The organism is Acinetobacter sp. AOR43_HL (genome assembly GCF_027854635.1).
GTDB lineage: Bacteria > Pseudomonadota > Gammaproteobacteria > Pseudomonadales > Moraxellaceae > Acinetobacter > Acinetobacter pittii.
The window spans coordinates 1-57,671 of record NZ_JAKTHX010000022.1 but is presented as its reverse complement, the minus strand read 5'-3'; the positions used below and the strand labels follow the sequence as shown (position 1 = coordinate 57,671).

55 protein-coding genes and 2 pseudogenes (1 of these 57 running past the window's edge) are annotated in these 57,671 nt (G+C 38.4%); 41 read left to right on the top strand and 16 right to left on the bottom strand.

What is annotated here, in order from left to right; genetic code table 11:
• The 3 genes from MKL33_RS09555 to MKL33_RS09545 form a co-directional block, all read left to right on the top strand.
• Positions 1 to 1,041, top strand: partial view of an aspartate aminotransferase family protein gene (locus tag MKL33_RS09555; RefSeq protein WP_270906870.1) — the 3' portion only. The gene continues 342 nt to the left of window position 1, outside the view; the window shows 1,041 of its 1,383 coding nt (coding positions 343-1,383); the start codon falls outside the window, past its left edge; it ends in the stop codon at positions 1,039 to 1,041.
• Between the two features lie 109 nt (positions 1,042 to 1,150).
• Positions 1,151 to 2,719: a CoA-acylating methylmalonate-semialdehyde dehydrogenase gene (locus MKL33_RS09550; RefSeq protein ID WP_270906869.1), complete on the top strand. Its 1,569-nt coding sequence runs from the start codon at positions 1,151 to 1,153 to the stop codon at positions 2,717 to 2,719.
• A gap of 104 nt (positions 2,720 to 2,823) precedes the next feature.
• The gene (locus MKL33_RS09545) at positions 2,824 to 4,215 is read left to right on the top strand and encodes an amino acid permease (protein WP_270906868.1); all 1,392 of its coding nucleotides are present in this window, start codon (positions 2,824 to 2,826) and stop codon (positions 4,213 to 4,215) included.
• Between the two features lie 98 nt (positions 4,216 to 4,313).
• Here the strand turns inward: MKL33_RS09545 and MKL33_RS09540 are convergent, their stop codons facing one another.
• The gene (locus MKL33_RS09540) at positions 4,314 to 5,207 is read right to left on the bottom strand and encodes a LysR family transcriptional regulator (protein ID WP_013197793.1); all 894 of its coding nucleotides are present in this window, start codon (positions 5,205 to 5,207) and stop codon (positions 4,314 to 4,316) included.
• Between the two features lie 156 nt (positions 5,208 to 5,363).
• Between MKL33_RS09540 and MKL33_RS09535 the strand changes: the two genes are divergently transcribed.
• The 6 genes from MKL33_RS09535 (at position 5,364) to MKL33_RS09510 (ending at position 11,808) form a co-directional block, all read left to right on the top strand.
• The gene (locus MKL33_RS09535; protein WP_270906867.1) at positions 5,364 to 6,401 is read left to right on the top strand and encodes a cupin domain-containing protein; all 1,038 of its coding nucleotides are present in this window, start codon (positions 5,364 to 5,366) and stop codon (positions 6,399 to 6,401) included.
• A 27-nt stretch (positions 6,402 to 6,428) separates the two neighbouring features.
• Positions 6,429 to 7,649 (top strand): 3-hydroxybenzoate 6-monooxygenase, encoded by a 1,221-nt coding sequence (locus tag MKL33_RS09530; RefSeq protein WP_270906866.1) that lies wholly within the window; start codon positions 6,429 to 6,431, stop codon positions 7,647 to 7,649.
• Positions 7,646 to 8,284, top strand: a complete 639-nt coding sequence (gene maiA / locus MKL33_RS09525; RefSeq protein ID WP_270906865.1) for a maleylacetoacetate isomerase — start codon at positions 7,646 to 7,648, stop codon at positions 8,282 to 8,284. The genes MKL33_RS09530 and maiA overlap by 4 nt, the downstream gene beginning before the upstream one ends.
• Positions 8,285 to 8,316: 32 nt before the next feature.
• Complete coding sequence (locus tag MKL33_RS09520; protein ID WP_270906864.1) at positions 8,317 to 9,018, top strand: fumarylacetoacetate hydrolase family protein; 702 nt, start codon at positions 8,317 to 8,319, stop codon at positions 9,016 to 9,018.
• A gap of 111 nt (positions 9,019 to 9,129) precedes the next feature.
• Positions 9,130 to 10,473 (top strand): MFS transporter, encoded by a 1,344-nt coding sequence (locus tag MKL33_RS09515; RefSeq protein WP_032006233.1) that lies wholly within the window; start codon positions 9,130 to 9,132, stop codon positions 10,471 to 10,473.
• A 78-nt stretch (positions 10,474 to 10,551) separates the two neighbouring features.
• On the top strand, positions 10,552 to 11,808 hold the full coding sequence (locus MKL33_RS09510) for an OprD family outer membrane porin (protein WP_270906863.1): 1,257 nt from the start codon (positions 10,552 to 10,554) through the stop codon (positions 11,806 to 11,808).
• A gap of 78 nt (positions 11,809 to 11,886) precedes the next feature.
• Here the strand turns inward: MKL33_RS09510 and MKL33_RS09505 are convergent, their stop codons facing one another.
• Together MKL33_RS09505 and MKL33_RS09500 are read right to left on the bottom strand one after the other, a co-directional pair.
• Positions 11,887 to 12,972, bottom strand: a complete 1,086-nt coding sequence (locus MKL33_RS09505; protein WP_086398755.1) for an HlyD family secretion protein — start codon at positions 12,970 to 12,972, stop codon at positions 11,887 to 11,889.
• A complete protein-coding gene (locus MKL33_RS09500) occupies positions 12,969 to 14,546 on the bottom strand; it encodes an MFS transporter (RefSeq protein ID WP_086398754.1) in 1,578 nt (525 codons plus the stop codon). The genes MKL33_RS09505 and MKL33_RS09500 overlap by 4 nt, the downstream gene beginning before the upstream one ends.
• A gap of 166 nt (positions 14,547 to 14,712) precedes the next feature.
• On the opposite strand from MKL33_RS09500, the gene MKL33_RS09495 reads away from it, so the two are divergent.
• The 3 genes from MKL33_RS09495 (at position 14,713) to MKL33_RS09485 (ending at position 16,715) form a co-directional block, all read left to right on the top strand.
• Complete coding sequence (locus MKL33_RS09495) at positions 14,713 to 15,339, top strand: TetR/AcrR family transcriptional regulator (RefSeq protein ID WP_086398753.1); 627 nt, start codon at positions 14,713 to 14,715, stop codon at positions 15,337 to 15,339.
• Between the two features lie 289 nt (positions 15,340 to 15,628).
• The gene (locus MKL33_RS09490; RefSeq protein ID WP_086398752.1) at positions 15,629 to 16,165 is read left to right on the top strand and encodes a DUF4468 domain-containing protein; all 537 of its coding nucleotides are present in this window, start codon (positions 15,629 to 15,631) and stop codon (positions 16,163 to 16,165) included.
• A gap of 340 nt (positions 16,166 to 16,505) precedes the next feature.
• Positions 16,506 to 16,715 carry a cold-shock protein gene (locus MKL33_RS09485; RefSeq protein WP_005040451.1) on the top strand — a complete coding sequence of 70 codons (210 nt, stop codon included), beginning with the start codon at positions 16,506 to 16,508 and terminating at the stop codon, positions 16,713 to 16,715.
• 42 nt (positions 16,716 to 16,757) lie between these two features.
• Here MKL33_RS09485 and MKL33_RS09480 read toward each other — a convergent pair whose 3' ends face one another.
• Complete coding sequence (locus tag MKL33_RS09480) at positions 16,758 to 17,240, bottom strand: winged helix-turn-helix transcriptional regulator (protein WP_086398751.1); 483 nt, start codon at positions 17,238 to 17,240, stop codon at positions 16,758 to 16,760.
• Between the two features lie 62 nt (positions 17,241 to 17,302).
• Here MKL33_RS09480 and MKL33_RS09475 point away from each other — a divergent pair, with 62 nt between their 5' ends.
• Positions 17,303 to 17,530, top strand: coding sequence for a tautomerase family protein (locus MKL33_RS09475; RefSeq protein ID WP_004642882.1), 228 nt, complete (start codon positions 17,303 to 17,305; stop codon positions 17,528 to 17,530).
• A gap of 111 nt (positions 17,531 to 17,641) precedes the next feature.
• Here MKL33_RS09475 and MKL33_RS09470 read toward each other — a convergent pair whose 3' ends face one another.
• Complete coding sequence (locus MKL33_RS09470) at positions 17,642 to 18,529, bottom strand: AraC family transcriptional regulator (RefSeq protein ID WP_270906862.1); 888 nt, start codon at positions 18,527 to 18,529, stop codon at positions 17,642 to 17,644.
• A 288-nt stretch (positions 18,530 to 18,817) separates the two neighbouring features.
• Here MKL33_RS09470 and MKL33_RS09465 point away from each other — a divergent pair, with 288 nt between their 5' ends.
• Entirely contained in the window at positions 18,818 to 19,870 is a 1,053-nt protein-coding gene (locus MKL33_RS09465; protein WP_086398749.1) for an NAD(P)-dependent alcohol dehydrogenase, read from the top strand.
• 128 nt (positions 19,871 to 19,998) lie between these two features.
• Here the strand turns inward: MKL33_RS09465 and gorA are convergent, their stop codons facing one another.
• The 7 genes from gorA to MKL33_RS09430 form a co-directional block, all read right to left on the bottom strand.
• A complete protein-coding gene (gene gorA / locus MKL33_RS09460) occupies positions 19,999 to 21,351 on the bottom strand; it encodes a glutathione-disulfide reductase (protein WP_086611558.1) in 1,353 nt (450 codons plus the stop codon).
• Positions 21,344 to 22,558, bottom strand: coding sequence for an MFS transporter (locus MKL33_RS09455; RefSeq protein WP_086398773.1), 1,215 nt, complete (start codon positions 22,556 to 22,558; stop codon positions 21,344 to 21,346). Before MKL33_RS09455 ends, gorA begins: the two co-directional genes overlap by 8 nt.
• Before the next feature lie 238 nt (positions 22,559 to 22,796).
• On the bottom strand, positions 22,797 to 23,360 hold the full coding sequence (locus MKL33_RS09450; RefSeq protein WP_086398747.1) for a TetR/AcrR family transcriptional regulator: 564 nt from the start codon (positions 23,358 to 23,360) through the stop codon (positions 22,797 to 22,799).
• Between the two features lie 96 nt (positions 23,361 to 23,456).
• A complete protein-coding gene (locus tag MKL33_RS09445; RefSeq protein ID WP_068556605.1) occupies positions 23,457 to 24,011 on the bottom strand; it encodes an OsmC family protein in 555 nt (184 codons plus the stop codon).
• 86 nt (positions 24,012 to 24,097) lie between these two features.
• Positions 24,098 to 24,433, bottom strand: coding sequence for a carboxymuconolactone decarboxylase family protein (locus tag MKL33_RS09440; protein WP_086398746.1), 336 nt, complete (start codon positions 24,431 to 24,433; stop codon positions 24,098 to 24,100).
• Between the two features lie 26 nt (positions 24,434 to 24,459).
• On the bottom strand, positions 24,460 to 25,254 hold the full coding sequence (locus tag MKL33_RS09435) for an SDR family NAD(P)-dependent oxidoreductase (RefSeq protein WP_068556606.1): 795 nt from the start codon (positions 25,252 to 25,254) through the stop codon (positions 24,460 to 24,462).
• Positions 25,255 to 25,366: 112 nt separating this feature from the next.
• Positions 25,367 to 25,774, bottom strand: a complete 408-nt coding sequence (locus MKL33_RS09430; protein ID WP_086398745.1) for a thioredoxin family protein — start codon at positions 25,772 to 25,774, stop codon at positions 25,367 to 25,369.
• Positions 25,775 to 26,056: 282 nt separating this feature from the next.
• On the opposite strand from MKL33_RS09430, the gene MKL33_RS09425 reads away from it, so the two are divergent.
• From MKL33_RS09425 to MKL33_RS09415, 3 genes are all read left to right on the top strand, one after another.
• A complete protein-coding gene (locus MKL33_RS09425; protein ID WP_086398744.1) occupies positions 26,057 to 27,166 on the top strand; it encodes an alkene reductase in 1,110 nt (369 codons plus the stop codon).
• Positions 27,167 to 27,250: 84 nt separating this feature from the next.
• Complete coding sequence (locus tag MKL33_RS09420; RefSeq protein WP_270906861.1) at positions 27,251 to 27,952, top strand: DsbA family oxidoreductase; 702 nt, start codon at positions 27,251 to 27,253, stop codon at positions 27,950 to 27,952.
• Between the two features lie 812 nt (positions 27,953 to 28,764).
• On the top strand, positions 28,765 to 29,319 hold the full coding sequence (locus MKL33_RS09415; protein WP_086398742.1) for a TetR/AcrR family transcriptional regulator: 555 nt from the start codon (positions 28,765 to 28,767) through the stop codon (positions 29,317 to 29,319).
• Positions 29,320 to 29,398: 79 nt separating this feature from the next.
• Here the strand turns inward: MKL33_RS09415 and MKL33_RS09410 are convergent, their stop codons facing one another.
• A complete protein-coding gene (locus MKL33_RS09410; RefSeq protein WP_086398741.1) occupies positions 29,399 to 30,742 on the bottom strand; it encodes a PepSY-associated TM helix domain-containing protein in 1,344 nt (447 codons plus the stop codon).
• A gap of 323 nt (positions 30,743 to 31,065) precedes the next feature.
• Here MKL33_RS09410 and MKL33_RS09405 point away from each other — a divergent pair, with 323 nt between their 5' ends.
• From MKL33_RS09405 to MKL33_RS09320, 18 genes and pseudogenes are all read left to right on the top strand, one after another.
• Positions 31,066 to 32,085 carry an ABC transporter substrate-binding protein gene (locus MKL33_RS09405; protein ID WP_086398740.1) on the top strand — a complete coding sequence of 340 codons (1,020 nt, stop codon included), beginning with the start codon at positions 31,066 to 31,068 and terminating at the stop codon, positions 32,083 to 32,085.
• Positions 32,086 to 32,087: 2 nt separating this feature from the next.
• Positions 32,088 to 33,098 (top strand): FecCD family ABC transporter permease, encoded by a 1,011-nt coding sequence (locus MKL33_RS09400; RefSeq protein ID WP_086398739.1) that lies wholly within the window; start codon positions 32,088 to 32,090, stop codon positions 33,096 to 33,098.
• Positions 33,095 to 33,859: an ABC transporter ATP-binding protein gene (locus MKL33_RS09395; RefSeq protein WP_086398738.1), complete on the top strand. Its 765-nt coding sequence runs from the start codon at positions 33,095 to 33,097 to the stop codon at positions 33,857 to 33,859. Before MKL33_RS09400 ends, MKL33_RS09395 begins: the two co-directional genes overlap by 4 nt.
• Complete coding sequence (locus tag MKL33_RS09390; RefSeq protein ID WP_130172602.1) at positions 33,856 to 34,347, top strand: GNAT family N-acetyltransferase; 492 nt, start codon at positions 33,856 to 33,858, stop codon at positions 34,345 to 34,347. Before MKL33_RS09395 ends, MKL33_RS09390 begins: the two co-directional genes overlap by 4 nt.
• A gap of 7 nt (positions 34,348 to 34,354) precedes the next feature.
• Positions 34,355 to 34,450: pseudogene (locus MKL33_RS09385) on the top strand (sulfite exporter TauE/SafE family protein); the annotation flags it as partial.
• 182 nt (positions 34,451 to 34,632) lie between these two features.
• Positions 34,633 to 35,517, top strand: a complete 885-nt coding sequence (locus MKL33_RS09380; protein WP_270906860.1) for a phosphoribosyltransferase family protein — start codon at positions 34,633 to 34,635, stop codon at positions 35,515 to 35,517.
• A gap of 11 nt (positions 35,518 to 35,528) precedes the next feature.
• Complete coding sequence (locus MKL33_RS09375) at positions 35,529 to 37,022, top strand: nicotinate phosphoribosyltransferase (RefSeq protein ID WP_270906859.1); 1,494 nt, start codon at positions 35,529 to 35,531, stop codon at positions 37,020 to 37,022.
• 60 nt (positions 37,023 to 37,082) lie between these two features.
• Positions 37,083 to 37,850 carry an ADPR responsive transcriptional repressor NtrR gene (ntrR, locus tag MKL33_RS09370; RefSeq protein WP_270906858.1) on the top strand — a complete coding sequence of 256 codons (768 nt, stop codon included), beginning with the start codon at positions 37,083 to 37,085 and terminating at the stop codon, positions 37,848 to 37,850.
• A 72-nt stretch (positions 37,851 to 37,922) separates the two neighbouring features.
• On the top strand, positions 37,923 to 39,317 hold the full coding sequence (locus MKL33_RS09365; protein WP_270906857.1) for a methylenetetrahydrofolate reductase C-terminal domain-containing protein: 1,395 nt from the start codon (positions 37,923 to 37,925) through the stop codon (positions 39,315 to 39,317).
• 168 nt (positions 39,318 to 39,485) lie between these two features.
• The gene (locus MKL33_RS09360) at positions 39,486 to 39,608 is read left to right on the top strand and encodes a hypothetical protein (RefSeq protein ID WP_000737387.1); all 123 of its coding nucleotides are present in this window, start codon (positions 39,486 to 39,488) and stop codon (positions 39,606 to 39,608) included.
• Between the two features lie 729 nt (positions 39,609 to 40,337).
• Positions 40,338 to 41,399 (top strand): annotated as a pseudogene (locus MKL33_RS09355) (HlyD family secretion protein).
• 24 nt (positions 41,400 to 41,423) lie between these two features.
• Entirely contained in the window at positions 41,424 to 42,971 is a 1,548-nt protein-coding gene (locus MKL33_RS09350; RefSeq protein WP_270906856.1) for a DHA2 family efflux MFS transporter permease subunit, read from the top strand.
• 187 nt (positions 42,972 to 43,158) lie between these two features.
• Positions 43,159 to 43,947 carry a hypothetical protein gene (locus MKL33_RS09345; protein ID WP_170248859.1) on the top strand — a complete coding sequence of 263 codons (789 nt, stop codon included), beginning with the start codon at positions 43,159 to 43,161 and terminating at the stop codon, positions 43,945 to 43,947.
• On the top strand, positions 43,944 to 45,530 hold the full coding sequence (locus tag MKL33_RS09340) for a GH3 family domain-containing protein (RefSeq protein WP_270906855.1): 1,587 nt from the start codon (positions 43,944 to 43,946) through the stop codon (positions 45,528 to 45,530). Before MKL33_RS09345 ends, MKL33_RS09340 begins: the two co-directional genes overlap by 4 nt.
• Positions 45,527 to 46,855, top strand: coding sequence for a TolC family protein (locus MKL33_RS09335; RefSeq protein ID WP_270906854.1), 1,329 nt, complete (start codon positions 45,527 to 45,529; stop codon positions 46,853 to 46,855). The genes MKL33_RS09340 and MKL33_RS09335 overlap by 4 nt, the downstream gene beginning before the upstream one ends.
• A complete protein-coding gene (locus MKL33_RS09330) occupies positions 46,848 to 48,011 on the top strand; it encodes a hypothetical protein (protein WP_270906853.1) in 1,164 nt (387 codons plus the stop codon). Before MKL33_RS09335 ends, MKL33_RS09330 begins: the two co-directional genes overlap by 8 nt.
• A 200-nt stretch (positions 48,012 to 48,211) precedes the next feature.
• A complete protein-coding gene (surE, locus tag MKL33_RS09325) occupies positions 48,212 to 49,183 on the top strand; it encodes a 5'/3'-nucleotidase SurE (protein ID WP_078225296.1) in 972 nt (323 codons plus the stop codon).
• A gap of 11 nt (positions 49,184 to 49,194) precedes the next feature.
• Complete coding sequence (locus MKL33_RS09320) at positions 49,195 to 49,839, top strand: hypothetical protein (RefSeq protein WP_032042474.1); 645 nt, start codon at positions 49,195 to 49,197, stop codon at positions 49,837 to 49,839.
• Positions 49,840 to 49,872: 33 nt separating this feature from the next.
• On the opposite strand, the gene MKL33_RS09315 is transcribed toward MKL33_RS09320, so the two are convergent.
• Positions 49,873 to 50,313: an HD domain-containing protein gene (locus MKL33_RS09315; protein WP_032042475.1), complete on the bottom strand. Its 441-nt coding sequence runs from the start codon at positions 50,311 to 50,313 to the stop codon at positions 49,873 to 49,875.
• Between the two features lie 807 nt (positions 50,314 to 51,120).
• Here MKL33_RS09315 and MKL33_RS09305 point away from each other — a divergent pair.
• From MKL33_RS09305 to MKL33_RS09295, 3 genes are all read left to right on the top strand, one after another.
• A complete protein-coding gene (locus MKL33_RS09305) occupies positions 51,121 to 51,669 on the top strand; it encodes a TetR/AcrR family transcriptional regulator (protein WP_078225297.1) in 549 nt (182 codons plus the stop codon).
• Positions 51,670 to 52,369: 700 nt separating this feature from the next.
• Entirely contained in the window at positions 52,370 to 52,708 is a 339-nt protein-coding gene (locus MKL33_RS09300) for a helix-turn-helix domain-containing protein (protein ID WP_005075983.1), read from the top strand.
• A 245-nt stretch (positions 52,709 to 52,953) separates the two neighbouring features.
• Complete coding sequence (locus tag MKL33_RS09295) at positions 52,954 to 53,349, top strand: hypothetical protein (RefSeq protein WP_032042477.1); 396 nt, start codon at positions 52,954 to 52,956, stop codon at positions 53,347 to 53,349.
• Between the two features lie 276 nt (positions 53,350 to 53,625).
• Here MKL33_RS09295 and MKL33_RS09290 read toward each other — a convergent pair whose 3' ends face one another.
• Positions 53,626 to 54,087, bottom strand: coding sequence for a hypothetical protein (locus MKL33_RS09290; protein WP_032059820.1), 462 nt, complete (start codon positions 54,085 to 54,087; stop codon positions 53,626 to 53,628).
• 118 nt (positions 54,088 to 54,205) lie between these two features.
• Between MKL33_RS09290 and MKL33_RS09285 the strand changes: the two genes are divergently transcribed.
• From MKL33_RS09285 to MKL33_RS09275, 3 genes are all read left to right on the top strand, one after another.
• Positions 54,206 to 55,408 carry a hypothetical protein gene (locus tag MKL33_RS09285; RefSeq protein ID WP_057061364.1) on the top strand — a complete coding sequence of 401 codons (1,203 nt, stop codon included), beginning with the start codon at positions 54,206 to 54,208 and terminating at the stop codon, positions 55,406 to 55,408.
• A 253-nt stretch (positions 55,409 to 55,661) separates the two neighbouring features.
• A complete protein-coding gene (locus tag MKL33_RS09280) occupies positions 55,662 to 56,120 on the top strand; it encodes a phage antirepressor KilAC domain-containing protein (RefSeq protein WP_049068930.1) in 459 nt (152 codons plus the stop codon).
• 80 nt (positions 56,121 to 56,200) lie between these two features.
• On the top strand, positions 56,201 to 56,353 hold the full coding sequence (locus tag MKL33_RS09275; RefSeq protein ID WP_155519119.1) for a hypothetical protein: 153 nt from the start codon (positions 56,201 to 56,203) through the stop codon (positions 56,351 to 56,353).
• A 34-nt stretch (positions 56,354 to 56,387) separates the two neighbouring features.
• On the opposite strand, the gene MKL33_RS09270 is transcribed toward MKL33_RS09275, so the two are convergent.
• Positions 56,388 to 57,596: an IS256-like element ISAba26 family transposase gene (locus MKL33_RS09270; protein WP_000343018.1), complete on the bottom strand. Its 1,209-nt coding sequence runs from the start codon at positions 57,594 to 57,596 to the stop codon at positions 56,388 to 56,390.
• Positions 57,597 to 57,671 lie beyond the last annotated feature (75 nt).

Below are 57,671 nucleotides of genomic sequence, written 5' to 3'. Positions count from 1 at the left end.
ATTGTTCAGCATATGCCTGAAAAACTACAACACGTTTTTTTTACAAACTCGGGTTCAGAGTCGGCAGATACTGCCATCAAAATGGCACGTGCGTATTGGCGTATTAAAGGTAAACCGAGCAAAACCAAATTGATTGGTCGTGCACGTGGCTATCATGGTGTAAACGTTGCGGGAACAAGCTTAGGCGGTATTGGTGGCAACCGTAAAATGTTTGGTCAGCTTATGGATGTAGACCATTTACCGCATACCTTACAGCCGAATTTAACTTTTACCAAAGGCTGTGCAGAAACAGGTGGGGTAGAACTTGCCAATGAAATGCTTAAATTAATTGAGCTACATGATGCTTCCAATATTGCAGCTGTCATTGTGGAGCCTATTTCCGGTTCAGCAGGTTGTATTATACCGCCAACGGGCTATTTACAACGTTTAAGAGAGATCTGTGATCAGCATGACATCTTGTTAATTTTTGATGAGGTAATTACAGGTTTTGGCCGTTTAGGAACGTGGACGGGAGCAGAGTATTTTGGGGTAACACCAGATATTTTGAACTTTGCGAAACAGGTGACCAATGGTGCTATTCCTTTAGGTGGTGTGGTGGCAAGCCATGAAATTTACTCAGCCTTTATGCAACAAGACTTACCAGAGCATGCCATTGAATTTACCCATGGCTATACCTATTCGGCACATCCGGTTGCTTGTGCGGCTGCTTTAGCTGCGCTTGAAGTTTTAGAAAAGAAAAACCTGTTGGCTCAATCTGCGGCGTTAGCTCCAAGTTTTGAAAAAATGCTGCATGGTTTAAAAGGTGCGCCGCACATTTTAGATATTCGCAACTGTGGCTTGATTGGTGCGTTGCAGTTAGCTCCGCGTGATGGCGATGCCACAATCCGAGGCTTCGAGATTGGTATGAAACTTTGGAAAGAAGGGTTCTATGTTCGCTTTGGAGGCGACACGCTTCAGTTTGGCCCAATGTTTAACAGCACTGATGCAGATATTGACCGCTTATTGAATGCTGTTGGTGATGCACTTTATCAAGTGAGTTAAGGTTTATTAGGCTTTTACCGAGGTCTGTAATGTCAACAGACCCATCTTCAAAATCTAAATGAAAAATACAGTTTGATCTGAAAATTAATTGTAGTAAGGAGTAACAACAATGACAAATGGCCTAGAAGATTTTAGCTATGAAGAAGTTTCAATTGAAAATAGTACGCATAGTGAACAAGCCAAAAAAGTGCTAGGGCATTTCATTCAAGGAAGAATTGTATCTAAAACGGCAAGAAAACAGCCAGTTTACAATCCTGCGACGGGTGAAATTAGTAAAGAAGTCGAAATTGCAGATGCTCAAACGGTAAATGAAGCAGTTCAGGTAGCCGAGCAAGCATTTCCTGCATGGCGAGATACACCAGTCATTAAACGTGCACGAGTTATGTTTAAGTTTAAACAATTATTAGAGCAAAATGCTGAAAAGATTTGCGCTTTGATTGGACAAGAGCACGGTAAAATTTCTCATGATGCTCAAGGCGAATTACAACGTGGTATTGAAAATGTTGAATACGCTTGCGGTGCACCAGAGCTTTTAAAAGGGGAATATTCAAAAAATGTCGGTCCAGATATCGACTCATGGAGCGAGTTCCAACCGTTAGGTATTGTCGCTGGGATCACACCGTTTAACTTCCCAGCTATGGTGGCTTTGTGGATGTTCCCAATGGCACTGGTTTGCGGTAATTGTTTTATTTTAAAACCTTCTGAAAAAGCGCCTTCTGTGGTTTTATACCTTGCAGAATTATTAAAACAGGCAGGTTTACCTGACGGCGTGTTTAACGTTGTAAATGGTGACAAAGAAGCGGTAGATGCCTTATTGCATCATCCACGCATTCAGGCAGTCAGCTTTGTGGGTTCAACACCAATTGCTGAATATATTTACCGTACTGCAACATCCACGGGTAAACGTTGCCAAGCATTAGGTGGGGCAAAAAACCATGCGATTATTATGCCTGATGCCGATATTGATAACGTAGTAGCTTCATTGTTAGGCGCAGCTTTTGGTTCTTCAGGTGAACGTTGTATGGCATTGTCAGTAGCAGTAGCCATTGGTGATGAAGTTGCCGATGTTGTGATTGATAAGCTGACTCAAGAAATGAAAAAATTGAAGTTCGGTAACTATGCAGATGCAAACAACGACTTTGGGCCACTTATTACCCAAGCACATAAAGACAAGGTACAAGCCTATATTCAAAGTGCAGAACAACAAGGCGCAAAAATTGTGGTTGATGGTCGTGATGCAAAACCGACAGGTTACGAAAAAGGTTTCTTTGTTGGACCAACTTTAATTGATCAAGTCACACCAAACATGACCAGCTACCAGCAAGAGATTTTTGGTCCTGTGTTGCAAGTTATGCGTGTGAATACTATGCAAGAAGCCATACAACTCATTAACGACCATGAATATGGCAACGGTACTTGTATCTATACCCGTGATGGGGAAGCAGCACGCTATTTTAGCAGTCATATTCAAGTTGGTATGGTGGGTATTAATGTGCCTTTACCGGTACCTGTTGCTTACCATAGTTTTGGTGGTTGGAAGCGTTCATTATTTGGTGATTTACATGCTTATGGTCCAGATGGTGTCCGTTTCTACACACGCCGTAAAACTATTACGCAACGTTGGCCGTCTGCTCAGGTCCGTGAAGCAAAACAATTTTCAATGCCAACTTTAAATTAATTATTGCAACAAGGGGAAAACAATAAGTTTTCCCTTTTTCATTACCGTAGGATTTTAAACATGTAATAGATTGTTTTTATAGATATATTTTTAAGGATTGAAATATGGATAATGATACAACAAAAAAATTAGGCGAAGGACTTTCAAATCGCCATATCACAATGATTAGTATTGGCGGTGTTATTGGTGCAGGTTTATTTGTCGGTTCATCTTCTGCAATTGCCAAGGCCGGCCCAGCGGTGATTCTTGCATATCTGATTACCAGTATTATGGTATTTCTGGTGATGCGAATGTTAGGTGAAATGGCCGTTTTAGAGCCGGACACTGGTTCATTTTCTACATATGCCCGTAAAGCGATTGGCCCGTGGGCAGGCTTTACAATAGGCTGGTTATATTGGTGGTTTTGGGTGCTTGCAATTCCTGTAGAAGCCATTGCAGGTGCTGAAATTTTACACTCATGGTTCCCGAACGTTTCAGTTTCTATCTATGCATTCTGTTTTATTGTGTTCTTAAGCTTAGCCAACTTTTTTAGTACCAAAAGTTTTGGTGAGTTTGAGTTCTGGTTTTCTTTGGTCAAAGTAGTGGCCATTATCGGTTTCATTATTATTGGTATTTTGGCAATTTCAGGTATTTGGCCTTTAGCTAAAAATGTTAGCGGTGTTGCCAATTTATACAATAATGCCGGTTTTATGCCGCACGGTATGGGAGGTATTTTATCGGCAATTTTAATTACGGCATTTTCATTCTTTGGTGTAGAAATTGTCTCAATTGCAGCAGCGGAATCATCAAACCCTAAACAGAAAATCAGACGCGCTACCAATTTGGTGTTGTACCGTATTATCCTTTTCTTTGTGGTCTCAATGTTTATTGCCGTTTCACTTGTCGATTGGCGTTCACCAGATTTACAGAAGTACGGGACATTCCAATACGTTTTAATGAGCTTGAACGTACCGGGCACTAAACTCATCATTGATACGGTCGTGTTTATCGCCGTTGCGAGTTGTATGAATGCTGCGATTTATACGTCCTCTCGTATGCTATTTCGTTTGGGCACTCGTAGTGAAGCGCCACAAGCCGTAACTAAAATCAATTATGCGGGTGTACCTGCAATTGCAGTATTTTCTTCAACTTTCATTGGTTTAGTGTGTTGTGTCATTAACTATGTATTCCCTGGAAAAGTATTTGGCTTATTGCTCTCAAGCACAGGGTCAATTGCATTACTGGTGTACTTGGTTATTGCGTTCTCACAACTACGTTTAAGACATAAGCTCGAGGCAGCTGGAGCGGAAATACCATTTAAAATGTGGTTATTCCCATGGCTGACTTGGTTTGTCATTATTATTATTTTAAGTGTGTTGGCTTATATGTTCTTCTCGCCAGCATATAGTTATGAAACGACTTTATCTTTAGGGGTAACTTCGCTTGTGGTGGTTTGTGGATTGTTCGTCACGCGAAAGCGTAAAGCAACCAGATCGGTTGCCATGAATTTAGATTAATTAAAAAAGAGTTTAAAGACTTTGTGTAGTGAAATTTTATTCATCTATGCAAAGTCTTTTTGTTTTTATTAGATTTTTAATCGTGTCTGTTAAATTTTCTATTCAGAAAAAAGTTCAAAACATACTCTTCTTAACCACTGGTTGCTTGGTGTTTGGTGAACTCGTGCATGCCAATGCTGCTTTACGCTATAAGTCGGAAAATGATAAGGCGGTTCTAAAACTTTTAAGCCACCTCTGACTAAAAGCACCTGACTTAAATAATGAGGAATAGTCGCAATCGCGTCTGTGTCTTGAACAACCAAGCCAACCCCTAAATAGCTTGGCAAACGAACCAGAATATTTCGGTTTACTCCCAGTTTTTGTAACTCATGCTCCAGCACATAGTGTCCACCCGTTGCGAAAATATCGACATGCAGCTCTTGGCGAAATTCCTGGTCTGAAAGCGTTGTGCCTGTAAGCCTTGGGTGTTCTTTACTGGCAATACAAATATAACGTTGCTGGAAAAGTGTTTGCTGATAAAAACCTGCTTCAAGTTGAGGCAAAAAACCAATGGCTAAATCAATGTCTCCATTTGACATCATGACTGGTGTATTGGCATCAATAGGGACAATTTCTAAGCGAATATTAGGTGCATGAGCACGTAAATAATTGATCAGTTTAGGTAATAAAACCAGATGGCTAATATCAGTCATGCTGATTTTAAATTGATAATTTGAAGTCTGAGGGTCAAATTCAATATTGTAGTTTTGAACCAGTTTTAGTCGGTTCAGAATTTCTACAACCAGCGGATATATTTGTTTAGATAACTCAGTAGGTTGCATCTTATTTTCGATACGAACAAAAAGTGGGTCCTGAAAATGCTCACGTAATTTATTTAACGCAATACTTAAAGTCGGTTGTCCGATTTCAAGCTGTTCAGCAGCTTTAGATACACTGCTATGTTTATAAATTTCAAAGAAAATTTGTAAAAGTCGAGTATCAAGATCAAACACTTTTTAATTTCCTTGTATTGATTTTATCAATACAGACTATTGTTTTTTGTGCATGGATTCAACAATTTTCGATTGTTACATTGATGATCAAGGAAGAATAGGCCGTAAAAGTACAAAGTATTCTTGTACCAATTGGCCTTAAATAGAGGATCTGAAATGGAACAGTTAGCAACGCTAGATGACTTGCCGAAACGTTATCTTGGTCAACTTGAAGAATCAAATTTAGTCCCTTTATGGCCAAGTTTACGCAATGTATTACCTCCGCATAAACCGATGCCGCAGACGATAGCGACCGCATGGTATTTTCAGAATATTAAACCTTTATTGCTCGAAGCAGGTGAGTTAACACCAATTGAAAAAGCTGAACGCCGTGTATTGGTTTTAGCAAATCCCGGACATGGTCTGGAAAATATGAAAGCCAGTTCGGTCATGTATCTTGGCATGCAGCTTTTATTACCAAAAGAGTGGGCGCCATCACATCGACATACCCCAAATGCAGTGCGTCTGATTGTTGAAGGTGAAGGGGCGTATACGACTGTTGAAGGTCAAAAATGCATGATGGAGCATGGGGATTTAATCCTTACACCATCAGGGCTTTGGCATGAACATGGACATGAGGGTGATGAGCCTGTGATCTGGTTAGATGTACTGGATTTACCTTTGGTTTATTACATGGAAGCTTCTTATGTACAACCGGGTGAAATCCAAAAAGTGACCAGTGCCGGAAGTGCCCATCATTATGGTACTGGTATTGTGCCAACTGCACATTTTACCCGTGAAAATGCCTCGTATCCGATCATGCGTTACTCTTGGAAAGAAACCAAAAAAGTTTTGCATGCGCTTGCAGATGATAAAAACCATCAAGCCCCAATTCAGGTGACTTACATCAATCCTGAAACTGGTGATGATTGTCAAAATATTATTGGTTACTCGGCAATGATGCTACGACCGGACGAAACCGTGCAGTTACAGCCTCGTTCAACAGCACAAGTATTCCATGTCATTGATGGTCAGCTCCAAGTCAAAATTGATCAGAAAGATTTCAATTTAAATAAAGCTGATACGGCATGTGCACCATGTTTTTCTCATATTGATTTAATCAATACCTCAGATCAACCATGTTATTTGTTTATTGCAGATGAAGCGCCCTTACAACGGAAACTAGGTTTGTACTCTGTGCGTGAGCGCCAGTAAATAGAATATTTTATAAGGATATAAATCATGTCAAATACTCAACAACCGATATTAATTGCTGGTGGCGGCATTGGAGGGTTTGCAGCTGCACTCGCTTTAGCAAAACAAGGTTTTAAGGTACAAGTTTTTGAACAGGCCCCTGAAATTGGTGAGATTGGTGCTGGAATTCAATTAGGTCCGAACGCATTTCATGCCTTTGATGCGCTAGGAATTGGTGAAATTGCTCGCAGTAAAGCAGTCTATACCGACTATATGGTCATGCATGATGCGATTGATGAATATCAGGTCGGCAAAATTCCAACCGATGAAAAGTTTCGTGAACGTTTTGGTAATCCATATGCGGTGATTCACCGTGCCGATATTCATGGTTCATTGGTGGAAGGCGCTAAACAATACGGCAACTTGGAAATTATCACTAATTGTCATATTCAAAAAGTTGACCAAGATGAGGCTGGCGTAACGATTACCGATCAAAACGGTACGCAATATCATGGTCAGGCACTTATCGGTGCTGATGGGGTTAAATCCGTTGTGCGTGACACTTATGTGGGTGACCCTGCATTGGTTACAGGTCATGTGGTTTATCGTGCTGTTGTACCTGAAAGCGAGTTTCCCGAAGACTTGAAATGGAATGCAGCCAGTATTTGGGTAGGGCCAAATTGCCACCTTGTGCATTATCCACTACGCGGCGGAAAGGAATATAACGTTGTAGTGACGTTCCATAGCCGTGAGCAAGAACAGTGGGGCGTAACCGATGGTTCAAAAGAAGAGGTGCTGTCTTATTTTCAAGGAATTTGTCCGAAAGCTCGTCAATTGATTGAGTTACCTAAAAGCTGGCGCCGCTGGGCAACCGCAGACCGTGAACCGATTGAAACATGGACTTTTGGCCGTGTGACATTACTTGGTGATGCAGCACATCCAACCACGCAATATATGGCGCAAGGTGCATGTATGGCGATGGAAGACGCCGTAACTTTAGGTGAAGCGTTACGTGTTACCGACCATGACATTTTAAAAGCTTTTGATATTTATCAAAAAGCACGTGTGGTACGTACAGCACGCATTGTTTTGTCTTCACGTGAAATGGGCAAAATTTACCATGCCAAAGGTGTACAACGCTTGGTTCGAAACGATTTGTGGCGTGGACGTCCTACTGAGCGTTTTTATGATGCAATGGAGTGGTTGTATGGCTGGAATGTCAATAACTGCCTTGATGCAGTGAAAAACTATCAAGGGAATGTAGCATGAAACTTTATAGCTTTTTCCGTAGTGGCACATCGCATCGAACCCGCATTGTGTTGAACCTTAAAGGTTTGGCTTATGAAGCAGCTTATATCTCGCTCGCTAAAAACGAACACCATCAAGCTGCTTTTAAAGCTTTAAATCCGCAAGGGTTTGTACCCGTACTTGAAACTGAAGCGGGAAACTTGTTGCAAAGTCCAGCCATTATCGAATGGCTAGAAGAACAATATCCCGAACCTGCTTTATTGCCTACAGATGCATTGGGTCGTGAAAAAGTTCGTGCCATTGCTGCATTAGTTGGATGCGATGTTCACCCCTTAAACAACAAGCGTGTTCTTGAATATTTACGCCAGAACTTAGAGTTGGATGATGCACAAATCAATGCATGGTGTGCCAAGTGGATTCAGGATGGATTTGCTGCTTTAGAGCATATTTTGGAACAAGACCAGAATCGTGAAAAGTTCTGCTATGGCAAGCAACCGACCATTGCAGATGCCTATTTAGTTCCACAAGTTGTTTCTGCTGAGCGTTTTAAAGTCGATTTATCGGCTTATCCAAACATTAATGAAATTTACCAACATTGCATGACCTTAGAAGCATTTCAAAAAGCAGCACCTGAACAGCAGGCTGATGCATTTTGAGTCGTGATTAACTTAATAGAAGGAATTCATATATGTCATTTATTTTTGAACCAATGACCACTGCGGGTCTATTTATTCACGGCTCAGAGCATAAATTTCCAGTACGCCGTGTGTATTGTGTCGGCCGTAACTATGCTGCTCATGCTCGTGAAATGGGTTTTGACCCAGACCGTGAACCACCATTTTTCTTTTGTAAGCCAAATGATCTTGAGTCGGTTGTTCCGGTAAATACAGATGCGGTCGATATTCCATATCCTTCTGAAACTTCAAATTTTCATTATGAAATCGAGTTGGTCGTTGCAATTGGTAAAGATGCCAAAAATGTCTCGGTTGAGGAGGCAGTGAACTATATCTATGGCTATGCCGTTGGTTTAGATATGACACGCCGTGATTTACAGATGGCAATGCGTGAAAAAGGTCGACCATGGGAAATCGGTAAGGCTTTTGATTTTTCTGCACCAGTTGGTCCAATTCATCCGATTACTCAAACGGGTGAAATTAATAGTGCCGAAATCCATTTAACGGTAAATGGTAAAACCGAACAGCACAGCGATGTCAGTCACTTGATTTGGTCTGTGGCCGAAACGATTGCCAATTTGTCTACATTATTTGAACTAAAAGCAGGTGATTTGATTTTTACAGGAACTCCAGAAGGCGTGGGTGCGGTAGTGAAAGGTGATGTTATGCGTGCAGACATCACTGGACTGACTGGAATTACGGTGAATGTGAAATAAATCAAATTGATCTGATTTATTGAAATAGGTGCTCAACCTAAATAAAAAATACAGTTGGGCGCCTTTGCTAAGGATTGCATATACGCCAATGTATTGGCGAAAGGAGCTCTCATGTCTCAAAACTCTATAGACGTACAAAGTTTCATCGATGAAATACCGCTATCGTCTTTGCAAAAATTAATCATGTGGTTGTGTTTTTTGATTGTTGCGATTGATGGGTTTGATACTGCAGCAGTTGGGTTTATTGCACCTGCTTTAAAGGCAGAATGGGGGTTGCAAGCAACCGATTTGGCACCTTTATTTGGCGCTGGCTTGTTTGGACTGATGGCTGGTGCACTCATTTTCGGACCGTTATCCGATAAATTAGGCCGTAAACCGATTTTGATTGGGTCGGTCATTATGTTTGGAATTGCCAGTGTTTTTGCCTCTTTTTCAGCAGATTTACAAACTCTGATTATTTGGAGATTTCTCACTGGTTTGGGTCTAGGTGGGGCTTTACCCAATGCAATTACTTTAACTTCTGAATATGCGCCTACATCTCGCCGTTCTAATTTAGTGACCATGATGTTCTGTGGTTTTACCATTGGTTCTGCTCTTGGTGGCATTTTTTCAGCTCAGCTACTTCCTCATATTGGTTGGCACGGTATTTTGCTCATTGGGGGAGTCTTACCTTTAGCGACTGTACCTTTCTTATATTTTTTATTACCTGAGTCTATTCGATTTTTAGTGCTTAAAAAGAAGAGCACCGAGAAAATTGAAAAGATTATTCATCGTATCGCACCGCATTTAAATAGCACACCAACTTTGGTTCCAACAGTCAATGAAGTTGAAAAATCAAGTTTGAAAGATTTGTTTAATAAAGGCTTTGCTTTGGGTACTTTTTTGATTTGGTTTACCTTTTTTATGAGCCTTCTCATTATTTATATGATTTCAAGTTGGATGCCTACTTTATTAACCAATGAGGGCTTTAATTTATCCAATGCGTCATGGCTTACTTCAATTTTCCAAATAGGTGGAACCATTGGTGCGATTGTCTTAGGCCTACTAATGGATAAGATGGATGCAACCAAAATTTTAAGTACGGCTTATGTTTTTGGCGGATTCTTCCTGATTTGTTTAGGGTTTGGAATTGAACAGGCAAATACGGCTTTATTGATGTTTGCCATGTTTGGGGTAGGTGCAGGAATTAGTGGTTCGCAAGTGGGAGCAAATGCTTTTGCATCTAGTTTTTATCCAACACATTGCCGTGCAACAGGGGTAAGTTGGGCCAATGCAGTAGGGCGCTCAGGTTCGATTGTGGGATCAATTATGGGCGGCTGGTTAATGTCATTAAATCTCTCTAGTTTTGAAATTTTAAGTATTTTAGCGATACCTGCATTTTGTGCCGCGGTTTCGTTGTTACTCATTAAACGTTTAAAGAAAAATCGGTCTCAAGTTTTAGTCGCTTCGAATTGAGATAAGGCTATCGCACCGAACAAATATATGTCTGTGCCAAAGGATGGCGCAGAAAATAATTAAAGGATGATTTATTTCATGAAATATTTAAAAACCCCATATTTAAAGTTTTCTACTCTTTTATTTATCTGTAGTGGTTATTCGTTGTTGTGGGCAGCAGATATCTCTCAACAAAGCGAAGACGAATGGAAGTTCACGCTAAAGAATGCCTATATCAACCGTAATTTTGATAGTGATGCCTTAAAAGATACTGGCAGTTGGTCTCAGGCAGCATCGCTATTTTATAAATCGAAAATGCATGACACCCCTCTGCAAATTGCAGACAAGTCCATTACGATTGGTGCAGATGCTTCTGTACAATACGCCGTGCGCTTGAGTTCAGACAAACATGTTGCGGACACGGTTTTGCCTTTTAATAAAGAAACTCAGTCACAAGCATCCGACTTCTTAAAATACGGCGCAACTTTAAAACTAGGTTATGACAAAACCCTTTTAAGTGTCGGTGAACTCTGGTTAGACCTGCCTGTAACGGCTGTGGATGCCAGCCGACAATTACTTGCCTCTTATTGGGGAACCAATCTTAAGTCGCAACTTTCAGATCAACTCTATGCCGAAATTGGACGGGTTGAAAAAGTCTCTCCACGAAATGAAGAAGATTTTAAAAAGTTTTCTTTCACAGCGAACGGCATTACCAAAGAATCTGATGGCTTAAATTACATAGATCTGCGTTATCAATTTACGCCGTCTTTAAAAGGTGAATATTACTTTGGTAATTTAGAAGACCTCTACAACAAACACTATGTAGGACTTGAGCACAATTGGAAACAGCCTAACTTTGCGCTTACATCTAAGTTTAAGTACTTCAATGCAAAAGATGATGGCAACACTTTTGATATTGATGCTCAAAACATTGGAGTGCTAGAAACGCTCAAAGTAAAAAACCATACCTTTGGCTTGGGGTACCAGCAGATTATCGGTGAGTCGGCTTATCCATTACCAGATGGTTTCTTACCAGAGACCTATTTCATTAACTGGAATGCAACGGGTTTCTTTAAAGAAGATGAAAAGTCGTACCATGTCATGTACGGCTATGACTTTAAAGATTATGTTCCGGACCTAAATGCGATGGTGAAATATGTTTACGGCCATGACTTTAAAGCTGCCAATGGTGAGAAAAACCATGAAACTGAGTCGAATGTGATTTTAAATTATGCGTTTCAGCAGCCATTCTTAAAAGGCGTCGCTCTTCAATACATTCGTATTGATTACAACGTAAAACATGGCAATGACTTTGGTGAAGATCGTCTATTTGTCAACTACACCAAAAAGTTTTAAAGACTTTTTAAAACTCATCATTAAAAAAGAGACCATAAAAGGTCTCTTTTTTCTCTCATGTTCCAAGATTTAGACTAACTATTTAGTCGTATCTATTGATACTAAAACAGATAAACCAGGACGTAATAATTTAACATCTTTTTGATTTTCAATGAGCTTGATGCGTACAGGAAGGCGTTGAACAATCTTGGTAAAGTTACCAGTCGCATTGGTTGCAGAGATCGGAGAGAAAAATGCGCCAGTAGAAGGAGAGAAGCTGTCTACCACACCTTTTAGCTCAACGTTATAAGCATCTACATAGACATTAACAGGTTGTCCGATCTTGATCTTTTTTAACTCAATTTCACGGAAGTTGGCTTCTACATAAACCTGATCTAAAGGAACAACCACCATGAGTGGATTACCAGCACTCACAAAGTTACCTACATTAGCTGACTTTTGACCAATCATTCCATCAATAGGTGCACGAACCTCTGTATAGCTCAAATTCAGTTTTGCTTTATCAAGCGCCGCTTGGGCTTGTTTAAGGGCTGCTTGTTTGGCTTGTACCTGAATCTTGTATTGGTTGAGCTGATACTGTGCATCAATCACTTTTTCTTTACTGCTGTCTAAGTCAGCATATTGTTCAGTCAAAGTAGTCTTAGATTGCTGTGTAATTAATCTAGATTCCGCTCCAAGTGCCTGTAGTTGCTCATAACGCGCCGTATTATCTTTTGTGAGTTTAATTCCAGCTTCTACTTTTCTCAGCTGTGCTTCAGTTTCTCGAATAACAGTGGGTTGTCTATCCACTGCGAGCATTGCTTCACTCAGGTCAGCTTGCGCTTTTGCATAATTAGATTCAGCTTCTGCCAAAGCAGCTTGATAATCCCGTGCATCAATCCGCGCTAAAAGTTGGCCTTTTTTTACGGTCTGATGATCTTTAATGTAAATTTCCTCAATGTTTCCAGATACTTTGGGGGCAATGGTTGAGTACTCTACATCTACACGTGCATCGTCTGTTTCAACAACCGAAGAGGGTAAAAATATAAGTTTTAAAACCCACAAAATAGATGCTAAGACAATAATAAACGCAATAACCATAACCCAATGCTTTTTGAGAAATTGCACCTTGGTTAACTTGGGTGGTTCGGTATGGGTGGTGTCTTGGGCTTCGAGAGTACTCATAAAGATTTTCCTGAGTTATGACTATTCATTAACTTAATGAGAGCAATACGTGGCGGATAAGTTCGAACTGGCAAAATCAACATCACGATGAATAAAATAGCGGTAAGGCCAGCTAAGATGAGATATTGATCGCTAATAACTAAAACTGATTGTTGCGCTTGAATCGCAGAATTTAGGGCAGATAAACCACCTGAAACACGATCTGCGCCATTTGCCGTGAGCACAGGTGGAGTAAGTGGGTTAATAACAGGACCTTGAATATTTTGGAAAACATGTTGGGCAGTATTTTCAATCAGTCGTGTTGAATGGTATTCACCGCGAACTCGATTGACCCAGTCCAAAATACAAACACCCAGTACACCGCTAATAGCACGCGGGGTATTAATCATAGGGGATGCATAAATTGCCATAGTTGGGTGAACACTGTTTGTCCCCATCATTAAGAGCGAGAGCACGACACAGGTTTGCCCCAGACATGAGATTGCATGCCAAAAATAAAATTGGTCTTGATTCCATGTGGTATCAAGTTGACTTGCACCTAGGCAACCCGCAATGACCAGAAGTAAACCAAATCCGTGTACATATCGGCTATCCACCCAAGCTTGATTTAAAAGCTTCACAACAATAGGAATATAGATAAATTGCAGGGCCGCAATTTGTAAGCCAATCCACATGGTCTGAGTGGGTTTATAGCTATGCACTGCACTTAAGTAATTGAGTGGTAATGTGCTGGTGGACATACCAATAATGACAAAGCAAAAGAGTGCGAAAACAGCATAAGCAAAATTTCTGATTTCGAGCATTTGCGGTTTAATGAGTGGTGACGGATAACGCCATTCATGTATAAAAAACCAAGGTAAAGTAATCGCACTAATTAAGGCTAATACACAAATTAATTGGGAATGGAACCAATCTAAGTGATTGCCATGCAATAATATGGTGCTCAGGCTCGCTAAGCTAATAATCGCTAAAATGGCACCCATCCAATCGTAAGTTTTTATTCTTGAATAATTCAATGGATCTTGAGGAATACCGAAATACACCAGAGCAGCACTTAACGCACAAAAAGGAATGGTTTGGAAAAATATCATCTTCCAGCCAATTACATCTAAATAAAAAGCAGAGAGTGCAGCACTTAGGTTAGGAAAGAATGTTGCTGTTAATGCGTAGCAGGCGAGACCCCATAGCCGAATGTCAGGTCCTAAAAATCTAAGCGCACAGGCCATGAGCAAAGGAATGGTTAGACCATTGGCGAGCCCTTGTAAGCCACGCAATAAATAAAATATTTCGATATTTGGACTAAAAGGAATTAAAACGCTAGAAAAGAGGCAAAGTCCTATAGCAAAAAGAAGAACTCTGCGCATAGAAAAAATGACTGCCCAACTCGTAGACAGGATCATTCCAATAATCATCGCACTTGCGTAAATACTGTTAACCCAATAACCCGAGTCGACACTAATGCCCATTGCACCTCGAATATCGACTAAGGTAATGCTGGTGATTCGGTTGTTAAATTCAACAGTCATTGCAGCAAATATTGCACCTGCTAAACCGATGAGTGGTTTTGTATTCATTTTTTACCTTAAATCTTAAACATCCATTCATTGCACGGAGCAGATATTTACTGAACTGTACCGATCGGTACTCTACTCTTTAATTAAATTTCCGTCAATTCTCGATTTTGAACTTTTCGATGAGTTACACTTAGAACGAAATCGCTAAAATTTTTATAAGGTCAATATGTCTGGTTTAACGAAAGCTCATGAAAAAGATCAAAAAATTCTGGATGCAGCAACAAAGTTTTTTTTGATCCACGGCTTTAGTGGCACAACGACAGACATGATTCAAAAGGAAGCAGGGGTTTCAAAAGCAACGATGTATGGTTGCTATAAGAATAAAGAAGCGATGTTTGCAGCGGTGATTGAACGTCAATGTACCAACATGCAAAAACAAATTATTTTAGTTGAGACAAAAGCCGACAATTTACGCTCAGCACTAACTGAAATTGGGAAGACCTATCTGTGTTTTATATTATCGCATTCAGGCTTGGCGTTTTTTAGGGTTTGTATTGCAGAAGCGGTAAGGTTCCCAGAGTTATCTGAAAAATTCTTTGAATTGGGTCCACAGCGTCTAGCAAATATCATTGCAGGCTATCTAAAAAAATCCGTTAAACAGGGCGAAATTGAATTAAGCTCTTCTTCAGAAGTTGCTGCGAATATATTTTTATCGCTATTAAGAAGTGATGCTCATCTAAAATGTTTGACGCATCCTGATTATTTAATATCAGAGAATGAAATTAGTACTTGGGTTGAATATGCAGTTGGTTTTTTTCTGAAAAATATCAATTACAATGAGAAGTTAAAATAATTTTATAAGTACTTCTGGTCGAAAAATTGGCAAGTTCTTTTCTTTATTTAAAAAGTCTAGCAATGGTTTTCCCATTGTTACTCGTCCAGAAAATTGAAAATATCTAAGATAGAGACCCATAGAAAATTCAAGCTAAAGTATCCTTTAGCAATGATTTCAACCTAGCAGCACTTGATAGAACCTAACAATCAAGTGCTATATTTTTAACTTTATATAAACCAAATTATTCGATGTGCTGGTGTAAATTTGGAGGTTCTAACTCCTAGTCTCTTTAAAAAGTGAGCGTTACGTGAGAAGAGTAATTTTAGCTGCTACATTAAGTTTTGCCGTACTAGGTCTGCAAGGTTGTCTTTCTTTGCCTAAGAAAGTTGATGAAAAACCTGCTGAAAAGAAAAACGAGTATTTTTCAGAAATTGTTAAATTCAAAGGTTTAAGCCAAACGCAAATTTATGATGCTTCTAAAAACTGGCGAAACAATGTTGTGGATTATGTTTCAAGCCGAAAGATTATTCAGGCAGATGACAATAATAAAGTACTGACAATTAAAGGACATGCAGGGCTAAAATTTGATAATTGTATGGACTGTCTAAGCAGAAATATGATTAAGGTCGCGGATGATTCCTTTAATTATATTTTGAAAATAGAAGTTAAAGATCATCAAGCTAAGCTTACTTTTAGCAATATAGAACCTCGTGACAATCGTAATAATCATTTTTATAAAGATAAAAATGCAGCCATAAAAAATCAGTTAAAGAACATTGTGGAAGGCTATAAATTTCATATCTTACATCCGAATGCTCAGCCTAAAGGTGCGAGTCCAATGTAGTTTTTTACATTGGCTTATAAAAATATAGTTAAAAAGTCAGATAGGCCTATGAGAGATAAATGTCTAACTAAAATAGGCATTTATCTTTGCTAAGTAGGTGATGTATATCTCTTTAATATAAAAAAAATAAATATTGCATATAAATATCTTGAATAAATGTTAATTTCCTGTATGCTTAACTTAACTAGAAAAAAGACTTGTAGTAAATCTTCTTTAAGTATCGCAGTTTTAGTCATAATCCTTCGTTTTTTTCAGATCTTAAGCTCAATTCGTTATTATTTTTTCAAAGTTATATTTGTCATTTAAAATGACTCAAATTATTAAAATCAAAGGATATATTATGTCTAATACAAGTAATGGTACAGTAAAGTGGTTTAACGAAACTAAAGGTTTTGGTTTTATTCAACAAGAATCTGGTCCAGATGTGTTTGCCCATTTTAAAGAAATTGCTTCTTCTGGCTTCAAAACTTTATATGAAGGTCAGCAAGTAACTTTTAATATCGCTCAAGGCCAAAAAGGTCCAAGTGCTGTGAATATTATTCCACAGTAATAAGCGACAAAAAAAGCCCTGAATCATCAGGGCTTTTTTTATTTATTGTGAATCAACTTTTACCTGACGATGAATTAATCTTAATTCTAAATTTTCCAAGCTAACGACCTGATCATTTGAATCAACCAGCTTTAGTTTAAGTAAATCATTTGTTTTTTTGTGGAAAACTCTAACTACATCTTGATCAGCTTCAATAAAGTTGCTGCCAGATTCAAGCATTGCAAGTAATACAATATTTAAGCTTCTACCTTTTGGTGTGAGTAAATACTCTTTGCGCTCTCTAACGCCGATTTCCTTATAAATAGATAATTCAAATATTTCTAATTGAATAAGATGTTTTAGTCGATTAGATAAAATTTGCTTTGATATGCCTGTATTTTCTAAAAATTCATTAAATTTAGTTACCCCATAAAAAGCTTCTCTTAATAAGAGGATGGTCCACGTGTCATTCAATATTTCAGCAATTTGAAAAATTCCGCACACATCTGCCGAGAATTTATTATTTGGAATAATTTGATTTGACATTCAGTGGGGCTCCAATTAGCATGAGTCTACAATTTAGACCTAGGGTTAATTCAGGTAGCATTATGCCATTTATAAATATACAAACAATAGAAGGCTTACTAGATAAAGAAAGTAAGGCTGAGCTTTTTAAGCGAATAGCAGATTTATTTGTAGAGATCGAAGGAAAGGGAAATGCTGCTTTTCGGGAGCATGTCTGGATACGAATTGATGAGTATCCTCCTGAGCAGTGGCAATTAGGCCACTTGCGACCAACAAAAGAGATGATTGAAATAATATCTAAAGCTAACTAACTATTATTCTTCCAATGGTGTTCGGTGTAGAAATACCGACATAACAAACCTGAATTATTTTTAGGGTAATTCGGGTTATAAAAAATTAATCTGCTAAATGCTTGTCTATTTTTATACGCTCTTTATATCTACCGACGGCGAAACGCCAAAAAAGCGTTTATATTCTCTAGAAAATTGTGACAAACTTTCATAGCCTACTTGCATGCTTGTAGATGAAATATCGCATTCTTCAGTGATTAATAAGCGCCGTGCTTCGGTCAGTCTCATTCTTTTTTGATATTGTAAGGGGCTCATTGAAGTAATATCACGAAAATGCTGATGAAAACTTGAAGCGCTCATCCCCATTGTGCTTGCAAGTTCTTCAATGCTAAATGATTTTGCAAAATTTGTTTTCAACCATTCAATGGCTTTCACAATTCGATGGCCCGTAGTTCCTGCCGCTACAATTCGTTTCAGCCGATCACCTTGTGGACTCATCAATAAACGATAAAAAATTTCCTTAATAATAAGGGGAGACAAGATTGGAATGTCTTGTGGTGTGTCTAGTAGTTTTAATAACCGTATAAAAGCATCATTCAGTTCCGAATTTACGACCCCAACAGCCATTCCTTTTTTTTCAGTATTGGTATCTTTAAAAGGAATATGGGCTTCAAGCATGATTTGGGCAAGCACATAAGGGTCTAGTCGTAGCACTATTGAAAGATAAGGTTGTTCAACCGAAGCTTCAAGAACTTGAGCAATCACAGGCAGATCAATTGCGGTAAAAAGGAAATGATTTGAATCATAGGTGTAGGCTTCTTCGCTAAGAATCACCTGTTTTTTCCCTTGAGCAACCATACAGAGACTGGCATCCATCATGCTGCTATTTGTTTGGGTCAGTGTTTCCGCACGAAATAAAGTCAGTCCCATAATAGGCGTTTCGAATGTACCTTTTTCACGGGTCCATTGATCGATAAGTTGAGCCAGTGTTTCATTATTGCCTAGAGACATATTCGTCATTCAGATTTCACCTATTGTCATCTGTGTTTTTATTGTAGGCATTTCAAATAAGAAAAATAGAGAGAATTGCAACAATTCGGAGGATTAGGCAAATCTGTGAGAGGAATAGAACAACACCTTACAGTTTTCATTTTTATACTGATGAACATGGCAAAAAAGTCGATTGATTAAAGCCTGTTGATTCACCGTTTCCACAACGTATTCACGGCTTTTCAAAATCTATAGCCATCAATGAATGTTCAACGAACAAATCGTCTTTATTTAAACATTAAACATGAGAGAAAAAATATGACAATTGAAGTTTTAGGTTATGCCGCGCTGTCATCAGAAACTCCTTTAGTTCCGTTTAAGTTTGAACGTAGAACTCCACGTGAAGATGATGTTGTCATTCAAATCGAATATTGTGGTGTTTGCCATTCCGATTTACATCAAGCTAAAAACGATTGGGGATTCAGTGCTTATCCGTTAGTGCCGGGTCATGAAATTGTAGGTCGTGTCACCTCAATCGGTGCCAAAGTCACAAAATATAAGGTCGGTGATTTAGTGGGCATTGGCTGTATGGTCGATTCATGCCGTACTTGTTCTGCTTGTCATTCAGGGCTAGAACAATATTGTGAAGAAGGTAACACTCAGACTTATGGCGCTGTAGATCGTCATGACCAACGACCGACTTATGGTGGATATTCTCAAACCATTACTTGTAGCGAAGATTTTGTATTAAAAGTACCTGAAAATTTGGATGCTCAAGCTGTACCGCCGTTACTTTGTGCCGGGATTACCACATGGTCACCACTTCGCCATTGGAATATTGGAAAGGGCAGTAAAGTTGCAGTCGTTGGTTTAGGTGGTTTAGGGCACATGGCCATTAAACTTGCAAATGCTCTAGGTGCGGAAGTGACATTATTCACTCGCTCAGCTAACAAAGAACAAGATGCAAAACAACTCGGTGCGCATCATGTTGTGCTATCAACCGATGAAACCCAAATGCAGTCAGTCACAAATCAGTTTGATTTAATTATTGATACTGTACCTTATAACCATGACTTGAAGCCTTATATTCCAACTTTAGCTTTAAATGGAACAATTGTGTTGGTTGGATATTTGGGTGAAATTAGCGCAAATTCAGTACCTATGATTTTGGGTAGAAAATCAATTGCTGGCTCGGTAATTGGTGGAATTAAAGAAACACAAGAGTTACTCGATTTTTGTGGTGAACATAACATCGTTTCTGAGGTAGAGATGATTGATATGCAAAATATCAATGAAGCTTTTGAGCGCATGTTAAAGAGTGATGTGAAATATCGTTTTGTGATTGATATGAAAACTTTAGCTGATCATTAATCTGGTTTGATCTGGGCTGTGCATCTTTTTAAAAAGGTGCACAGCTTATAGCCTTAATCAAAATGTAAATATTGAGATGTGCTTTTATAAAGAACTACCATCTAAAGCTCTTTCAATTAAGGCAATAATCAACGCATCGTCACGAATTCTTCAGATGATGTAGGGTGAATAGCAACGGTATTATCAAAGTCCTTTTTAGTTGCCCCCATCTTTAGAGCGACTGCAAAGCCTTGTAGAATTTCATCCATATTCAAACCAATCCCATGGATACCAACAATTTTTTCCTCTACACCAACACATATAAGCTTCATTTTAGTGAGTTGTTTATGTTGTGCCACGGCGTCATACATTGCTGTAAATGAAGATTTGTATACTTTAACCATATCTTTGCCAAATTCTTCAATCGCCTGTTCTTCGGTTAATCCAACTGTTCCAATAGGCGGGTGACTAAATACTACAGTGGGGATATTGTTGTAATCTAAGCATTCATTAGGCTTGTTATTAAATAACCGTTCTGAGAGCCTACGTCCGGCAGCAACTGCAACAGGTGTTAATTCAACCTTTCCAGTAATATCTCCAACTGCATAAATACCAGCGCGTGTTGTATTTTGGAACTTATCAACTTTGATAAACCCTTGTTCATCCAATTTTACATTTGTTAATTCAAGTTGGAGAGCTTTGGTATTGGGTTTCCTTCCAACAGCCCAAATAAGACAATCTACAACTTGTTGAGTTCCATCTTTTAAATGCAACATGATAGAACTGTCTTCTAATTTTGTTACTTTACTGATTTCAGCATTTTTATGAATTTTAATATTCTCACTCTGCATAATTTCTAATAATGCTTCTCCTAAGAACTGATCTAGATTACGTAGGAGTTTTTCACGTCGAATAAAAAGCTGGACATCTGAACCTAATGATTTAAGGACACCAGCTATTTCTACTGCAATATATCCTGAACCCACAATAGCGGTACGTTTTGGTAGTACTTCTAAATCAAAAAAGCCATTTGAATCGATACCATGTTCAGCCCCTTCAATTGCAGGCCAACTCGCTTCTGTACCAGTAGCTATGAGAATGTGATCAGCTGTTAATAAATCTCCGTTTACTTCAATTGTGTTTTTATCAATAAATTTTGCAAACCCATGTATGACATCAACATTATTTTTACTGAGGACATTGTTATAAGAGGTATGAATTCTTTCGATATATGCCTGTCTATTTCTAATGAGTTTCTGCCAATCAAATGATTTTACTTCCGTAGTAAAACCATATGATGGCGCATATTGACGAATTGCATCACTAATATGAGCAGCGTACCACATCACTTTTTTAGGGACACAGCCAACATTAACGCATGTGCCACCAATATCTCCCGCTTCAATTAATGCACATTTTTTTCCATACATGGCTGCTCGATTTACAGAGGCTATACCGCCACTACCTCCACCAATTGCAATATAATCGTAATGTTTAGACATGGATAACTCCTTTATTTGCTGAATAGTAGAATCCAGCAACACCTAGAATGGGGCCAATCAATAATATCCATGCTGAATCCAAGCCAATTATTTCAAAGGCATAGGTTGTCAATGCAATAGATATGATAGTCAGTGTAAAACCAATTGAATTTTGAATAGCTAATGCCGCACCAACTTTTTCGGAGGGACAAGATTGGGCGGAAAGCGCAGAGAATTGCGGTGAGTCTGCAATAACAGATGCTCCCCAGATCGCAAATAAAACCAATAAGAACCACGCAGGTAAAAAACGCCAGCCTAGAGCAAATACCAAGCAACTAAAACCTGAGATAGATAAAGATCCTATAGCAACATATCTATTACCTATATATTTAGAAAGATATCCGCCCACCAAGCAACCAATTGCTCCACATGCCATTACAAAAAAAGTAAGGAGCGAAATGTTGTTGTATCCCAATTTTTCTGGAATACCTGATTTAGCAATAAATAAAGGAATAATCGTCCAAAAGGCATATAATTCCCACATATGACCAAAATAGCCTATAGCAGCTGCACGAAATTTTCGAATTTTGAAAACCTGAAAAGTACCACCTGATGACACTATATTTTGTGATTTTGGCGAGACTGTTGGGTCTCCTAGCTGGTAAATTAACAAGGCTGCAATCAATGCAAGACTTGAAGAACAGATCATGACTGTTTGCCATGCAAAATGAGTGGGGAAACTATTAATAAAATAGGGAAGAGCCGTGCCTAATGTCAGCATAGCAACTAATTTTGCTAGTGCTCGCCCAGCCTGATGAGGTGCCCATAGAACGATAAGTTTCATTCCGATTGGATAGATTCCTGCAAGACATAATCCCACGAGAAAACGATATATAAGGGCATCCATAAGTCCATGAGCGAACCATGCAAAGCAGAAATTAAAAAAGGCGCCTAATAGTGCTGAACAAACAAAAATATGACTGGCTTTAAAGCGGTCTGCTATTTCTGTATAAGCAAATACAAAAGTTCCAATGATAAATCCAGCCTGAACAGCGTTGGTAATCCAGCCAATATCTGCAACTGTTATCTGCCATTGTTGCATTAAATCTATTGCTGCACTATTTGCACTAAACCACAAGGATGTGCCTAATAGTTGAGCCAAACTAATAATAGTAGTGGCATGTAAGCCATAAATTTTTTTATTATTTTGAATGTTGTAACCTACCATGTAAGGCACTCCCATTTAGGTAGATACCTATTTAAAGTACTACCGTAAAATTAGAGGTTGTCCGATGGATATTTCACCTGACATAAAAATTAAACTAATTTTGTTGAGATGGTCATAGTGGGTGCTATACATGGACGAATATAAAGGGAATGCTTTATTTAAAGCATTCCTATATTTTCTTTTATTAGAAATAGATTAGATATTTGAGTTTAGAAATATTTAAATATCCGAGCCAATCTTAAGAACGCACGCCAACAATTTTTCCTATTACCTTAGGATCAAGTTCTGTTCCATTATTCATTGCCCATCTTACAAAACTACTTCCTTCCATTAAACTTAATAATTGAAAGGCTTTCTGATTTTCATCACCTTCGGCAAGTTCTCCATTTTCTACTCCTAAATGGATAATTTTTTCTATCCAAGATAATTGGATTTCAAAATATTTACGGGTCAACTCTTGCATGCTCTCTGGTAAAACAGCCATTTCAGCAGCAAGAGCTCCACATAACGGTAACATTCCTTCAGACATTGAGCTTCTAAATAAGGAAGCAAAGGCACAAAGACGTCCGAATGCATTAGGAAAATCACGTTCAATTTTTTCAAAATCTTGAATAGTCTGTTCAATATATGTTTCGACTATTAAAATTCCTAAATCTTCTTTTTTGGGAAAATAATGATGAATACTGGCTTTTTTAATACCAACAATCTTCTCTAAATCAGCATAACTAAAAGCAGCATAACCTCTTGATCTCAACATAAGCTCTGCTGAGTTAATTAAACTTTGGCGAGTATCAATGGTCATATTCGTAGTTCCCAGACTAGAGAGATTTGGCGGCATACTATAGCATTGTTGTTAAAGATGAATCATCTGGTAAACAAGTATGCCACCCATCACATATTATTTGTTTGCAATCACTAATTGCGGTTTCATTCGAATTGATCGTGAAAAATTGGCGAAATTTGGTGAGGTTTTTAGAACAGCACTATGGATTTCATCCAATTGTTCTTGTGTCCCATCCGTATCAATAACTACAGTGTATTGGACTTCATCATATCCAGGATTAATTTTTTCATCTAAGCCTAAGAAACCTCTAAGATCAAGCTCTCCAGAAGTATCAATTTCTAATGAATTAATCTTGACACCTTTAGTAGCAGCAATAGCTACATAAGCAACTGTAAGACATGCATTAAGTGCAGCCATCAATAATTCTTGTGGATTAGGTGCACTATCTGTTCCTAAAATTTCATGAGGTTCATCAGCAGCTATATGGAAGTTACGTTCATAAGTCTTACCAAAGAGTTCATAAGATTTCACAGTTGAAACAGAACGTGTTTGACCCGCCCATCTTGTTTGTACGTTAAAGCGAGCTTTTGAAGTAGTAGGATTCTGGCTTACTTTATCTGCAAATTGTTGAAAAGCATTTAGATCAATTTCATTTACTACATTGTTCATTATAGAACTCCAATTAAGATATAAATTGTGGTGAATGGAGAATAATTTCCCCATCACTAAGCTTGTCTATGTAACCTCTGGCGAAGTTACATTTCGTCATAAGCATCTAAAGTTCGTGCCGAGTACACATAGGCTGCACCAGCATTTAAAGCGATAGCAGTTCCTAAAGCTGCCGCAACTTCTTCTTTTGTAGCACCTGCTTTTTTAGCTGCGCCCGCATGAGCTGATATACAACCATCACAACGCGTAGTAACTGCTACTGCCAACGCAATCAACTCGTGAGTTTTTGCGTCGAGTACTTTATTTTTACGCGTTGCAACTTCTAAGTTGTGAAAAGCAGTGGCAACGGGTTTATTTGCTTTTGCAAAATTACCAATGTTTTTAACCAATGCAGATAATCTGTTAGTCCATTCACCGTTCATTTTCAAACCTCATCATTTATTAAATATTATTTGCCTAGTTTTCTTGATGCCATGACACCACCATCAACATCCCAAATAGCACCAGTTACCCAAGATGTTTTTTCGGAAAGAAGGAATACAATAGTTTCTGCTACATCGTTTGGGGTACCGTTTCTTCCTAAGGGATGGAAACTATTGAAATCTTGAAGTGCATTATCTAATTGATCTGAAGGAATGAATCTTTCAAAAATACGGGTTTCCACCATGCCGGGACTAACAGCATTTACTCGAATTCCATGTTCTGCTAGCTCTGCAGCCACATGACGGGTCATAGCTTCTAAACCCATTTTTGCCATTGAGTAGGCAGATGCGGTGACAGTTTCGATAGCTTGGCGAGCTGCAACAGCAGAAACATTTACAATTGAACCTTCTTTATTCTGCGCAACCATTGATGAAGCAACTTGTTGAGTAATAAAGAAAAATGCGCGGTTTAGATCCAGAAAATTGTTATAGTCATTTAGCGAATGCTCTAGGAAGCTTTTAGGATAAAAAATTCCTGCTGAATTAACTAATAAGTTAATGTCTTTATGTTCACTATCCAATTTGCTAATTAACTTTTGAACACTATCAAAATTTGTTAAATCAGCAGTCAGTGCAAAAACTTGTTCTTCAGTTGTTATAGCAACTAATTGTTTACGGGCAGTCTCGGCTTTATCTGTGCGATTGCCAACAATTACTACAGTCCCACCTTGTTCAGCAACTTTCTTTGCTGTTTCTAAACCAATGCCACTAGTACCACCAATGACGAGAAGTTTCTTGCCTTTAAATTGTTGCTCACTCATATGATCACCTAATCATTAATACCAATCAGAAAGTAGCCTACCTACTAGTTGGTTTGTAGATTATATAGGCTAATTTTAAATGTCAAGCACTAGCAGAAAATAGTTTGGAAAATTATTCAGCTTTAATCTCAGATTTCGTTAAGCAAAGAGAACCAATGGAACTCTTTTCTTCGTTTTTCTCATCATTTTTTGATTCGGACTTTATGAGTTCTTCTAAAGCTTTTTGGTAATCGGAGATAGGCTTTACACCTACAATACGATGGATTAATTGCCCATCTTTGAACATTAATACAGATGGTAAACCCCATATATTATAACGGGTTGTTAAAACTGGTGCCTGATCAACATTAACTGTGCCAATAGTTACATTAGCTTCAATACTTTTCAGAAAAGTATTAAATAAACTTTCGCTATTGTGGCACGGTGGGCACCAAGGAGCATAAAAACGGACCACTGCTAAGCCTTCTTTCCATTCAATTTCATGAAAGCTATCTTCGTTTAAAGCATGTAATTTACGCATTATAAAACTACCTCTTTTCTGTATTTGCAGATTCAGAATTCATTTGGTGAATAGTATTTAATCACTTATTAAGCGCAATAAATTTCAGAGGGAAATTAAAAATACTATTGCCTACCTACTAGTTGGTTGATATAGTGGCATCAACTTATCATTTGTGCAATAGGAATGAGGGAGTGCAAATTTTGTACTTCTAAAACAGGTCAATGCCTGAGTCATTCACTGAATGATGAGTGTGGTTAAAGAAATTTCTTAATTATCTGTAAATCTCTCTAGAGGTCTGTGATGAATAAATTATTCACTCCCCATAATTTGGTGGATATCCAATTAAAAAATCGCGTAGTAATGGCGCCCATGACGCGTACGCGAACATTGAATGGGGTTGCAGATGAACTTACTGCACTTTATTACTCCCAGCGAGCTTCCGCAGGTCTAATCATTACTGAAGGCTTACCTGTGTCTGAAGAAGGGCGCGGTTATTTATATACGCCTGGTTTATATAATGATGAACAAATGCAAGGATGGAAAAAGGTTACTGAAGCAGTGCATGCAAAAGGTGGTCGTATTTTTGCTCAGCTCTGGCATGTGGGAAGAATGTCGCATGTTTCAGTTTTACCTGATAGTCAAGTGCCTGTATCTTCTGGAGTTATTCCAGCGACCAACACTACAGTATTTGCATATACTGATTCGGGTGAACCCGGTCCAGTTGCGCCAAGTAAACCTCGAGCTTTAGAAACTAAAGAAATCAAACGTGTTACTCATGATTTTGTTAAATCTGCACAATTAGCAATTGAAGCAGGGTTTGATGGCATTGAAATTATGGCTGCAAATGGATTCATCTTTGACCAGTTCCTCAGTACTGAGTTAAATAACCGAACAGATCAATATGGCGGAACTGTTGAGAATCGCCAACGTTTTCTTCTAGAAACTATTGATGCTATTTCCCAAGAAATTGGCCATGACAAAGTGGCTGTCCGACTTTCTCCTTTTGGTCGTATTTATGACTTGGCACCTTATGAAGGCGAGGTTGATACTTGGGCAAATATTGCGTCAGCTCTTGGTAAACGTAAATTGGCCTATGTCCATTTGTACTATCAACCTACCTATGAAACAGCACCTTTAGAAGCCCAAAATTTTAAAACTTTATTCAGAGAAATTTTTTCTGGAACTATTATCGCAGCTGGTGGTTTTAATCAACAAAGTGCTGAGGCGGCATTAGAAAAAGGTGAGGTTGATTTAATTGCGTTTGGTGTCCCTTATATTGCTAATCCCGATTTAGTAGAGCGGATGCAGAATAACTGGCCCTTGGCGGAAAGTGATCGCACAACATACTACGGCGTAAGTGGATCTCCAGCAAAAGGCTATACAGATTATCCAGAATATAACGGCAAATAAAAAATGGGGTGCCTAGTTAATTTTTGACACTAGGCATTAAAACTTCTTTGTTTTTAAACATCTAATGAATTTACTGAGATATTTATGAAAACTCTACCTTCACAAATTACCGTAGATATATGGTCAGACTTTGTTTGCCCTTGGTGCTGGATTGCTAAAAAAAGATTTGAGAAAGGTTTAGATGCCTTTGAACATAAGAATCAGGTAACTATCCAATATCACAGTTACCGTCTAGCAAATGGCCTTACACCACAGCCCTTTAAAGATGCATTGTATAAAAAATTTGGTGGGAAAAGTGGGGCTGATGCGATGATGAGCCATGTAAAAAGTGCAGGTGAGCTAGAAGGTCTGATCTATAACTTTAATAGTATGCTTTTTGGCGATACTTTAGATGCCCATGCCATTGTAAAGTTGGCGCAACAGAAGGGTGTTGGTGAACTATTAACAGAAAAGTTTTTTAAGGCAAGCATAACTGAAGGTAAGTCTATTTTTGATCATAAGGTGTTGGTTGAGCTTGCTAATGAAGTTGGAGTTCCTCGTGAAGAAGCTAACAGTGCCTTTAGTAATATTTCGTTTAAACAAGAAGTTTTAAAAGATGAAGCAAGTGCACATGCGATGGGTGCTAGTGGAGTGCCGCTTTTCATTATAAATAATAAATATTCAATCAGTGGTGCTCAGCCTATAGAAACTTTTTTAAGTGCATTAGAGCAGGTATGGGAAGAAAAGCAGAATGAATTAATGATCACAGAGGGTCAAAGCTGTGGCATTAATGGTTGTAGTATTTAGTTTGATGCTAAGGAATGATCGTATTTTAAGTAAAGTTCTAAATAAATCCGCGTCCATCTAAATACGAGTAATTGAAATATCACTTTCTTTGCTCCTCAATAAACGCCGTGTTTCGGTAAATCTCATTATTTCTAATTAATCTGGGCTGTGCATTTCGCTTTAGGGTGCACAGTTCAAAAAACTCTCTAAACAAGACAATATTATTAAGCTGATATTTAAGAATTTCCTTAATTATGTAATTTAATGAAAAACAATAATTAATTAAATATTTTCTAGCCAATATCACATTGACACCTTAAATATTGAAGATTACCATTTGCGGACTGGCCTACATTGCCAGGTGGTTTTGACAGACCACATAGGACCGCATCAGACTTATTCCTTTCTGAGGGATAGTCTCATGTGCACACCTCGTTCCCTCCCGTAGCGGTAGGACGGGAGTGGGACACCTTCGGGTGTGCTGGAGTCCTACCAGTCTGTCAACCCACTTCCGTTCTGCCACCATAATTTATAATGTTTTGGCAGAACTCCAAATAAAAAGGAGTTGGCTTTGCACATTCATCATTTCTTGGCAGTCTTTGCCAAAGTTTATAACGACACAACTTGATTCGTCTTTAAAACAGTTTGATTGCCACTAGGCTTTTCAGGCTTTAAGTCATTACGGCTCAAAAACTTGCATCAACAATAAAACTTGAGATGTGCCAAGCACAGTCTTTGTGGCTTTGCTATGCCTTTTTTTTCAGTTATTAGAAAAGTAGCGATGCTATATCTCATTTATATACAACAAGAATTTATTTTATAACGGTAAAACTATGCCACATTCAGATCTCCCATTTCGTGCTTTAAGCGCGCTACATACCTCTCGGGACCTTTTTAATAATTATGGCTTTCATAAGGTCGGAGTAGACCGAATTATTGAAGCAGCAAAGATGCCGAAAGCCACGTTTTATAATTACTTTCACTCAAAAGAACGCCTCATTGAAATGAGTCTGACCTTTCAAAAAGATGGATTAAAAGAACAGGTGCTTTCAATCATCTACGTTCAGAAAGATTTAACCGTAATTGAAAAACTTCGCAAAATTTACTTTTTACATGCCGATTTAGAAGGGCTTTATCATTTGCCATTTAAGGCCATTTTTGAAATTGCAAAAACGCATCCCAAGGCTTATCAGGTTGTAGTTAACTATCGAAACTGGTTAATCAATGAAATCTATAATTTACTTTTAACGGTAAAAAGTACGGCCTCAAAACCTGATGCCCACATGTTCTTGTTTGTGATTGATGGGGCGATGGTTCAGCTTTTAGATTCAAATAGTGTGGATGACAGGGAAAGGTTGCTAGATTATTTTTTGGCGCAGATTGCGTAATTCTTTCTTTGACTTGGAACTTTTGATTAAAAAAGGAGTTAGGCAAAATTTAAGTCTAACTCCTTAATGAAATGAAGATTTATGATTTAGAAGGGATATATTTACGCATTACAAGGATGAGTATCGTAAGCAAAATACTAAGACCAAAAACAGGTAAGCTTAGGCCTAACACAATGCCAGCTAGCATTAACAATACTTTTTGTTGGCCAGTTGCACGCTTCCAAATAAATAAGCTTTGACCAACAAAGTGAGTTGTCATGAGTTTTAAATTTGAGTTTTTAAATGCAGCCTTATATGCATAAATAATCATGATACAAAGTGCAAGCGCATAAAGTGCGAGAACCAACTGATTTATCCAGCCAAATAAAATACCAATATGAGCATCAACTCCCCAACGAGTTAGTTTTGCAACCAGTGAATAGTCTTTAAAAGCAAGTTGATCAATGACTTTATGTTGTTCCATATTAATGGCGATGCTATCTGCTTGAGTTGGCCATTTACGCTGAATCTCGGCTACCGTCCAAGCCTGATTTCCACTAGTGGGTGGTTTGATTTGTATTTGTGCCGCCTCAATGCCATGTGCTCTGGCTATTGAAAGAGCGGTATCAAACTCACCTGACACAATATTTAAATTAAGATTTTCACTGTGTGGCATCTCGTGATGTTCATGATGCATCACTGTAGGTAAATTATCTGTTTGAAGGGAAGTTGCTAATGTTGGGGTTTGCCAGTTAAGCCACTGACGAGCAACTCGAATATTATCGCCAGCCCACTGGGACCATGTAAGACCAGTAATGGCGATTATTAATAAGAGTGGAAATAAAAATAAACCAAGCGTGCTATGCCATCGTAATAATTTATTTTTTTGTGTTTGCCTGATTTTAAGATTTTGACGACGTTTCCACCAATTATACAGTCCAGTTAAAGTCAAAATGGCTAACCAACTTGCTGCCAGTTCACTATAAAAACGGCCCCATTTCCCTAGTAATAAATTACTATGTAATTGGTCGAGCGTAGTTCGAAACGGCAGAACCCCACTAGTACCATACACAGCCAGATGGCCTTTGGCTTTAAGCGTAAAGGGATCAATAAAAACGGCTTCACTGGTAAAATGATGTATCGGGTCTGAGAAAATAACACGAGTTGTCTGGTCAGAACTTGGGGCTGGTCTAACTTCAATTACCTGCGCGGACTTGGGCATCACTTGCTTTGCGGCTTCAATTTGCTGACTGAGCTTATATTGCGCTTGGTTCAATGGCTCAACGTATAGAACATCTTTATAAATCGCTTGTTCAAGTTGAGGTGTAATTGCATAGAGTAAGCCGGTGAATGCAGCGACCAATATAAATGGTGCAATGAAAATACCAGCATAAATATGAATTAAGCGATAAAGACTACGCCAAAAGGATGAATGGGTCAGCATCAGAAGATAATGTCTATCAGGTGTTGGGCGGATTATAACGACTTATTTCTCTTAATGTTGATCGAGCTGTAACCGCTATTAAATTATTTGAATAGCGCTTAGGTAGAGTGTTTAGACTAATAATTAGATAGTTTTTATTACTTGGTAAATTTGGCGCTTTTTTTGCTTAGTATTTAAGATCTTGTCTACCAAACTTTATTTGATAACTTCACAGCTTATGATTCAAACCGTCTTGCTCTCTTATGGTGTTTTTTTCACATGAAAAATGCACTAAATAGGCACATCTTTTTATTATGCACTGTATTTGTGCAAGGTATGCCGTAATGAAGTTTTTGGTTTCAATACTCACTGTATTCATCCTATGTGGATGCTCTTCATCTGAACAAAGTGGTAAAGCGCAAGAAAAGTTAGCAGCCCATTCGATATGTGTCTTTGATAGTACAAATACAAAAGTCTGTGTAGCCAAACCAGCCCAAAGAATTGTGTCTTTGTTTGAGTCGGGTTTAGATGGCCTCTATATGTTAGGGCAAGGTCATAAAGTGATTGGCATACCGGCCGAAGTATACATTCAACCATTATTATTTAATGCCTATTCAAAAATAGATAAGCGTATCGCCAATAAACAGCTTGCGACACCTTCACAAGGCGCAAATGCAACCAATATTGAAAGTCTCGTTTTGTTAAAACCAGATCTGGTAATTTTAGGGAGTGGGCAAACCCAAACGATTGAACTGTTGGGGCAGTTTGGCATTGCTGTATATGTGATGGAGTCCGGCACCTATCAGCAAGTGAAAGAAGAACTTTCTGAAATTGCTGTACTGAGTGGTGCTCAAAAACGTGCTCAAGAAATTTTAAATTTTTCTGATGAAATTGTGTCGGAAGTCGCAGCAAAAACAGCACGTCAGCCAAATAAGCAATCGATTTATTATGCATGGTCAGGTGGACGAATTTTTTCTACCTCGGGACGTACGTCTATTACTAATGGCTTTATTGAGCTGGCGGGTGCTTACAACATTGTTCAGACCAATGCCAATCAACCTAATGTAAACCCCGAGACTTTAATTGAATGGAACCCTGACAATATTGTGCTTTGGAATACCAACCCAAAACTGATTTATGAACGAAAAGAATTACAAGGTTTAAGCGCTGTACAAAACCGAAAGGTATTTAATTTGAGTCCTGCATTTATATATAACCCACACACCATCAAAATCATTATTACGGCGATTTATTTGAATCACAGTATTTATCCCGAACAGTCCGATTTACCTGTAAGTGCTTTACAACAGCGTATTTTAACCAAGTTGTATGGTGAGCACCTTGCCAAAGCGTTGGTGCAATAAAAATGGAAAAAATGAAATATTATTGGTTTTACCCTTTACCTTTCCTCATGACTTTTATCTCGCTGCTTATTGGGCCAACTCAGACGTTGAGTGCATGGGACTATTTGCGGTGTGGTATACAAGCAGTTTTTGGTACACCGTATTTTGATGCGGAACGATTTAGACTGATGCAGAACATTATTGTGAATGTCAGGCTGCCCAGAATTTTACTGACCTTTATGGTGGGAGCCGCATTAGCAACCGCGGGTAATGGCTTGCAGGCCTTGTTTCGTAATCCCTTGGTCGATTCTTATGTGCTGGGTATTTCATCCGGTGCCGCGTTTGGTGCAGCTTTGGCACTTTCTTTAAGTTGGCTTTCGCCAAATCTATCAGCCTTTATTTTTGGTGTGTGCGCCGTTGGCTTAACATATTTATTTGCGCATCAAAAACATGAAAGCCAGACGTCTTTAGTCATGGTAATTTTATCGGGCATGATTGTTTCGGGGCTGTTTTTAGCAGGTCTCACGATTATTCAATATTTAAGTGATCCATTTAAATTACAAGCGATCGTGCAATGGACCATGGGCAACTTACATCAGGCGTCTTGGCAAAAGGTTCAATATGCCGTGCTGCCTATTTGTATTGGTCTTGCTGGATTATTTGCGATGCGTTGGCGCCTAAACCTAATGGCACTCGGTGCTGAAGAAGCGCAGGCCGTGGGTGTTAACCCAAGGTGGGAACAACTTCTTTTAATTGCGCTAGTGACTGTATGTACCTCAACTTCTGTGGCTGCGGCAGGTATTATTAGTCTATATGGGCTCTTTATGCCGCATATTGTGAGAATGTTGGTTGGACCAGATCATCGCTACAGCATTCCTGCCAATATGGTGTTGGGCGGTAGTTTTCTACTCATGATTGATAACTTTTCTCGGGTTTTACTGACGTTTGAAATACCAATTGGTATTTTTACCATGTTACTTGGCGCGCCATTTTTCTTATTATTAATGAAAACACAGAGGACTCATTGGGCATGATTCAAATTGATCAGTTAAATTATTCCTATGGGCACAAACAGGTTCTCAAAAACATTCATCTGGAGTTTCCTGAAAATCAGTTTTCCGTCATTTTAGGGCGTAATGGTTGCGGAAAATCGACACTTTTTAAATTGATGGCTGGCCTAGAACCTGTAAAAGATGGCTTGATTCGTTACTCTGGAAAACTACTATCGGACTTTAAAGGGAAAGATCGGGCTGCATTGCTCGGCTTTTTACCGCAGTTTCATAAAACCGTATTCCCATTTTTGGTTAAAGATGTAGTGATTACCGGACGTGCTGCTTTTAGCCGATATCGTCCTTCAAAATCAGACTGGGAACGTGTAGACCAAGCTTTGCTTGATTTAGACATTGAACATTTACGCGATCGTCCTTATACCGAGCTATCGGGTGGCGAAAGACAATTGGTCATGATTGCCCGTATTTTAGTGCAAGCCCCAAAAGTTATTTTGCTCGATGAACCAACCAACCATCTCGATGTTTATTATCAGTCTTATTTAATGAAAAAATTGCGTCAGTTGTCGCGGCAAAATTTTACGGTGATTGCGATTATGCATGATCCCAATTTGGCTTTTTTATTTGCAGACCATTTGTTTTTTATGCGCCAACATGAAGTGGTTAAGCCTGAGTCTAAAACACGAATAACCGATCCGAAGTTTTTAAAAAGTGTCTACGATGTTGAGTTTCATGAAGCCATGATTCAAGACAAAACTATTGTTATTCCTGATCATTCGTGGCTATGAATATGTTGAATTATCAGGTGGTCGGAAAAACAGACTATGAGCCTGCGGTAGAGTTTGCGCTTTATACAAGGCAGCTCTTATTTCCAGAAATTTATTATGGGCACATTCCCAGAGATTTAAAAAATTTTGAACAATTTTATGTCCATGACCGATTGGGTTGTTTCATTACAGTAAAAGACCAAAACCGCATTATTGGCACGATTGCTTATCGGGCTTATGACCATCGTTTTGATTTAAATTTGCCATCTAAGACAGTGGAAGTGGTTAAGTTGTTTGTATTGCCTGAATACCGCCGCAATGGCATCGCAACCATGCTATGTAAAATGTTGTTTAGCCATGCACAGAAGAATGAAATTACTACTTTGTATTTGCATACTCATCCTTTTTTGCCGGCGGCTGAAGAGTTTTGGACTCTACAAGGTTTTGAGGTTATTCAACGGGAATGGATCGATACCTATGACACCATTCACATGAGTAAATCTTTATAGTTTGTTAGAAGAATTTATTTCAAAACTACCTGATTTATGGCGCGCAAAGTTGTATCCACTACTTTTAATAATAGTTCTACTCGTCATGCTTTTTGTAAATTAACTTTTTATTTCAATTAATTGAAGAATAATCTCTTTTAAATATCGAATTTCTAAATGCTCTAAAACACCAAATCTTTATGTCTTAAATGGCTTTGAAAAAAGTTTAAAAATTAGACTTGCAATATATAGTGGCTTTGTGCCACTATATATTCATCAAAGGTCATCAGACAAAAAGAGGATGATATGGCTATCCAGCTTTTAGATGCGGCAAGAAATGAAATTCCAGTGAAATTCACGCAGTTTTCTGGTGGCGAGCGTCATGTTCAAATTGATGAAACAACGTTAGGTTCATTATCTGGCAACGTATTGGTCCGCGCCAACATGACTACAAGTCACGATGTGATGGACTATTTGTTACTTGAAAATATATTGCTGACTCAAGGCTTAACCGTTGACCTAGAAATTCCGTATTTTCCATATGCACGTCAGGATCGTATTTGTGCAGTAGGCCAAGCATTTTCACTTGATGTGATGACCAAGTTACTCAATATCAATGCTGACAAAAAAGCGGGCAAACAAGGCAAGATCACTGTTTGGGACTGTCATAGTGAAGTAACGACAGCCTTACTCGCTGCCAATACTTCTTTTAGCGAAGTTGTAAACATCAGTTCAGTCGACATCATCGCAAAGAGTGAAGCGCTAAGCACATTGTTAAAAGATGAAAAAACAGTGCTGGTTTGCCCAGACAAAGGCGCGAAAGCACGTACACAAATGGTTGCAGATGCTTTTAATAGTGAGCGCAAACAACCCATCACTATTGTTCAGTGCGATAAAAAACGTGATCCAGTAACTGGCAAAATTTTAGGTACACATGTACATGCGACTGATTTATCAGGCCTCACAGCGGTCATTACCGATGACATTTGCGACGGCGGTGCAACCTTTATTGGTATTGCTAAAGAACTCCGTCGCCTCAATTGCCATAAGGTCGTTTTATATGTGACCCACGGTATTTTCAGTAAAGGAATAGAGGTTTTTGATGGGCTGTTAGATCAACTGTTTACCTCAGACAGCTTTCCACAACAACCATCAGACAAAATTTCAGTAATTGCTTTTGCAGCAAAATAAAGAGAATAAAGATGACTATTAAACTTAATCCATTAAACGCTATCGATTTTTATAAAGCTGATCACAGACGTCAGTATCCAGAAGGCACAGAGTACGTGTACGCAAACTTTACGCCGCGTTCATCTCGACTTGCTAAAATGTTGCCTGACTTCGACGATAAAGTTGTGTTCTTTGGGCTTCAGGGTTTTATTAAACACTTTTTAATTGATACATGGAATGAAGGGTTTTTCAAGCAACCTAAAGATAAAGTGGTGGCTGCTTATAAACGCCGTATGGATAGTTCATTAGGTGAAGGTGCTGTACCTGTTGATCACATTGAAGCATTACACGACTTGGGCTATTTACCATTACGCATTAAAGCTTTGCCAGAAGGCAGCCGTGTCAATATGCGTGTACCCGTGCTTACCGTAATTAATACAGACCCGCGTTTCTTTTGGTTAACGAATTATATTGAAACCGTGTTAAGTGCTGAGCTTTGGAAAAGCTGTACTACCGCCACTATTGCTTACGAGTACAAACGCTTATTAACTCAATATGCCGTAAAAACTGGTGCACCACTTGATTTTGTACCTGTGCAAGGACACGATTTTAGTAGCCGCGGTATGAGTGGCATTTATGATGCGGCGCAATCAGGGGTAGGCCACTTAACCAGTTTTATTGGAACAGACTCAGTTGCTTCAATCGACTACGCAGAAGAATATTACAATGCCTCAGGTGTCATTGGGGTATCTGTACCAGCAACCGAACATAGTGTGATGTGTATGGGTACAGAAAACAGTGAGCTAGACACATTTAAGCGTTTAATCTGCGAGCTTTATCCGTCTGGTGTTGTTAGTGTCGTGTCTGATACTTGGGACTTTTGGCGAGTCATTACAGAATTTACGGTGGCTTTAAAACCTGAAATTCTGGCAAGACAACCGAATGCTTTAGGCTTGGCTAAATTAGTTTTCCGTCCAGACTCAGGTGACCCAGTTAAAATTATTTGTGGTGACCCAGATGCCAAAGTCGGTAGCTCAGCCTACAAAGGTGCGGTTGAATGCTTATGGGAAGTGTTTGGCGGTATAACCACTGACCAAGGCTATAAAGTACTCAATGAGCGTGTCGGTTTAATTTATGGTGACTCGATTACTCTAGACCGTGCACAGCGTATTTTAGAAGGGTTAGAAGCCAAAGGTTTTGCTTCAAACAACTTGGTGTTTGGGATCGGAAGTTTTACCTATAACTACTTAACTCGCGATACCTTTGGGTTTGCTGTGAAAGCAACTTGGGGACAAGTGAATGGTGTAGGCCGAGAACTGTTTAAAGACCCGATTACTGACTCAGGTGTGAAAAAATCTGCGAAAGGTCTTTTACGCATCGAAGAAAGTGAAGATGGTTTTACCTTGTTTGATGAGCAAACAGCCGAGCAAGAACAAGGCGGAGCACTTAAAACCGTCTTTGAAAATGGTAAACTTCAATATGAGTGTACTTTGGATCAAATTCGTGAGCGTTTATCCATCGCATAACTGAGTTTAGATGAGTCGTTACATGGGTATCGGCTCATCATTTTTATTGAGAGGCTGAACGTGACTATTCAAACTGAACAAGAATTCCTTGCCAGTTATGATCGCCGAGATTATGACGCACCTTTACTCACGGTCGATATGGCTATTTTCTCGGTATTTAATGGTCAGTTACAGGTATTACTCATTAAGCGCCCCAACTTTCCAGCCAAAGACCAATGGGCTTTACCAGGTGGTTTTGCCGATTTAAAGCATGATCAAGACTTGATGGCCACGGCTTATCGTAAGCTGGTCGAAAAAACAGGAATTGCTTCACCTTATTTGGAACAAGTTGCCTCGGTCGGCAATGCCAAACGTGACTCGCGTGGCTGGGCCGTGACTATTTTGTATTTTGCATTAATTGATTTTAATGCCTATCAACACCAAGCATTGGCTGAATACAGTGAATGGGTGCCTGTAGCAAAAGGAAAAGATTTAGCATTGGCGTTTGATCATAATGAATTGCTCAGCTTGGCTTTAGAGCGTTTAACCAGTAAAACTCGCTATACCGCATTGCCAGCTAGTCTAATGCCTGAGTTGTTTACGCTAACCGAGCTACAAACTATTTATGAAATTATTCTTGGGCAATCTTTAGATAAAAAAGCGTTTAGACGCCGTATGATAGAAGCGGGCGCAGTTGAAGAAACCAACCACAGTAAAATTGTAGGCAAACGGCCAGCTCAGCTTTACCGCTATGCACTCGATTCTTTCGATTTTATATTTCCTCGCTCACTCGAATTACCTAGAAATAAAGAGAGTGAAGATAAGCAAAACAATGAGCTTTCTGACTAGCGCATCTTGATGCACTTTGATTTATAATGCCGCGCTTATGATTGATGTCATGTTTTGATCAGCACTTTGCCTATGTCTCACGTTTCTCCCTGCTTCCAGCAAAACCAGTTTTTTGTGTTGGTGGAATATCTCACTTCACTGCATGAAATTTATCCTGTGAAACATGAGTTTGCAGGGTATCCAGCTGCAATGACATTGGCAGATCGCGTACATTCAGATCATGATATTGCGCCGCTTGAAGCCAGCAAAAGTTATCCTGACTCAATAGAGAAAGTCTTACATTTTTCAGGTAAGGCCCGAGACATACAAGAATTTGAGCGCTTTTTACAACAAGCTCAAGTAGCCAATATTCAAAACTTGTTATTGCTTACAGGCGATAAACTCAAACAACACCATAATGGTCGAGACGGACAGCTTCGTAGCCGATACCTAGAGTCTGTAAACGCCGTAATGGCTGCCAAGCAGCATGGTGGTTTTCGTATTGGCGTTGCCTTTAATCCATTTAAATATGTCGAAGCTGAGCGTGATGCACAGTATTTAAAACTGCATAAGAAGATTAAAGCAGGTGCTGACTTTATCATTACCCAATTGGGCTATGACATTGAAGCCTTAAAACAAGCCAAATCATTTTTAACCAAGCATGATTATTCGCAGCAAATACTGGCTTGTGTGATGCCTCTGACTTTAGGCCGAGCCAATTTTATGGTGAAGCATAAAGTCGCAGGTATTGTGATTACCCCGCACATGTTAAAAGTCTTGGCAGAAGAAAAACAGGCAGGGCATACAGACCGCGTTTATTTACGCTGTGCTTTACAGATTTTGATATGTAAACACTTAGGATTTGCTGGAATTCATTTATCTGCCTGTCATAAGCCAGAAGAGCAAATGTTGCTTGAAAGCTACATTGAGCAATACAGACATCTGGAGCTTAAAGCCTTAGAAGAGCTTTGGAATTCACTTTGGCAAGTCACGTCAGGCAAAGAGTTTTCACCTGAAATTACGTATTTTTCACGTCAGCCAACCTCTAAACAATTAATTAAATATCGTCAGCTACATGTTATGCATGAAGCAATGTTTGGATCAAAAATTGCCAAAGGCGTCGGACGTTTTATTTTCAAAGCATCTTTTTGGGAAAACGCTTTGATCGCCAAACTCTTACTTAAAACAGAAGTGCTGAGTAAACATAGCCTAGTGGGCTGTGAAAGCTGTGGTCAGTGCCGCCTAAACGATACTTTATATATTTGCCCTGAAACGTGTCCAAAAGGTTTAGCCAACGGCCCTTGTGGCGGTACAACTTTAGACCGCTGCGAATTTGGTGACCGTGAATGTATTCACTCAGTCAAAGCAAGACTTGCAAAAGCTGTTGCACAAACTGAAATATTAAAAGAGAAATTGATTCCAACTGTGCCTCTTGAAACTAGAGGAACCAGTTCTTGGAAAAACTGGTATTTAGCGACTGAGGCTTAAGTTTTGTATTAACCGTTGATTTGATCTTGCTAAAAAAATCAAATGATAGGCTAAAGCACGGCGATAATTTAAAAATAACAATTGATTGCCTTAATTATGTCCAATCAAAATGGCTATCGAGGAGTATACTTAAAGCAAATCTTTTGCGTTAAAGGAAAGGCTGTCTCAATGAAAAAATTGGTTGCTGTACTTACTGTAATTGTTGTTTTAACTGGATGCGTTTACGACCCTGTTAATTACAACAAAATACACGACCAAGAGTTCCAAGATCACCTCAGGCAAAACGGTTAGTAATAAAAAGCCCACTCAATGAGTGGCTTTTCATTTGGAATAACTTTAGAAGAAATTTTTAAGGGTTTATATAAGTAAAAGATCACTTAAACCACTATTTTTAAAGGTTTGTTCGGCTTTTAAATAAAGAGTTTGAAATTATTTTTATCTGGAAAATATAATTTATTTTAGTCATCAGGATGGCTTATTTATCAAAAATATCGTTTATTTGTTTTATGGATATTATTATTTTTGAAAAATATAATATTTATAACTTATATATATTTTATATTTATAAGTATAACAACTTTGATTGTTAACTCATTTTTAAATTAAATATTGTTTTAATTAATAATACTTAATGATTGCACAATAAAACTTATTCTTAATGTTAGTGAAATAAATCACTCTATTCAAACATATATCTCTATTTGTTACCATTCTTATAAATTATTTATTAACAAATACTTATCTTTGTTTTTTGAGATTTTTTTAACCAAAAATCTCCACAAATTAGAATTACATAATTTTTTAATATAGTTTATATAATATGTTTTATTGACATAAATAGAAAAAATATCTGGCAAATAGGTCAATGATATTTAATTCACTTAAGAACCATAATTTGCACCAAATTTTACGCTGTCACGATTCATTGAATAAAACCAAGTGAAAAGTTACGTAAAAAAGAAACCAATAATTTTATTGGCTTAAATAAAAAATCGAATATTACAAATAAGCGGAATGAATATGGATAACGTAGCTCAGCTAGAAACTGATACTAATTTCCAAAGCCGAAAGAAAATAACTTGGGGTGTTTTTAGTGTCCTGCTGTAATTTTTATTTGCTGGCATATTATATTATTTTTTTGTATATCGTTTCTATCAATCTACTGATAATGCTTATGTGCAAGCTGATGTGACTTGGGTCATGCCAAAGATTTCAGGTGAAGTGATTGAGTTATTAATTAACGATAATCAGGTGGTAAAAAAAGGGGAAACTTTAGCGGTATTAGATCACCGCGATTATCAAGCTCGTTATGATCAAGCTCGTTCAGTAGTCAGCTTGAAAGAGGCCGCACTGGGTGTACAACAACAAAATGAAAAGTCTGCACGCTCTTCAATTACTGAAGCTCATAGTGGCGTAGTGGCAGCACAAGCTGATTTAACTCGTTTAAGAAAAGAGTTCGAGCGTTATCAAGATTTATTAAAAGATGGGGTGATTACACGACAAAACTTTGAAGGCGTTCAGTCTCAATATTTAACGGCCCAAGCTCAGCTCAGCAAAGCGCAAGCCGCCGTAAATGCCGCAGAAGCTCAGTTGGGGAGTTTACAAGCGAGTCGAGCGCAGCTTTTAGCTGATATTCAAAGTGCTCATGCAAACTTAAACCTGTATCAGGTCGATTTGGCTTCATCAAAGGTGGTCAGCCCTGTAAACGGTAAGATCGGTAGCCTAGCAATCCAGAAAGGTTCACGTGTTTCTCCGCAAACCCGCTTAATGGCGATCATTCCTGAAAATAGTTTGTATGTACAAGCAAACTTTAAAGAAACCCAAATTGAAAAAATGCATATTGGTCAGAAAGTTAAATTAAAACTTGATGCTTACCCAAGCCTGACCTATACCGGAAAAATTGAGAGCTTTTCACCAGCTTCAGGCGCAACTTTTTCACTCATGCCACCAGACAATGCCACAGGCAACTTCAACAAGGTTGTTCAGCGTATTCCTGTGCGTATTGCCATAGATTCAAGCCCACATATTGATTTGATAAAACCTGGTATGTCGGTGAGTGCCACCGTTGACCTAAGAACTTAATAAGAAAATTTTAGGTAATAACAAATGAATAAGCACCTTGAGGCCGAGTGGAGATTCCCAGCAAAAACTGCATGGGCAATTTTTGCTGCCATGATTTTTGGCAACTTCATGGCGATTCTTGATATTCAGATTGTGGCGAGTTCTCTAAACGAAGTTCAAGCTGGTATGAGTGCAAGTCGTTATGAAGTCACTTGGGTGCAAACGGTTTATTTAATTGCCGAGATTATTGCAATTCCAATGTCGAGTATTGTCTCGCGGGTGCTTTCAACACGGGTCTATTACACCATCTGTGCAATTGGTTTTACGGTCAGTTCTTTACTTTGTGCTTTGGCATGGAATTTAGAAAGTTTATTGGTTTTTCGCGGTATTCAAGGCTTTATGGGCGGCGGCATGATTCCGACCTCCATGACCGCATTGTATCTACTTTTCCCCGAACCAAAACGTTCATTGCCATTGGTTATGTTTGGCATGATCAGTACTTTAGGGCCTGCGATTGGTCCCACCATTGGCGGTTGGCTCACTAATAACTTTTCGTGGCACTGGATGTTCCTGATTAATATTATTCCGGGCATTATCATTGCTACGGTCATTTACTCAGGCCCTAATATCGATCGTGCCAACTATTCACTCATCAGAAGTATGGACTGGTTCAGTCTAGTCGGTATGGCGATGTTTTTGGGTGGGCTTGAATATTTCCTTGATGAAGGCGCACGGCATGACTGGCTTGCAGACACAGGTGTTCGGATTGCTTTTATGATCTGCGTTGTGGGCGGCATGATTTTCTTCTCTAGAAGTTTCACCCAGCCTAAACCTTTACTCGATTTATCAGTCTTTAAAAATAAAAACTTTACCTTAAGTGCCATCACCACTTTTGTGATTGGCATGGCGCTGTATGGCTTGGGTTACATGATTCCCGTGTTTCTTGGGCAAGTCCGTGAAATGAACAGTAGCCAGATTGGTCACGTCATGATGGTGACAGGCATTGTCATGTTCTGCTTTGCGCCATTTCTTGCATGGCTTATTCCCAATTTTGATACCCGAAAAACCGTATTTGTCGGAATGATTTTGGCGGGCTTTGGTGTTTGGCTCAACTCACACCTCAGCATTCATAGCGATTATGATTTTATGTTTTGGCCGCAAATTTACCGTGGTATTGGTCTCATGATTTGCCTGATTGTGGTGTCGCATTTAGCCATGAGTACTTTGCCGCTGAGTAAAGTGGCTGATGCTAGCGGTATTTATAACCTGATGCGTAATATTGGCGGCGCGGTTGGACTAGCTCTCATTAACTCATCTTTAGATTGGCTCACTTCGCTTCATGTCACCCAGATTAATCAGGCGATGACACCGCAAAACTGGATTTTTACAGAAAGACTCGACCAACTCACGGCGCAATATCAGGAAGTCGGTGCAAATGCACAGCAAATCGCGCTCAGTGTGATTTATCGTGATATTCATTTTCAGGCACTTACATCTAGTTTTAATGATTTATTACGCATGCTCGCAATCATCATGTTTGTGACCGCATTTTTAACCATCTTTATGGATCGGGGGAAGAAAATGAATATGTAGATATTTAAAAATAAAGGCAGCTTTCAAAGAATGAAAAACAATAGGGCATATCAAAACGTATCCCTTCATAGAAAAAGAACATTGATCTGAGTTTTCTAAAATCGGTTGATGAGATCGGGGAACTCACAAATTAGAGGTGGAAGGTTAAAGGATTATGATTAATACAACGTATAAACTAATTTCAAAATTGAACCTGAAAAACACGACTTATGGTCAATATTTTGAAAAAGAGCAAATCGATACAGAGCGATTAAAAGTGATGTATTCCATTTACGAACAGTATTATGAAAATACGAGATTTTCTATTTTCGTAGATGATTTCCAAAATAAAAGCGGTGCGATCTTAATTTTTGATTCGGAAACAGATGAGATTGTGGGTTTCTCGACTGTGGTGGTGCAGCATTTCTATTTAAACGGTAAAGACTACACCGTGTTATTTAGCGGTGATACGGTCATTTTGAAGAAGTTTTGGGGTACACGTAGTCTGCAAAGTACCATGCTCAAGCTTATGATTAAGCTTCGAATCAAATATCCATTTAACGAACTCTATTGGCTCCTCATTTCTAAGGGCTATAAGACCTATCTTTTACTTGCCAATAACTACTATGTGTACTACCCAAATATTAAAGACGAAAACCAGCATCTTTCAGAAGTGGTTGAGCACTACTGTGAAAAATTCTTTGGTGAGTACTACGACCGCGAAGCGGGTCTTTTAAATTTTGGTGATGATTATCAACCATTAAAAGGCGAAGTTGCACCGATTACTGCCGAAATGAGAGAGAAAAACCCAAATATTCACTTCTTTGAGCAGAAGAATCCGACATGGAAAGCAGGCACAGAACTACCGTGTATTGGTCGTCTTGGTTGGAAAGACATAGCCCGTTTCCCTGTGAAGCTGATGACTAAACCGACCAGTAAAGGAAAGTTTGAAGCATGCGTAACCCATAAAACAAAACGTAGAGAGGCCATCCAATGAAATCTAATGAATGGCTAACTTTGGGTTCGCATCTGATTTTAAAAAAATGGTGTGATGCATCTGACCGTAATTTTCAAAAACAATTTAATGCCTTAGAGACCACGCAACGTCAAATTTTGCATTCGATATTACAGACCTCGACCTTTGCCCAAGATAAGAAAGTTCAAAACTATGAGCAGTTTGTAAAATCATTTCCTGCGACACGTTATGGCGCATGGCGAGAAGACATTCAACGCTACCGTGAACAAAAGCTTTCACTCTCAAGCAGTAAGCTGGTTCGTTTCCAGCCGACCAGTGGTTCGAGTGAACAAATTAAGTTTATTCCATATACCAAGCTGTTTTTAGATGAGCTTGATCATGCGATTGCACCGTGGATGGCGAGTTTATACCGCAAATGCCCACAGCTTAGCTCAGGCACTCATTACTGGTCGGTGTCATGGTTGCCTGAAAGTCAGCGTGAAGTTTTAAAAGATAAAAACTTAAATGATGATAGTGCGTTACTTGGTGTAGGTAAGCGAATTTTGTCTAAGTTTACTCAAGCGGTTCCAAGTAATGTTGCCTTTGCCGCCAATGCCGATGATGCACTGTTTGCCACCATTTGTTATTTGGTCGCAAACCGTAACTTAGCCATGATTTCGGTGTGGAGTCCAACGTTTGCGCTGCAATTACTTGAACGTTTGGAGTTGCTGCAACAAGACGTGATTGAGGTTTTACAAAGTGGTTCATGGGGCAGCCGTCAGGCTTCATTAAAAGAAGTGATAGCACCGCGTAGCTCTGAAAGTGCTCAAGCCTTAATTGCAAGTTCAAATAGCACACAGATCGACTTTAAAAAACTTTGGCCAAAATTAAGTCTGGTGTCAAGTTGGGATACCGCAGGTTCAAAAGCTTGGGCGGAGAAATTAAAAGAGAAATTACCCAGTGTTCAGTTTGAAGGTAAAGGCTTATGGGCGACGGAAGGTGTAGTGACTATTCCCTATAACGACCAATATCCACTCGCATATCAAAGTCACTTCTATGAATTTGAATATTTAGAAGGCGAAAAACAAGGTCACATCGTTCCTTCATGGCAGCTTAAACAAGGTGATGTGGTCAGCCCGCTAATTACCTCGGGTAATGGCTTGCTCCGTTACTGTCTGGATGACTGCTTACGGGTAACAGGCTTTATAGAACAAATTCCGTGTTTTGAGTTCCAAGGCCGCCGTTTTGGGGTCGATCTGGTCGGTGAGAAGTTAGCACCTGAAACCGCTCAGCAATTATTGTCTCAGTTAAATGAAACAGAGTCGAAGGCGATTTCTTTACTCGCGATTGATACCCAACAACAGGTTAAACCATTTTATTGCGTGCTTTTTGAAGGCGACATTCATCACAGCATTAGCAATGAATATATCGACAGTATTTTGCGTCAAAACTTCCATTATGAACTTGCTCGAAACTTGGGGCAGCTTGACCAGCCTCAAATTCGTCAGGCCAATAATGGGTGGAATGCCTACAAAAAACTGGTCATGTTTGATGGCATTATCGAAGGCAATATCAAGCCTGAGCCACTTAAAAAAGTCACCCTCAATAGTTTGGAACAACTATGAAAGGGATGAAGCCATTTAATTCTCGGTTTTTAACACTTCGACACGCCTTGTATTTAGGCGTGTTGTTGGTGTCGAACACACATGCCATGACTTTAGATGAGGCTTTGTCTGCCAGTTTGAGACATGAAAGTCAGCTTGAAGTGAGCCGTTTAAGCGTAAACCAGTCTACCGCTATGCTTGAACAGGCCAAACAGCGTGATGGACTTAAAGTCAATTTAGTCGGCCAACTGGACTATGAGCGAATAGATACGCCTTCACACGTCTTGTTTCCAACCGAAGGAAACCGTAAAGGCCGAAGTTTGCAATTGCAGGCAGATTATCCGATTTATACGTCTGGACGACACCGTTTAGGAATTGATGTTGCCGAGAGTCAGCTTTCTGCCCAACACCAAGGCTTGTCAGATCAACGGTCGGAAACCATTTTAAATACGGTCATGGTCTATACCGACGTATTAAAGAAGAAAGCCATTTTAGAGCTTAGACAAAAGACCATGGCAAACCTGCAACGGTCTTTATATGAATCTAAGCGCCGTTTTGACGTGGGAATGATTACCCGTGCAGACTTGGCTCAGGTTTTGGCACAAGTCGCGCAAGGTCAAGCCGATATTACACAGGCGCAGTCTAACTTGACCGTAAGCGAAGCACAGTTTTATCAAGTAACGGGTGTAACGCCTGATAACCTTGTTGCCATTAAACAGCTACCTGCTATTCCCGCGAGCTTAGATGAAATTTTGGCGCAAACCAAAAACCATCCAGCTTTAATGCGTAGTAAATACGAAAAGCAGGCCGCAGAGAAACAATACGCTTTAACCAAACGGGAACTGTGGCCAACGGTCATGCTGACCAGCCGTGCCGGAAAACAAGATGAGGCAAGCTATATTGGTTCTGAAAGTAATAACTACATGGTTGGGGTGCAGCTCAATGTACCGCTCTATGACGATGGTTTAAATCGGGCCAATGTTAAAAAAGCGCAGGCCGATATTGATTTGGCTACGCAAAAAATTCGAAGTCTTGAACTGGACTTAAATAAGCGCACCCGTACCACCTATGCGCAGCTTCAAACCATTAGAGAAAATAAAGAAGCACTGGCAAATGCCATAGAAGCGGCGTCTATTGCCTTTGTCTACACACGTAAAGAGTTTGATGTCGGAACCAAAACCACCTTTGATTTGCTCAATACTGAGCAAAAGCTACTCGATGTACAAACCCAAAAAACCGTGAATGACCAAGACGAAGTGGTGTTTGTCTATCAGCTACTCGACCAAATGGGACGTTTAAACAATTTGGTTCCCACACAGACCGCACAACAGGTGAATAATGAATAAAACAAATCCACCACTTGCTGACAGCACTCTCATTACCCGTGAAGCAACTTTGGCAGATGATCAGGCTTTGCGAGACTTAATCGCAGTACCCATGACCACCAAAGGCATACAAATTAGCTTTCAGCGCGAACCGAGTTATTTTAGAGCGTCTGACATTGTCTATCGTCATAAACTGCATGTTGTGATTGAAGACACCGAGAGTCAAAAAAATGTCGCTTGTTATAGCAATGGTTACCGCCCGTGTTATGTCGATCGGAACATTCAAAACTTACGTTATGCGGGTGATTTACGGGTAGATCACAACTACCGTGGTAAATCACTGGTAAAGGTTTTGGCAAAGCATGTAAAACAAACCATGCATGAACCGAACTATAGTCAAATGATTATTTTTGATGATAACCATGCCGCACGCGCCGCTATACAAACGGGCAAAACGGGAATGCCTGATTATTATGACGAAGGGCTTATCGAGACATTAAGTCTGACTGACTTAGGCGCAAAAAGAAAAATCACGGCTTTTTTAAAGCAGGCTGCTAAACAGAGTGATCTTCAAGAGATCCGTAGCTGTGTTGCTGAAGCTCGGCATGTAGAAACCATGAATCGGTTTATTGCCGACATGGCAGAGTTTTATAACTTTATACCTGCCTATAACTTTGAAGAACTGGCTCAAGGTCATCAGTATTTTTCAGGGATAAAACTCTCAGACTTTTCACTTTATTTTAAAGGTGAAAAACTGGTGGGCATGTTTGGTTTATGGGATCAGCACAGTATTAAGCAAACCAAAATTTTAAATTACAGCACAGTCATTGGAATTTTTAGACCCATTTATAACTTACTGACTCCAATTACTAAGGGCATGCGCTTGCCTAAACTAGGTGACTCTATTCAGTACCATGTGCTACATACGCTTATGTGCCATCCAGAAGATTTGGCTTTGCATCATAAAATGCTCGAAGATGCCTATAACAAGTCAAAACAGCAGGGCGTTGGTGTGGTGAGTTTTACACTTTCACATAAAGACCCGCGCTATCAGCTAAACCAGTTTTATAAAGGTGAACGCTTAACAGGAATGCATGGTTTTATTAGTTATGAAGGCGACCCAAGGCCACATTTTGATAAAAACTTGATTCCATACTTAGAGGTTGGTCGTATTTAATTAAAAGCTTGAAGTGATACTTTGAATGAAGCCCACGAAGTGGGTTTTGTCATTTTATAAAAGAAAATATAGCAATAATTTATAATATAATTATTTAATTTTTAATGGAAAAGTATTTTAATTTTTATTGATGCGTAGTCACTAAACGTACATATAGCGCAACTACTATACAAATCGAAATTTAAGAACATGGTAGTTAAGTGATGAAAAAAAGTTTATTGGGCGGCGTTATTCTGTCTTTGTGTACAACTCCAGCTTTTGCACTAAATATTTTATTGGTTAACGATGACGGTCTTACCAGCAATGTCAAAGCGCTTTATGATGAATTAAAAGCAAATGGTCATAACGTGCTTGTGTCTGTACCGTGTTCACCACAAAGTGGTCGCGGTGGCGCAATTGTGATGTATAGCTCAACAACAATTAATGCGGATAACGATAAGCAAATTGCGGCTGAAAATGGTTGTCACAATGGCGCAGCACCAGTTGGCGCACCTGCTGCTGGAACCTTTACCAAAGCGGGTTATACCAATGGTGACTGGAACTACACGCATGGTACACCAGTCATGGCAACAATTTATGGACTAGACGTGGTTGCACCAAAACGCTGGGGTAAAGCGCCAGACTTAGTTTTATCTGGCCCGAATGAAGGTCAAAATGTCGGAAAAGTCGTTGTGCACTCTGGCACGATTGGTAATGTCCAGTTTTCGGCAGGACGTGGTATTCCATCAATTGCCTTAAGCGCAGATACCAACACGGTAGATGATAAAACGTTAAACAACCCTAACTCTGCGATTGTGGCAAAACAAACTGTAGTGTTATTAAAAGAATTACAAGCTAAGGCAGGCAAGGGCCAGTTGTTGCCAAAAGGCATTACCTTAAATGTGAATTTCCCTAAAAATTTAACAACCAGCACACCGTTTGCTTTTTCAAAAATTGGGACATATGACTTATACAAATTGAAGTTCCAAGTGACGAAAGACAATAAAGGCAACAACCAGTTTGGTCTAGGAATAGACGCGGCACCATCGGCTCCTACAGCCGCGCAAATGTCGGATGAAAGCGCCGTAATGCAAAGTAAAATTGCTGTCACTGCAATGCAAGTTGCTTATGACCAACGACCAGCAGCTCAAGAATGGCTCAAAATTCGTTTAAAAAGCTTATTTAACAAGTAAGGAGAAAGACCATGAAACGTTGTTTGTTGGTTTTACTCCTTGGGCTTGGCTTGGCCGCTTGTAATGACAATGATCACGATGACCAAGTCTCGACTGAAAAACCTGCCTTGGCTCCAAGCTTAGATGTCGGTACTTATATTATTAGTACTGAAACGGATCAAGAGTTACCTATGGCGGGCAAATACTATTCTGGTGCAGATGGTTCTAAATTATTGGTTTTAGATGATGACGAAAACCGCGCCAAAATTGTGATGAGTTATGATGCAAAAACCAAAGCTTGGCAGAGTAACCAGTCTAACCAAGCGATGACCGTTGAATTGGCACATTATGAAAAAATTGATGATCAGAAAATTACGCTGAATCAATTGGTCGGCAATTACGATTTATCTTTTCCAGATGGAACAACGGTCAATGCCGAGATGAATGCACAAGGCAAAATTGTCTCGAAAGACCCAAATTGTGTGTTTACAGGTGTTATTACTGAAAATGCATTAGCGAATACGGCAAACTATCAACTGACCGATAACAAGTGTGATGCGCTAAAAAACAACTCGAAAGGTTATGTTGTGGTAGATGAAGACTTAGAACCTATGAGTTTTAGACTCGTATCTAACACGGTTGCATCAAAAGACATTTGGGCATTTGCACAATCTTAAAACTAAAAGGCAACGGATTCATTTCGTTGTCTTTTACCCCAACCTATCTTGCGCCGTTGAAACAGCTAACATGGTTTGAAGGTAATAATCTACTCGTGATTGATTATTTTCTTTATGTGAGTTATGCGCATTAAAGGCTGCGTCATGAAGTTTCACGACTCGAGCGATCGGATTCAAACCACAACGAATTAAATATTCTTCGCGTGTTTCAGTTTCTCGTTTAGTTAATGCATCAACGGCATCACGGACTTCTTTTCCAAATAAACTTTCGATTTTGTCTAGCGTAAGAGGTGTGTCTTCAACGCTATCGTGGAGAAGAGCTGTAATAATATAGACTTCTGAAAATTGGTGCTCAATTAATGAATTGACCACACCTTTAATATGGTAATCAAAGTAATCATGAGGACCATACTTTTGACCTTGATGTGATTCTTTTGATAATTTCTCTGCGAGTTCAACTTGATTTTGAGTCATTTTTTGCTCTTATTACTTTAAGTATATGACACGGCCTAATTTGTGAGATGGGACGCTAAAGTCATAATTTTATACTGGATAGCGGCTCTTAAAAACATCTCTTAATAATAATACTGTCTCTTTTTATTTATTGATTTTTAGCTGAAATAGGACAATTCAGACTTTAAGTTTTTGAAATTTTAAACTTTAACTTAATGATCTAAAAGTAGATTATAAATAATACTTAAGAATTTCCTTAATTATCTAATTAAATGAAAAATAATAATTATTTAAATATTTTCTAGCCAATTTCACATTGACACCTCAAATATTCAAGATTACCATTTGCGGGCTGGCCTACATTGCCAGTCGGTTTTAGCAGACCGTTTTAAGACCGCATCAGACTTATTCCTTTCTGAGGGATAGTCTCATGTGCACACCTCGTTCCCTCCCGTAGCGGTAGGACGGGAGTGGGACACCTACGGGTGTGCTGGATGTCTTAACCAGTCTGCTAACCCACTTCCGTTCTGCCACCATAATTCTAATGTTTTGGCAGAACTCCATATATAAGGAGTTGGCTTTGTACATTCATCATTTCATGGCAGCCATTGCCAAAAGCTATAACAACACAGCTTAAAACATTTAACGCAGCTTGATTGCCGTAAGGCTTATTCAGGCTCTAGCTCGTTATTACTTAAAACTTAGACAATTAAACCTTGAGATGTGCTGCGCACAGTCTTTACGGCTTTGCTATGCCTTTTTTCTCCCAAAAGGCAGCGGTTTTTATATCTCATTTACATACAACAATAATTTTATAACGGTAAAAATATGCCACATTTAGTTCTCCCAACACGTGCATTACAAGTCGTAAATAAATCAATTGAGTTATTTCACTACAACGGGTTTCATCTGGTCGGCATCGACAGACTTGTGAAAGAGTGTGAAGTTACCAAAGCAACTTTTTATAACTACTTTCACTCAAAAGAACGGTTGATTGAAATCTGCCTGATTGTGCAAAAAGAGCGCTTAAAAGAAAAAGTGGTTTCAGTGGTTGAATATGACCGCGACACAAACGCAATGGATAAACTCAAAAAGCTCTATCTTTTACATACCGACCTAGATGGACTGTACTACTTATTATTTAAAGCTATTTTTGAAACAAAACTGACTCATTCAAAAGCGTACATAACCGCCGTGCGATATAGAACTTGGCTCATCAATGAAATATATAGCCTGCTTAGAGTACTTAACAAGGATGTTTCTTTTACTGATGCCAAACTCTTTTTATATATGATCGAAGGCGCCGTTATTCAGCGTTTAAGTTCCGATGAAGTTGATGAGAGGGTGGTTGAGGTGTTTTTGAGGGGGATGGGGTGAGGTGGCTTTTAAGCTTTCCTCATCTTATTTAAGTTATATGATTACAGAATGATTTACTACTCCACATAATGTGCAAGTAATGTGATTTAGTACTCAAAATTAATATTGAAATTTTTTGTTACATAAATTATCAATTAAAATATAGACAGCATGCTGTCTATTTTTAGAACAAAAAAACGAGAATCTACCGCTTTTTACCCTTTATTTCTGCATATTTTCTCATATTTCGCAGAGTTTTGATGTTTTTAGCTCTTAGTATGTAAAAACTATAAAGTGTCTTAGAGAGCAAGTGCGACATATTTAGACGCAATTAACTTCCACTGAAATAATTTTTGTAATAAAATTAGATCAATGCCCAACATTTAGTGGTTGGACAGTTAGAAGTGCACTAGATATAGAAAAGAACTAGGTGGCAGCCTAGTTCCTTTCTTCAATATCTAGAACACATCAACCTTTAAGTAAGAGACGGAGATTAGAAATGTCACTCTTAAAAGCATTAAACGAAGTGTTGAAATTTAGAATTACATCCTATTTGAAATTTAGTCAAGCTGAATTTCGTTTAAGATGGTCGTTCAAAAAGCCGCGTGATTATAGCGAAAAGCAGATCAAATTGGAATGCCTTAGCTATATTAAATGCTAGTTTAGTGTCATAAGGGTGACATTACTGCTCAAAGTCTCTCTTTTATAAGAGGATTCCATCATGGAATTTTTAGACTTTGGCGATATGCCAAAAATGACTCCAATTATCGGTAAACTTCCGAAACTTGGAACAAATAAAGCTGAAATCTTAATGTTTTTATTGTCTGGTGATCAGCCAACCAATAGGCAAATGGGACATAAGCTTGACTGTGTTAGCTCGGCTGCTCGTATTTGTGAACTAAGGCAAGATGGGTGGTTAATTGAAGCACATAAAATCCCTTATCGGACAGAGACAGGGAAGGATGTTCACTATTGCAAGTATTATATTATGAATTTGCAAGATGTTTTAACACATCCTAGAGTGCAGCAGTTTATCGAGTGGCACCGTAAACGTAAATAATAATTCAGGTAAAAAGCATCAGAAGATGCTTTTTACCTATCTAGAATATATTTCATAGCTATTATTTTTAAGAAAAAGAGAATAAGTTTTATTGAATATTCTTTTAATAAGCTAAGGAAATTGATTCAAAATGAATAATCTCTACTTTTTAATATAAGTGGAAATATATCCAATAAATTTATTTTAACTGCTACTGAAACAATTACATCAAAAGACATAGCATTTTTGATACGAAGGAGTATATTTTGAGAGACTTTAATTCTGGTGATATACATGGAGATGTTCAAATCAATGATAACTCCAATAATACTAAATATAAATTGCTTATTCACTGTACACCTGAGGAATTAATACAAGAGGAATCTCATCGAAGGGCTTTACTTTCAGATGAGCGCTCACGGAAAAATAGAACTAATTTTAGATTTTTTGGTTTTGCAATATTTTTGTTTTCTATTGCTTTTTTTTGGTATTTGATTCAAGGGGAACTTGATATCGCCTCATTAGTGATAGGAATGGCAAGTGTATTTGTCGCTGTGAAAACTCTCCATGCCGCAGATACACCTACTGATTTTGAAAAACGACAGCTGCTAACACTTCAGGAGATCAGCACTCTGCTAAGAGAAAGAGGTGTGCGTCGATAATTATTAAATTTTTCTATTCAATTTTATATAACTTGTATTATGTTAATGAGGATATAGGCCATATGAATACAATTACAGATATTTATATGGCTGATTTAACCTAGAAAAGCAACATAAGAAAGCCCTAAATAATTAGGGTTATTTAATACATATTGATATAAGTAATGATTTTCTATAATTATCAACTTTCCTATAATTGAAATAACTGTAGCTAGACATATCATCCATTTCCATAACTTTTATAAATTTAGCCTATTAATTTTTATTCTCTAAAACTTAAGCATCTGGTACTAAATCAAAAGCTTTTCCACTAAAAATTTTACCAGTCTGCGTGGTAAAAACTGGAATTAATTTTACATTTTTTTTATAGCCATTTTTTTGTAATGTAGCTTCTAAGTCATCAACAACAAATAAATATTGGAAATTAGTTCCACTATGAAGTTCATATGGAAAATTACAACCTAAAGGATTCCTGTAGAAAGCTGGGATAGTCTTCTTATCTGGAAGTTTTAGAAAACATGAGGATAAGATTACAGTCTTTTGTCCATGATTGATGCATTCCAAGAATAAATAGTATTCATCTGAAAGTTTATTGCCATAATTTATAAAACCAAAACTTTTTTTAATTTTTAAGTTTTCTCTTATTTCATACCATTTTGACAAAACTGTATAGATTAGTCCTAGAATTGTTGGCACGCCAAAAAATATAGCAATCCAGTCTGAAATACTTAATTCCATTTAGAATAATTTCTACTTTTTTCCAAAATCTAATTGATAATACAACGCCTTACCATGAAATTCCACCCCACAAAAGCCTCACATTGGGGTATAGTTCACCTTTTAGATAGTAGCTTCTTTGATTGCAAGTGATATTATGGTTTCTATTAAATTAAAAGATAAAATAAATGAAAATAGTGAATTCATTTCAATGCGGAAAATATTTGAAGAAATAAGAGAAAAGACAGATCTTAAAAAGGATTTCGAGATAGCTGAGTTATTAATACCAATAGCTAAAAAATGTCATGCTTATAACCAATATCAATTAGACAATGGTAAGCCTATGCGCTTATTTGAGAAAAACCCTAGTGATAGAAATAACGATTTTGACTATACATTATTAGAAATCGCGAGAGGAGACTTATATTTAGATGATAGTAGTATTTTTAATAATTATGTATTAGAAAAGTGGGACTTTTATCATGAGTTTAATAATTTGACCTCTTATAATTTAGAAGATATAGATCAAACAACTCAAGAAGATCCTAAACTATTTGACTCTATTTCTTTTAATGAGTTTATAAAAGAAGCTGAAAATGATTTAGAAAAGATTTCCATCCTTTATCCAACTATCAATTATTCAGAGCCGCATCTACGGCCATTATTTTTAACTGATTTATTTACAATAATTGAAGCAGCTTGCCTTGTAACTGGAGATAATCCTATAAAAATTAAATCTTTAATTGATAGTGGGGATTTAAACTATAGTAGTCATTACTCAGAGCATTCCCAAGCAGTCAAGGCTATTGAAAGAGCGATCTTAGTTAAAAAATTAGAATTAAAAGGTGATCTAATTACTCGTGAATCTTTACAAAAATATTTTTTGAGTCGTGGACTTACCATTCAACATTTTAATACAGATATTGTTATGGAATTATCAAGTGAAAAATATAGTATAGAAAATTCAACATTAGTACAGCCTCCACTTGAGCTTCACCCATCACAATCTAATCAATTATTAAAAGAAAATGCACAGCTAAAAACAGATCTAATTCAAGCACAGCAGCTTATTAAAAAATTGGAAGAACAAAGTAATCAATTAATACATCCTGCGCTTGATTCAAACCATCCAAATTATGCTCCAGAATTAAAATTAGCCTTTGAGTTGTGGGAAGAAATTTATATAAATGGTAAGTATGTTGAATCACACAGTAAATCAATTGAAAAACTTTTGTGTGAAAGGGGGCATGAAACACGTTCAACTAAAACATACGATTTGAGTAATCTTGCAAAAAGAATAATTTCTATTACTAATAAAAATTTAAAAAAGACAAGTGGTTAGCTATGTGACACATGTATGTGTCACAAATTAGATTAAAGGTGTCACTTGTATGACACCTCATATTTTTTGTTTTAATAGCCTCATTCCCACAATGAGGCTTTTTTATGAATCTCTATTATTTATTTTTAAGCTTTTTAGAGGGTTAGATATCTGTAGAAATATCTACTTATTTTTTTATTAAGGTAATTAGAAAATGAAACACAAAGAATTTGTATATGTAAAAATGCGTTTAAATGATGAATTGCATAAAAACATGAAAGTGAAAGCACAGCTTGAGGAGCGGTCAATGAATTATCTAGTAGACCCAATCCAGCTATTGTCTGATCCAAATATTTTACGTAATGCTTTACTGACCTATTCAGAAAAAGTGATTGAGCTAGAGCATAAAGTTGAAGTTATGCAACCTACCATGGAAGCATTTGACCGTATTGCTACAGCCGAGGGAAGTATGTGCCTAACTGATGCTGCTAAAGCTCTACAACAAGAACCGCAAAAATTTAATAAGTGGCTTCACATGAATGACTGGATTTACAAACGTAATGGCAGCAAACATTGGGTTGCTTATCAAGAGAAAATTAAAGCGGGATATTTAGAACATAAAGTAAAGGATATCCAGCTGCCTGATGGGACGATCAAAATCACGGAGCAGGTGAGAGTAACACCAAAGGGTTTAACCAAGCTTTCAAAGCTTCTAGGAAACAATAATGCATAATTTAGGCAATAAAAAAGCCCTTCAGAGAATTCTTGGCGGAATCAAAGGGCTTTGGATTGCTAACACAAGGAGCATTAACAGTGAACAGTATGGTACAAGGGTTTGGGAAAAATCAAGTCTACGATGCCAGTGATGTTGCTGAAGGTTATGGTTTACTAACAAAATATATAGCCAGCTTAGAATGCTTAAGTCAGATGCTTCTATTTAAGTTAAAGCAATTTAAAAAGCCCTGAGAGCCTGTAAATTATTTTGTGTAAGTTCCATTTTTTATAAATGATCTTTTAATCGATCATCGAACTGAATCGTAAACCAATTCATTGCTAAACGCCAATTTTGAATTGGCATCGTCCATTTCTTCGCAGCATTTGATGTTGCTAAGTAAATGACCTTCTTTACTGAGTCATCAGATGAAAAGATTTTCCTTTTCTTCGTTGAATGGCGTATTACGCTATTCAACGACTCAATCGCATTTGTTGTATAAATTGCATGACGTATTTCGGCTGGATAGCTAAAGATCGTTCGGATATTTTCCCAATTGGCCCGCCAGGATTCTCCAATTTTGGGATACTGGTGATTCCATTGATCACAGAAGATGTCTAGGGATTTTAAAGCATTTTCCTCTGTACTTGCCTGATAAATCGCTTTCAGACCCGACGTAACAGCTTTGTAGTCTTTCCAGCTTACAAATCTCAGGCTATTGCGTACAACATGCACGATACACAGTTGAATATCAGTATGAGGGTAAACAGAGGCTATCGCGTCAGGGAAGCCTTTTAATCCATCTACACAGGCAACAAGAATGTCCTGTACTCCTCGATTTTTTAGCTCTGTCATGACTGACAGCCAGAATTTGGCACCTTCTGTCTGAGCAATCCACATACCCAGTAATTCTTTTTGCCCATCCATATTGATGCCTAAAGCAAGGTATACGGACTTGTTAATCACATTGGAGTGCTGACGGACTTTGACAACAATACAGTCAAGATAGACAACAGGATAAAGGCTATCTAAGGCTCTATTTTGCCACTCAGTCACTTGCTCAATCACAGCATCGGTAACTTTGCTGATGAGAGATGCTGACACATCGGCATCGTACATTTCTTTGAAGAAGGCTACAATTTCCCTATTAGTCATTCCTTTTGCATACAGTGAGAGGATTTGGTCATCCATACTGGTGATGCGTGTTTGGTGCTTTTTGATAATTTGTGGCTCAAATGAACCTTCTCGATCACGGGGAATATCTAAAGCCAGTTGTCCATCTTGAGTTGTAATGGTTTTAGAACTAAACCCATTACGGCTATTTGAGCCTTTCTTGGGCTGATGCTTTTCATAACCGAGATGGTCTGAAAGTTCAGTATTGAGTGCAGTTTCAATCATGAATTTTTTAAAGACTGCTGTCATTTGGTTTAAGTCTTCTGGTGTTTTTAGACCTTTAGCCAATTCGGCAGCCATACTTTTGATTGTTGCTTCATCCATGTGAAGTACCTTTTGTAATTATCCTCTGAAGGATAAATGAAAATTAAGTACTTACACAAAATTTAGAACAGTCCC

Excerpts from the sequence above, each read along its gene's own strand:
- MKL33_RS09550 (WP_270906869.1), top strand. The coding sequence starts at position 1,151 with ATGACAAATGGCCTAGAAGATTTTAGCTATGAAGAAGTTTCAATTGAA.
- MKL33_RS09545 (WP_270906868.1), top strand. The coding sequence starts at position 2,824 with ATGGATAATGATACAACAAAAAAATTAGGCGAAGGACTTTCAAATCGC.
- MKL33_RS09535 (WP_270906867.1), top strand. The coding sequence starts at position 5,364 with ATGGAACAGTTAGCAACGCTAGATGACTTGCCGAAACGTTATCTTGGT.
- MKL33_RS09530 (WP_270906866.1), top strand. The coding sequence starts at position 6,429 with ATGTCAAATACTCAACAACCGATATTAATTGCTGGTGGCGGCATTGGA.
- maiA (WP_270906865.1), top strand. The coding sequence starts at position 7,646 with ATGAAACTTTATAGCTTTTTCCGTAGTGGCACATCGCATCGAACCCGC.
- MKL33_RS09520 (WP_270906864.1), top strand. The coding sequence starts at position 8,317 with ATGTCATTTATTTTTGAACCAATGACCACTGCGGGTCTATTTATTCAC.
- MKL33_RS09515 (WP_032006233.1), top strand. The coding sequence starts at position 9,130 with ATGTCTCAAAACTCTATAGACGTACAAAGTTTCATCGATGAAATACCG.
- MKL33_RS09510 (WP_270906863.1), top strand. The coding sequence starts at position 10,552 with ATGAAATATTTAAAAACCCCATATTTAAAGTTTTCTACTCTTTTATTT.
- MKL33_RS09505 (WP_086398755.1), bottom strand. The coding sequence starts at position 12,972 with ATGAGTACTCTCGAAGCCCAAGACACCACCCATACCGAACCACCCAAG.
- MKL33_RS09500 (WP_086398754.1), bottom strand. The coding sequence starts at position 14,546 with ATGAATACAAAACCACTCATCGGTTTAGCAGGTGCAATATTTGCTGCA.
- MKL33_RS09495 (WP_086398753.1), top strand. The coding sequence starts at position 14,713 with ATGTCTGGTTTAACGAAAGCTCATGAAAAAGATCAAAAAATTCTGGAT.
- MKL33_RS09485 (WP_005040451.1), top strand. The coding sequence starts at position 16,506 with ATGTCTAATACAAGTAATGGTACAGTAAAGTGGTTTAACGAAACTAAA.
- MKL33_RS09480 (WP_086398751.1), bottom strand. The coding sequence starts at position 17,240 with ATGTCAAATCAAATTATTCCAAATAATAAATTCTCGGCAGATGTGTGC.
- MKL33_RS09475 (WP_004642882.1), top strand. The coding sequence starts at position 17,303 with ATGCCATTTATAAATATACAAACAATAGAAGGCTTACTAGATAAAGAA.
- MKL33_RS09470 (WP_270906862.1), bottom strand. The coding sequence starts at position 18,529 with ATGACGAATATGTCTCTAGGCAATAATGAAACACTGGCTCAACTTATC.
- MKL33_RS09465 (WP_086398749.1), top strand. The coding sequence starts at position 18,818 with ATGACAATTGAAGTTTTAGGTTATGCCGCGCTGTCATCAGAAACTCCT.
- gorA (WP_086611558.1), bottom strand. The coding sequence starts at position 21,351 with ATGTCTAAACATTACGATTATATTGCAATTGGTGGAGGTAGTGGCGGT.
- MKL33_RS09455 (WP_086398773.1), bottom strand. The coding sequence starts at position 22,558 with ATGGTAGGTTACAACATTCAAAATAATAAAAAAATTTATGGCTTACAT.
- MKL33_RS09450 (WP_086398747.1), bottom strand. The coding sequence starts at position 23,360 with ATGACCATTGATACTCGCCAAAGTTTAATTAACTCAGCAGAGCTTATG.
- MKL33_RS09445 (WP_068556605.1), bottom strand. The coding sequence starts at position 24,011 with ATGAACAATGTAGTAAATGAAATTGATCTAAATGCTTTTCAACAATTT.
- MKL33_RS09440 (WP_086398746.1), bottom strand. The coding sequence starts at position 24,433 with ATGAACGGTGAATGGACTAACAGATTATCTGCATTGGTTAAAAACATT.
- MKL33_RS09435 (WP_068556606.1), bottom strand. The coding sequence starts at position 25,254 with ATGAGTGAGCAACAATTTAAAGGCAAGAAACTTCTCGTCATTGGTGGT.
- MKL33_RS09430 (WP_086398745.1), bottom strand. The coding sequence starts at position 25,774 with ATGCGTAAATTACATGCTTTAAACGAAGATAGCTTTCATGAAATTGAA.
- MKL33_RS09425 (WP_086398744.1), top strand. The coding sequence starts at position 26,057 with ATGAATAAATTATTCACTCCCCATAATTTGGTGGATATCCAATTAAAA.
- MKL33_RS09420 (WP_270906861.1), top strand. The coding sequence starts at position 27,251 with ATGAAAACTCTACCTTCACAAATTACCGTAGATATATGGTCAGACTTT.
- MKL33_RS09415 (WP_086398742.1), top strand. The coding sequence starts at position 28,765 with ATGCCACATTCAGATCTCCCATTTCGTGCTTTAAGCGCGCTACATACC.
- MKL33_RS09410 (WP_086398741.1), bottom strand. The coding sequence starts at position 30,742 with ATGCTGACCCATTCATCCTTTTGGCGTAGTCTTTATCGCTTAATTCAT.
- MKL33_RS09405 (WP_086398740.1), top strand. The coding sequence starts at position 31,066 with ATGAAGTTTTTGGTTTCAATACTCACTGTATTCATCCTATGTGGATGC.
- MKL33_RS09400 (WP_086398739.1), top strand. The coding sequence starts at position 32,088 with ATGGAAAAAATGAAATATTATTGGTTTTACCCTTTACCTTTCCTCATG.
- MKL33_RS09395 (WP_086398738.1), top strand. The coding sequence starts at position 33,095 with ATGATTCAAATTGATCAGTTAAATTATTCCTATGGGCACAAACAGGTT.
- MKL33_RS09390 (WP_130172602.1), top strand. The coding sequence starts at position 33,856 with ATGAATATGTTGAATTATCAGGTGGTCGGAAAAACAGACTATGAGCCT.
- MKL33_RS09380 (WP_270906860.1), top strand. The coding sequence starts at position 34,633 with ATGGCTATCCAGCTTTTAGATGCGGCAAGAAATGAAATTCCAGTGAAA.
- MKL33_RS09375 (WP_270906859.1), top strand. The coding sequence starts at position 35,529 with ATGACTATTAAACTTAATCCATTAAACGCTATCGATTTTTATAAAGCT.
- MKL33_RS09365 (WP_270906857.1), top strand. The coding sequence starts at position 37,923 with ATGTCTCACGTTTCTCCCTGCTTCCAGCAAAACCAGTTTTTTGTGTTG.
- MKL33_RS09360 (WP_000737387.1), top strand. The coding sequence starts at position 39,486 with ATGAAAAAATTGGTTGCTGTACTTACTGTAATTGTTGTTTTAACTGGA.
- MKL33_RS09350 (WP_270906856.1), top strand. The coding sequence starts at position 41,424 with ATGAATAAGCACCTTGAGGCCGAGTGGAGATTCCCAGCAAAAACTGCA.
- MKL33_RS09340 (WP_270906855.1), top strand. The coding sequence starts at position 43,944 with ATGAAATCTAATGAATGGCTAACTTTGGGTTCGCATCTGATTTTAAAA.
- MKL33_RS09335 (WP_270906854.1), top strand. The coding sequence starts at position 45,527 with ATGAAAGGGATGAAGCCATTTAATTCTCGGTTTTTAACACTTCGACAC.
- MKL33_RS09330 (WP_270906853.1), top strand. The coding sequence starts at position 46,848 with ATGAATAAAACAAATCCACCACTTGCTGACAGCACTCTCATTACCCGT.
- MKL33_RS09320 (WP_032042474.1), top strand. The coding sequence starts at position 49,195 with ATGAAACGTTGTTTGTTGGTTTTACTCCTTGGGCTTGGCTTGGCCGCT.
- MKL33_RS09315 (WP_032042475.1), bottom strand. The coding sequence starts at position 50,313 with ATGACTCAAAATCAAGTTGAACTCGCAGAGAAATTATCAAAAGAATCA.
- MKL33_RS09305 (WP_078225297.1), top strand. The coding sequence starts at position 51,121 with ATGCCACATTTAGTTCTCCCAACACGTGCATTACAAGTCGTAAATAAA.
- MKL33_RS09300 (WP_005075983.1), top strand. The coding sequence starts at position 52,370 with ATGGAATTTTTAGACTTTGGCGATATGCCAAAAATGACTCCAATTATC.
- MKL33_RS09290 (WP_032059820.1), bottom strand. The coding sequence starts at position 54,087 with ATGGAATTAAGTATTTCAGACTGGATTGCTATATTTTTTGGCGTGCCA.
- MKL33_RS09280 (WP_049068930.1), top strand. The coding sequence starts at position 55,662 with ATGAAAGTGAAAGCACAGCTTGAGGAGCGGTCAATGAATTATCTAGTA.
- MKL33_RS09270 (WP_000343018.1), bottom strand. The coding sequence starts at position 57,596 with ATGGATGAAGCAACAATCAAAAGTATGGCTGCCGAATTGGCTAAAGGT.